This window comes from Stutzerimonas kirkiae, assembly GCF_004327335.1.
Classification (GTDB): Bacteria; Pseudomonadota; Gammaproteobacteria; order Pseudomonadales; family Pseudomonadaceae; genus Stutzerimonas; species Stutzerimonas kirkiae.
In genome coordinates, this window is sequence record NZ_QJUO01000013.1 from 57,672 (window position 1) to 103,701 (window position 46,030).

A 46,030-nucleotide genomic window follows, 5' to 3' on the forward strand; every position below is an offset into this window, starting at 1 on the left:
TGCAGCAGGACGGTAGAATCCAGGCCGCCGGAAAAGGCAATCCAGACCCGCCCGGATGGCAGCCAGGGCTTCAGTGCGTCGAGCAGGTGTGCTTCGAAATCCTGGTCATCCATGGCATGAGCATCCCACGGCCAGTGTCGTATCGAGGAGCGATCGGCAGCGGATGCGCCGGGTAATGGCCCATCCGTATCGAATCGAGGAGCGAATATCCGCCGCCTGCCGGCGCGCGTGGCGCACCCTGCCCAGTGACGCCGGCACTAGCCTGGGACCGTCCAGGCTCGTGCAGGCCATGGCGCTTACTGGACGCCGAAGCCCATCAGGCGCTCGTAGCGCTGGGCCAGCAGGGTTTCGGTATCGAACCCCTTGAGCACGTCCAACTGCTCGTTCAGCACATCGCGGATGCTTTCGGCAATCGCCTGCGGATTGCGGTGGGCACCACCCAAGGGCTCGGTAATGATCCTGTCGACGATGCCCAGGTCCTTCAGGCGGGCAGCGGTGACGCCCATGGCTTCGGCCGCTTCCGGCGCCTTTTCCGCCGTACGCCAGAGGATCGAGGCGCAACCTTCCGGCGAAATCACCGCGTAGGTGGAGTACTGCAACATGTTCAGGCGGTCGCCGACACCGATCGCCAGCGCGCCGCCCGAACCGCCCTCGCCGATCACGGTGGCGATGATCGGGGTTTTCAAACGGGACATGACCCGCAGGTTCCAGGCGATGGCCTCGCTCTGGTTGCGCTCCTCGGCGTCGATGCCGGGATAGGCGCCGGGGGTGTCGATGAAGGTCAGGATCGGCATCCTGAAGCGCTCGGCCATCTCCATCAGGCGGCAGGCCTTGCGGTAGCCCTCGGGACGCGGCATGCCGAAATTGCGGCGGACCTTCTCGCGCACTTCACGGCCTTTCTGGTGACCGATCACCATCACCGGCTGGCCCTCGAGGCGGGCTACGCCGCCGACGATGGCAGCATCATCGGAAAAGTGCCGGTCACCGTGCAGTTCTTCGAACTCGGTGAACAGGTTGCCGATGTAGTCCAGCGTATAGGGGCGCTGCGGGTGACGCGCCAGTCGAGCGATCTGCCAACTGCTCAGGTTGGCGAAGATGCTTGCAGTGAGCGACTCGCTCTTGTCCTGCAGGCGGGCGACCTCATCGCCGATGTTCAGTGAGTTGTCATTGCCTACCAATCGCAGCTCTTCGATCTTGGCTTGCAGGTCGGCAATCGGCTGTTCGAAATCCAGAAAATTCGGGTTCATTAGGTATCCGTCATGCGTCGACGGCCTCGAAGGCCGGGAGCTGTTCCGTTTTTTGTGCGCCATACCTTACGGGAAGGAGGCATTCAGGTCGACACCCGGGGCGAAAAACGCTGGAGCCTCGAGGCTGGACGAAACGCGGAAAACCACCCGCCACTCCCGCCTTGCCAGATGTCGACATCGGCAATGACCCCATCAGGGCGTCATCGGTATTGCAAAAAGACGTTGTCGCGTCCGAACTGGTCACGCAATGCCTGAATCAAATTGTCGGCGGGGTCGATCCGCCAGCGCTCGCCGAACTGCAGGAGCGCCCTGGCATCGCCACCAATATAGTCCAACGTGACCGGGCAGGCACCACGATGACGCCCGCAGATTTCGGCCAGCCAACGCACCCGATCGCCTTTCAGCGCATCATTGCCCAGACGCAGGCGCAGGCTTTCGGCCAGCCCGGTGCGCGCCTCTTCGAGGCTCATCACACGCTTGGCACGCAAGCGCAGGCCACCGGAAAAGTCATCGTTGCTGACCTCCCCCTCAACCACCACCAGCGCATCGGTCTGCAACAGGGCCTGGGCGCTGTTGAAGGCCTCGGCGAACAGCGAGGCCTCGATACGCCCGGAACGGTCGTCGAGGGTGATGAAGCCCATCTTGTCGCCTTTCTTGTTCTTCATCACCCGCAGGTTGACGATCAGGCCGGCGATGGTCTGGGTATCCCGCGCCGGGCGCAGGTCGACGATGCGCTGCCGCGCGAAGCGCCGCACCTCGCCTTCGTATTCGTCGATGGGGTGCCCCGTCAGGTAGAGGCCGAGGGTGTCCTTCTCGCCCTTCAGGCGCTCCTTCATCGACAGTTCACGCACCTTGCGGTGATTGGCATAGACATCCGCCTCGGGCTCGCTGAACAGCCCGCCGAACAGGTCCATATGGCCGCTTTCCTGGCTGCGTGCGGTCTGCTCGGCCGCCTGCACCGCCTCCTCCACCGCCGCCAGGAGGATCGCCCGGTTCTGGTCCAGGCTGGCCTGATAGGCCTTCGGCTCGTCGAAGAAGCACGGCCCCAGGCGATCCAGGGCGCCGCCACGGATCAGGGCCTCGAGGGTGCGCTTGTTGATGCGCTTGAGGTCGATACGCGCGCAGAAATCGAACAGATCCTTGAACGGCCCCGCCTGACGCGCCTCGACGATGGCCTCGACAGGCCCCTCGCCAACGCCCTTGATCGCCCCCAGGCCATAGACGATGCGCCCCTCCTCATTGACCGTGAACTTGAATTCCGAGGTGTTCACGCAGGGCGCGTCGATGCGCAGCTTCATGCTGCGGCACTCTTCGATCAGCGTCACCACCTTGTCGGTGTTGTGCATGTCCGCCGACAGCACCGCCGCCATGAATGGCGAAGGATAGTGCGCCTTGAGCCAGGCGGTCTGGTAGGAAACCAGGCCATAGGCGGCCGAGTGCGACTTGTTGAAGCCGTAGCCCGCGAACTTCTCCACCAGGTCGAAGATATTCCCCGCCAGCTCACCGTCGATGCCGTTGTTCGCGCAGCCTTCGATGAAGCCGCCGCGCTGCTTGGCCATCTCCTCCGGTTTTTTCTTGCCCATGGCGCGGCGCAGCATATCCGCGCCGCCCAGGGTGTAGCCGGCCATGACCTGGGCGATCTGCATCACCTGTTCCTGGTAGAGGATGATGCCATAGGTCGGTTTCAGTACCGGCTCCAGGCCGGCGTACTGGTAGTCGGGGTGTGGATAGGAGAGCTCGGCACGACCGTGCTTGCGGTTGATGAAGTCGTCCACCATGCCCGACTGCAGCGGGCCGGGGCGGAACAGTGCGACCAGGGCGATCATGTCTTCCAGGCAGTCAGGCTTGAGCTTCTTGATCAGCTCCTTCATGCCGCGCGACTCGAGCTGGAACACCGCCGTGGTCTCGGCCTTCTGCAGCATGTCGTAGGTTTTCTTGTCATCCAGCGGGATGAAGTCGATATTGACCAGTTCCTCGTCCGCCGCGCCATCGCGCTTCTGGATGCGATGGATGGTCTCCATCGCCCACTTGATGATGGTCAGGGTACGCAATCCGAGGAAGTCGAACTTGACCAGGCCGGCCTGCTCGACATCGTCCTTGTCGTACTGGGTGACCAGGCCACCACCCTCTTCGTCGCAGGCGATCGGCGCGAAATCGGTGAGTTTGGTCGGCGCGATGACCACACCACCCGCGTGCTTGCCGGTACCCCGGGTGATACCTTCGAGCTTGAGCGCCATTTCCCAGATTTCCGCCGCTTCCTCATCGTTCTTGAGGAAATCGCGCAGCGGTTCTTCCATCTCGTAGGCCTTCTCCAGGGTCATGCCCACTTCGAAGGGAATCATCTTCGACAACCGGTCGGCCAGGCCGTAGGACTTGCCCTGCACCCGCGCCACGTCGCGCACCACCGCCTTGGCCGCCATGGTGCCGAAGGTGATGATCTGGCTGACCGCGTTGCGCCCATAGGCTTCGGCCACATAGTCGATGACCCGGTCACGGCCATCCATGCAGAAGTCGACATCGAAGTCGGGCATGGACACCCGCTCCGGGTTGAGGAAGCGTTCGAACAGCAGGTCGTAGGCCAGCGGGTCGAGGTCGGTGATCTTCAGCACGTAGGCGACCAGGCTGCCGGCACCCGAGCCACGCCCCGGCCCTACCGGCACGCCGTTGTTCTTGGCCCACTTGATGAAGTCCATGACGATCAGGAAGTAACCGGGGAACCCCATCTGGATGATGATATCCAGCTCGAAATTGAGGCGATCGAGATAGACCTGCCGCTTCGCCTGGTAGTCGGGGGTGTCCTTGGGCAGCAGCACCGCCAGGCGCTCGTCCAGGCCCTCGAAGGAGGCATGCCGCAGGTAGTCGTCGATGCCCATGCCATCAGGTGTCGGGAAATCCGGCAGGAAGTACTTGCCCAGTTGCACCTCGATATTGCAGCGGCGCGCGATCTCGACCGTGTTCTCCAGCGCCTCCGGCAGGTCGCTGAACAGCTCGGCCATCTCCTGCGGGGTCTTCAGATACTGCTGGTCGGAATAATTGCGCGGCCGGCGTGGATCGTCGAGGGTACGGCTCTCGCCGATGCAGACGCGGGTCTCATGGGCCTCGAAGTCCTCCTGGCGCAGGAAGCGCACATCGTTGGTCGCCACCAGCGGCACGCCGAAACGGTCGGCCAGCGCCACCGCCGCATGCAGGTATTCCTCGTCATTCACCCTGCTGGTGCGCTGCACCTCAAGGTAGAAGCGGTCGCCGAACACCTGCCGCCACTCTTCCAGCAGCGTTTCCGCCAGAGCCGGTTCCCCCGCCAGCAGGGCATGGCCGATATCGCCCTCCTTGGCACCGGACAGCGCTATCAGCCCCTCGGCGGCTTCCTTCACCCACTCGGGCTGGATGATCACCATCTCGTTGCTCTGGCCGTCGGTCCAGCCACGCGATACCAGCTCCGTCAGGTTGCGATAACCCTTGGCATCCATCACCAGCAGGGTCATGCGGCTCAGCGGGCCGTCTTCCTGGCGGCTGGCCAGCCAGATATCGGCACCGCAGATAGGCTTGATGCCGCCGCCCATGGCGGCCTTGTAGAACTTGACCAGCGAGCACATGTTGCTCTGGTCGGTGACCGCCACCGCCGGCATCCCCGCCGCCGCCGCCGCCTTGACCAGCGGCTTGACCCGCACCAGCCCATCGACCAGGGAAAACTCGGTATGCAGACGGAGATGTACGAATGGAACGGACATGGACGGGCCTTGGAGTCACCACGAAAACGAGCCCGGCATTGTAGCGGATACACAACCGCTCCGGGGCCACCGCATCGGCCGCCCAGGCGATTCGGCACGCGGTCCCGGGTATGCGTCCTGGAAATACAGCCGGGTTGGCAATCAAGTGCGCGCTTCATCGTAGGCCGCTGGCGGCGTCCAGGTGCCGGTCCTGTCGCGAACCTGGCCAGCCCCGCTACGAAACACGCATGAACCCGTCGCCCATATGAATAAGGGAGTGCTCTTCGCCAGCGTCCCTGAAGACGAAGGTTTCGAAACAGGGCTGCCGGGTTCGCGGCAAATACCGCAGTGACTATAGGAAGAGCCGCCGCCGTACGGGATCACTTGGAGGGTGTTCGGCTTCACCAGTTCTTTCCCACAGACACCGCCGAGAGTGGCTGTGCGAATGCCTGGTGGTGGGACGGGGCCTTCGCCGCCAGGGATGGCGGCGAAGAGCTACAGGAATGTATTCACCCGCCACCAGGCATTCGCACAGGGCCGATGGGGCCGAGGTCGCGCCGTACGATCCCGGAGCCAGGCACACTATTCGCAAACCAGTAATAACGCAGCATGGCCGACGCGCAGCAGGTCATGAACAGGTTCTCAGATCGAGAAGGTGGCAGCCTGGGCTTCCTCGAGCAGCCTGCGCACAGGTGCGAAGGAGCGTCGATGGATGGGCGTGACGCCCAGTGCCTGCAGGGCGGCCAGATGGGTTGGCGTCGGATAGCCCTTGTGCCCTGCCAGGCCGTAGCCCGGGTACAGCCGATCCAGCTCGCACATCTCGCGGTCCCGGCTGACCTTGGCCAGGATCGACGCCGCCGCGATCGCCGGTACCTGGCTGTCGCCTTTCACCACCGGGGCCGCGGGCACCGCCAGGCGCGGGCAGCGATTGCCATCGATCAGCGCCAGCTTCGGCGTCACCGCCAGCCCCTCTACTGCGCGCTGCATGGCCAGCATGGTGGCATGCAGGATATTCAGACGATCGATTTCCTCCACCTCGGCCCGGGCGATGCACCATGCCAAAGCCTTTTCGCGGATTTCGTCGAACAAACGCTCGCGGCGTGCCTCGCTGAGCTTCTTCGAATCGTTGAGGCCCTGGATCGGCCGTGTCGGATCGAGTATCACCGCGGCAGTGACCACCGGCCCGCACAGCGGGCCACGGCCGACTTCATCGACACCGGCCACCAGGGCTTCCACCAGCGAGAAATCAAGCCCGAGCTGCATCGTTCGCTCCGATCAGCTCCAGCACGGCATCGGCCGCCTGGCTGGAGGCACCGCAACGCAACAAGCGGTGGATGCGATCGAACCCTTCGGTCTGCACCTCGCCATGCTCCAGCAGCGGCGACAGGGACTGCGCCATGGCCTCGGGCGTGGCCGCATCCTGGATCAGCTCGGGTACCAGCATGCGCTGCGCCAACAGGTTGGGCAGGGAAATATAAGGGCTTTTCACCAGCCGCTTGAGAATCCGGTAGGTCAAGGGCGCAACATGGTACGCAACCACCATTGGCCGCTTGTACAACAGCGCCTCGAGGGTTGCCGTACCCGAAGCGATCAGCACCGCATCGCAGGCCGCCAGCGCCTCATGCGAGCGCCCGTCGAGCAAGGTCAGCGGCAGGTCGCGCCCACCCAGCATCCGCTCCAGTTGCTCGCGCCGCGCCGCACTGGCGCAAGGCAGGACGAAATGGATACCCGGGCGCAGCGCCCGCAGGCGCTCGGCCGCCGCCAGGAAACGCCCGCCGAGGCGCGCCACTTCGCCGCCCCGGCTACCCGGCATCAATGCCACCACACTGCCCTGCTCCGGCAGCCCCAGGGCGGCCCTGGCGGTGCCACGATCCGCCTCCAGGGGAATGGTGTCAGCCAGTGGATGGCCAACGAAACGCACCTTGACCGCGTGCTCATCGTAGAAGCGCGCCTCGAAGGGAAACAGCGTCAGCATCAGGTCGCAGGCCTTGCGAATCTTCAATACCCGCTTCTGCCGCCAGGCCCAGACCGACGGGCTGACATAGTGCACGGTACGGATACCGGCCTGGCGCAACCTGAGCTCGAGATCGAGATTGAAGTCGGGCGCGTCGATACCGATGAAGACATCGGGACGCGCCTCGACCAGGGTTCGCAACAGGCGCCGGCGCCGGCGCAGCAACTCCGGCAGACGCCCCAGTACCTCGACCAGCCCCATCACGGCCAGGCGCTCCTGGGGAAAATAGGAACGCAACCCACGGGCTTCCATACGCGGCCCGCCGACACCGATGAACTCGATATCGCCGTGCCGCGCCTGCAGCGCTTCCATCAGGCCCGCACCGAGAATGTCACCGGAAGACTCCCCCGCCACCAGGGCGATACGGAGCGGCTTGCCCATCAGCGCGTGATGCCCCGGGTCGAATTCAGGATGGTCTGGCGGAACAGCGCGACTTCCTCGAAAGCCCCGGCATCCTCGGCCAGTTCCTCCAGGGCCGCCTCGACGGTCAAGCCACGGCGGTAGACCGTGCGATAGGCATTGCGCAGGGCATGCATGACCTCGGACGAGAAGCCCCGGCGGCGCATGCCTTCGAAATTCATGCTGCGCGCCTCGGCCGGATTGCCGGAGACCGTCACATAGGCGGGCACATCCTTGCCGATGGCCGAACCCATGGCGGCGAAACTGTGAGCACCGATATGGCAGAACTGGTGCACCAGGGTATAGCCGGAGAGTATCGCCCAGTCGCCGATATGCACATGCCCGGCCAGCGCGACATTGTTCACCAGGATACAGTGGTCACCGACCACGCTGTCGTGGCCGATATGGGCATAGGCCATGATCAGGTTGTGATCGCCCACCGTGGTTTCGTCACGATCCTGGATGGTGCCACGGTGCATGGTGACACCTTCACGGATGATGTTGTGGTCACCGATCACCAGGCGCGTCGGCTCCCCCTTGTACTTGCGATCGGGAGTGTCTTCGCCCAGCGAAGCGAACTGGTAGATGCGATTGTCCCTGCCAATTCTGGTCGGCCCCTTGATGATCACATGGGGGCCGAGCACCGTACCCTCGCCGATTTCCACGTCGGGCCCAATGATCGACCAGGGGCCGACGACAACGTCATCGGCCAACCTGGCACTGGGATCGATGATGGCGCGTGGGTCGATCAAACTCATAGTTTGCGTTCCGCACAGATGATCTCGGCCGAACAGACTTCCTTGCCATCCACGGTGGCCCTGCAATCGAATTTCCAGATGCTGCGCTTGCAACTGATGAAACGTGCCGCGAGGATCAGTTGATCGCCCGGGACTACGGGCTGGCGAAAGCGCAGCTTGTCCGAACCGACGAAGTAGTACAGCGTTCCATCCTCGGGCTTCACCCCCATCATCTTGAAGCCGAGGATACCGGCGGCCTGCGCCATGGCTTCGATGATCAGCACCCCAGGCATGATCGGGTGCTGGGGGAAGTGGCCATTGAAGAACGGCTCATTGATGGTGACGTTCTTGTAGGCGCTGATGCTCTTGGCCTCGAGATCCAGCTCCGCTACGCGATCGACCAGCAGGAACGGGTAACGGTGTGGCAAGAACTCGCGAATCTCGTTGATATCCATCATTTCAGGAAAAAGCCTGTAAGTAATAAGTGACCTTGTCCGCACAACACCGGCTAAGGTACGCGGACAAGCGGTTGCCCAAATCAGGCGGGCAACCGAAAAAGAGGGTCAGGTGTCAGAAGAATCATCTTCTCCCGAGGTCACAGCGGCCAGACGTTTTTCCAGTTGTTGCAGGCGCCGGGCCATGTCGTCGAGCTGGCGGATACGCGCCGCGCTCTTGCGCCAGTCCGAAGCCGTCTGCATGGCCGTACCGGAGGAATAACTACCCGGCTCTGAAATGGAGCGGGTCACCATGGTCATGCCGGTCACGAACACATTGTCACAGACATCGATATGCCCGACCATTCCAACGCCGCCGGCGATCATGCAGTTGCGACCGATACGTGTACTACCGGAAATACCGACACAACCTGCCATCGCGGTATTGTCGCCCACCTGTACGTTGTGGGCGATCATTATCTGATTATCCAGCTTCACGCCATTGCCGAGGCAGGTGTCGGAAAGCGCCCCACGGTCTATCGTGGTGTTCGAGCCGATCTCGACATCATCGCCGATGGTCACGCCGCCAATCTGCGCGATCTTCTGCCAGACGCCCTTCTCGTTGGCGAAACCGAAGCCCTCGCCACCGATGACCGCACCGGACTGGATCACCACACGCTTGCCGATGGCGACATCGTGATAGAGCGTGACCCTGGGCGCCAGCCGCCCGCCCTCGCCGACCCGGCTGCGCGCGCCGATATAGCAATGGGCGCCGATGACCACATCGGCGGCGATCTGCGCAGCCGATTCGATCACCGCGTAAGGACCGATGGCAGCCGTCTCGTGCACGCAGGCATCGGCCGCGACCACCGCGCTGGGGTGGATGCCCGGCACGCTGGCGGGCCGCGTCTCGAACAGATGGGAAGCCTGCGCATAGGCCAGGTAGGGGTTCTCGACCAGCAGGGCCGAGCCACCATAGGCCTGGGCATCCTGCTCGGTCAGCAGCACCGCCGAAGCGGCGGTTCGCTCCAGGTACTTGCGATACTGGCTGTTGGCAAGAAAACTCAATTGCCCTTCGGCCGCGTCCTGCAGCGTGGCCAGACCAGTGATCGGCTGGTCGGCATCGCCCTGCAGCCTGGCGCCGAGCAGCTCGGCCAGTTGGCCGAGCGTATAAGCGAAAGCGGACATGATCAGCGCAGCTGGTTCATGCGCTCGATGACCTTGCGAGTGATATCGAACTGAGGTTTGACATCGACTACCGCACCACGCTCGAGCACCAGGTCGTAGTTGCCGCTCTTGATCACTTCCTCGACCGCCTTGTCCAGCTTCGGCTTGAGTTGCTGCAGCATGTCGCGGTCCGCCACGGCCTTGGACTCGTTCAGTTCCTTGGACTGGAACTGGAAGTCACGCGCCTTCTGCTTGAATTCCAGCTCGAGACGCTCGCGCTCGGCCTGCTGCATCTTTTCGCCATCCTTGACCAGACGATCCTGGATCTTCTTGGCGTCGCCTTCGAGGGTCTTCAGCTTGTTCAACTGGGGGCCGAACTTCTTCTCGGCATCCACCGAGTAGCGCTTCGCCGCATCGGATTCCAGCAGCGCCATCTGATAGTCCAGTACCGCGACTTTCATCTCGGCGAAAGCCGGAGATGCCATCAAGGCAGCGGCGACGAAAAACAGCTGAGTCAACTTACGCACGGTATACACCACTCCTGAAAACTGCAGCGACAGGCTGCAGGTTGTTAAAAGGTTTGCCCGAGGGAGAACTGGAAGACCTGGGTATCGGCATCGTCGGGCTTCTTGACCGGCATGGCCAGGCTAAAGCTCAACGGCCCCATGGCGGTGATCCAGGTCAGGCCCACACCGACCGAACTGGCCAGGTCGCCGAAGTCGATATCACGGCAGTTGGCCGAGCCCGACGGGCAATTGGTATCGAATACGTTACCGACATCCCAGAACAGCGAAGTACGCAACGAGCGCTGGTCCTTGACGAAGGGTAGCGGGAACAGCACTTCCAGGCCGCCCTGTACCAGTACGTTACCGCCGAACGGCAGCGGGTCCTGGTCCGGGTCGGTGTAGCGGCCATCGGCACCGATAGAGCCATCGGTGATGACGTTGCCATTCGCGTCCCTGGCGATACTCGGCGTACTGCGCGGGCCGAGGCTGCTGTCCTCGAAGCCGCGCACGGAGTTGAAACCGCCGGCGTAGTAATGCTCGTAGAACGGCAGGCGCGAAGTCGAACCATAGCTGTCACCATAGCCCAACTGGGTATGCATGCGCAGGGTATAGCTCTGGCTCAGCGGCACGAACAACTGGCCGTTGTAGTCGAGCTTGAAGAACGACAGGTCGCTGCCGGGAATGGTCGATTCCAGCACCAGGCTCTGCGAATGGCCACGGGTGGCCAACACACCGCGGTTCAGGGTCGACTGCGACCAGCCCACGGAGGCCTTGACGTTCAGGAAGCGATCGCCTTCCTCGTCCATGAAATCGAGAATCTCGTCCACGGTATAGCGACCGGTGTCGAGGCTGTCCTGCTGCACGGTCATGCCGAACGACAGACGCGACGTTTCGCTGATCGGGTAACCGATGTTCACGCCAGCACCCAGGCTGTCCACCGAGTAACTGGAAACGTCATAATCGAGCTTGTCGTAGTCGGTGGTGCGATAGAAGGCGTTGTAGCCCAGGCTCACACCATCCTCGGTCCAGTAGGGATCGACGAAGCCGAAGTTGTAGCGCTGTTGGTACTCGCTGCGGGTCAGGCCGATGCTGACCCGGTTACCGGTACCGAGGAAGTTGTTCTGGCTGATCGAGCCACCGAGGATCAGGCCGGCATTCTGCGCGAAACCGATACTGGCCATGATCGAACCGGATGGCTGCTCCTCGACGGTGTAGTTGACGTCGATCTGGTCATCCGAGCCCGGCACCTGCGGCGTCTCGACATTGACTTCCTTGAAGAAGCCCAGCCGCTCCAGACGCACCTTGGACTGGTCGATCAGGTAGGTGGAGGCCCAACCGCCCTCCATCTGGCGCATCTCACGGCGCAGTACCTCGTCCTCGGTCTTGGTGTTGCCACGGAAATTGACGCGGTTGACATAGGCCCTGCGACCCGGGTCGACGACGAAGGTCAGGGAAACCGTGTTGTCCTCGTCATGCGGCTCGGGAATACCATTGACGTTGGCGAAGGTATAACCCTCGTTACCCAGGCGCCGCGTGATCAGCTCGGAGGTAGTGGTCATCACCTTGCGCGAGAACACCTGCCCTTCCTTGGCCAGCAGCAGGGAGCGGATTTCCTCTTCCGGCACCTTGAGGTCGCCACTGAGCTTCACTTCGCGCAGGGTGTAGCGCTGGCCTTCGTCGATGTTCACCGTCACGTAGACATTCTTCTTGTCCGGCGTGATAGACACCTGGGTCGAGGTGATATCCATGTTGATATAGCCGCGGTCCAGGTAATAGGAACGCAGGCGTTCCAGGTCACCCGAGAGTTTCTCCCGCGCATATTTGTCATCGTTGCGGAAGAACGACAGCCAGTTGGTGATCTTCAGCTCGAACAGGTCGGCCAGGTCCTCATCCGAGAACACCGAGTTGCCGACCACATTGATATGTTTGATCGCAGCGACCGAGCCTTCGTTGATCTTGATCTTCAGGGCCACGCGGTTGCGCGGCTGCGCCACCACTTCCGTTTCGATACTGGCGGAATAGCGGCCCTGGCCGACGTACTGGCGCTGCAGTTCGTTGCGCACGCCTTCGAGCGTGGCACGCTGGAAGATTTCGCCCTCGGCCAGTCCGGACTGCTGCAGCCCGGACAGCAGGTCCTCGGTCTTGATCGCCTTGTTGCCCTCGATCTCGATGGCCGAGATGGACGGGCGCTCGACGACACTGACCACCAGCACGTCATTCTCGCGACCAAGCTGGATGTCCTGAAAGAACCCGGTGCGGAACAGTGCCCGTGTCGCGTCGACCAGGCGTGAATCGTCGACGGCATCGCCCACGTTCAACGGCAATGCGCCGAATACGCTGCCGGCGGAAACCCGCTGCAAGCCGTTTACACGAATATCGGAGATGGTGAAGGACTCGGCGTGAACTTCGGCAATCATCAACGCGGAAATAACCGCAGGTAGCAGCAGACGTTTCATGAAGTCCTTTCTTAGCTCTAGACCAGTGGATGAACCAGCGCTTGGCGTGGCGACATTACTATTCGGCGCTACAGGCGGCCAAGATCGTTGACCAGTGCCAGCAGCATCACCCCGACCACGAGGCTGATGCCGATCTGCACGCCCCAACCCTGCACCCGATCCGACAAGGGACGACCACGGACCCACTCGACCAGATAGAAGAGCAGATGCCCGCCATCGAGCACGGGGATTGGCAAAAGATTGAGCACCCCAAGGCTAATGCTCAGATAGGCGAGGAAGTTTAGAAAGTCACCTAGACCAGACTGGGCAGAAGCGCCCGCCACTTTAGCAATGGTTATCGGACCGCTCAAGTTTTTTACCGACAGTTCACCAAAGAGCATTTTCTTCAGTGACTCGAGGGTAAGGAGCGTCATGGACCAGGTGCGCTTCAGCCCTTCAAGGACACTTTCGAACGGCCCGTGGCTGATTTCACGCAGCATGTCCGCGGGCCACTCGCCGCCGGCAACGCCTGCCCCCAGGTAGCCACGGCGCACCTCGCCCTCGCCCCGCGTGGCCAGCGTCAGCGCGATATCCAGCACACGCCCATCCCGCTCCAGCGTCAGTGTTGCCGGCCGGCCCGCCATGGCCTGAACCTGGTCGACCACCTGCTGCCAGTCATCGAGCGATTGCCCATCCAGGCGCAACAGACGGTCACCGAGCCGCACACCAGCGGCCTGCGCGGGCCCCTCGGGGTCCAGTTGCGAAATGACCGGCGCGACCTGTGGCCGCCAGGGGCGAATACCCAGCGCGCCGATAGGGTCGGGCGTGTCTTCGCCCCTGAGCCAGTCCTTCAGGGCAATCTCGACGGTACGCTGCGCATCGCTGCCGGCATCCCGCACGCTCAATTCGAGGGTGCCGCTCTCGCCCAGGCGGCGCACCAGTTGCAGGTTGATCGCGGCCCAGCCATCGGTGGCACGCCCATCCACGGCAACGATCTCCTGATCGACCAGCAGCCCCGCCTGCTCGGCCAGGCTGCCCGGCGCGACGCCCCCCACCACCGGCCGCACCTGCTGCGAGCCGAGCATCGCCAGCAGCCAGAAAAATACGATGGCCAGCAGGAAATTGGCCGCCGGCCCCGCCACCACGATGGCGAAACGCTGCCTGACGGTCTTGCGATTGAATGCCTGGTCGAGCAAGGCATCGGGTACCGGTGCTTCGCGCTCATCGAGCATTTTCACATAGCCGCCCAGCGGGATCGCCGCGATCACGAATTCGGTCCCCTGGCGGTCATGCCAGCGCAGCAGCGGGCTGCCGAAACCGACGGAGAAACGCAGGACCTTGACCCCACAGCGACGCGCGACCCAGAAATGGCCGTATTCGTGGAAGGTCACCAGGACACCGAGGGCGACCAGGGTGCCAATGATCATGTACAACGCGCCCATAGAACTCTCCGCTGAAAAACCTTCAAGCCAGCAAATACCTGCCGGGCATCAGAACCCGTTCACTCTCTCGCCAGCCAGTGCCGCGCCAAGTCGCGCGCCCGGGCATCCGCATCGAGCACATCGTCCAGGCAATCGACGCGGGTACGGGGCAGGCATTGCAGCACATGCTCGATCATACCCGCGATCTGCGTGAAGCGAATGCGCCCGGTCAGGAATGCATCGACCGCGACCTCGTTCGTGGCATTCAATATCGCCGGCGCCGTACCGCCGGCCTGCGCAGCTTCCCGGGCCAGCCTAAGGCAAGGGAAACGCCGTTCGTCCGGCGCCTGGAAGTCCAGCCGCCCTATGCGCAACAGGTCCAGGGGCGAGACACCGGAGTCGACCCTTTCCGGCCAGGCCAGCGCATGCGCGATCGGCGTGCGCATATCGGGATTGCCCAACTGCGCCAGGACCGAGCCATCCACATAGTCCACCATCGAGTGGACGACGCTCTGCGGATGAATCACCACCTCCACCTGCTGCGGACGCGCATCGAACAGCCAGCAGGCCTCGATCAGCTCCAGGCCCTTATTCATCATGCTGGCCGAGTCGACGGAAATCTTGCGCCCCATGGACCAGTTCGGATGGGCGCACGCCTGCGCCGGCGAAACGTTCTCCAGCTCGGCCAGCGGCATCTCCCGGAACGGACCGCCCGAGGCGGTCAACAGGATGCGCCGCACGCCGGCCCTGGCCAGCCCCCGGGCATAATCGGCGGGCAGGCACTGGAAAATCGCATTGTGCTCGCTATCGATGGGCAGCAGTGTCGCCGAACTGTCACGCAATGCCTGCATGAACAACGCGCCGGACATCACCAGCGCCTCCTTGTTGGCCAGCAGCAGGCGCTTGGAGGCATGCACGGCGGCAAGGGTGGGACGCAGGCCGGCCGCGCCGACGATGGCCGCCATGACCACATCCACCTCGTCGTGCCCGGCCACATCGACCAGCCCCTGCTCGCCCGCCAGCACCTGGGTCGCCACACCATCATCGCGCAACTGGCAACGCAGGCGCGCAGCCGCCACATCATCGGCCACCACCGCATAGCGCGGGCGGTACCGGCGGCACAACTCATACAGTTCATGCACACGCGAATGCCCGGTCAGGGCAAAGACCTCATAGCGATCAGGGTGCCGTGCAACGACATCCAGCGTACTCAGACCGATGGAACCCGTGGCGCCGAGAATCGTGACCCGTAGCGGGCGATCATCCTCGCGTCGTGAAATATCATTCACCAGACACTACGCTCCAGCAGCCAGAACAACACAACGAAAACCGGAACGGCGGCCGTCAGGCTGTCGATACGGTCCATCACGCCACCATGCCCAGGCAGCAGTTGGCTGCTGTCCTTGATGCCGGCGCTACGCTTGAACATGCTTTCAGTCAGGTCACCGATCACGGAAATCAGCACCACGATGGCGCAGACCAGCAACGCCGCCAGCACCCTGGATACCGGCCAGGCGGAATGAATGGCGACCGCCAGGGTCAGCGCCAGGCTCGCCAGCAGCCCGCCCAGCAGCCCTTCCCAACTCTTCCCCGGACTGACCGCCGGCGCCAGCTTGCGGCGACCGAAAGCCTTTCCGGAAAAGTAGGCGCCGATATCGGCAACCCAGACCAGCACCATCACCGCCAGGATCAACCAGCCGGCCACGGACCACTGCTTGAGCAACAACAGCCCCTGCCACGCAGGCAGCAGAACCAGCAGCCCGATGACCAGGCTACCCAGCCGACCGCCCCAGAAACGCTGGCTGCCCGGGTAACCGAAGACCAGAAAGATCGCTGCCAGCCACCAGAGCAGCGACGCGGCCATGACCCAGGGCGCCAGTAGCGGCAGCCGATACAGAACGACCAGTCCGAGCGCCACCAGCAGCGCGTAGGCGATACGAACGGCCTGCCCCTGGTAGCCGGCCAGACGCGCCCACTCCCAGGCGGCGAGAGTCACCACCAGGCCGATGAACAGGGCGAAGGACAAACCACTCAAAAGGAAAAAACCGCAAAGGGCCAACGGCAACAGGACCATGGCCGTGATGATTCGCTGTTTCAGCATTCCATTCTCGCTTGCTCCGCGACCTGCTCGCTGGTCTTGCCGAAACGACGCTGACGGGCGGCGAAATCCAGCAGGGCCTTGCCCATCGCCTCATGCTTGAAGTCGGGCCAGAACAGATCGGAAAAATACAACTCGGCATAGGCGAGCTGCCATAGGAGGAAATTACTGATCCGGCGCTCGCCGCCAGTTCGTATGCAAAGATCGGGCGGCGGAATCTCGCCGGTGGCCAGATACGACTGGAACATCGCCGAATCGATGGCCTCGGGAGCCAGCGCTCCGCAACGCGCCTCTTCGGCCAGACGCCGGGCCGCCTGCAGAATGTCCCATTGGCCGCCATAGTTGGCGGCGATCTGCAGGATGAAACGCTCGCTGCCAGCCGTAGCCTCCTCCGCCTCGCGCATGGCCGCCTGCAGCTCGGGGTGGAAGCGCGAACGATCGCCGATGATGCGCAGGCTGATGGCATTCTCATTGAGCTTGCGCGTTTCCCGCCGCAGCGCCGACAGGAACAACTCCATCAGGGCGCTGACTTCTTCGGCGGGACGCTGCCAGTTCTCGCTGGAAAAGGCGAACAGGGTCAGCACCTCGACGCCCTTCTGCGCGCAGACTTCGATCACCGCACGAACGGCATCCACACCCGCCTTGTGCCCGGCCACGCCGGGCAGCAGGCGCCGTCTGGCCCAGCGGTTGTTGCCATCCATGATGATCGCCACATGACGGGGCACATTGGGACCGGCGACCGGCCTGAGCTTTTCCATGAAACGACTCTACTCGTTCGCGATTGCTCGCGGATTGTTCGCTGAAAAAGGGCAGCCCCCGGGATAAACGCGGGAGCGCACGCCTGACGCGTCAGACCGCCATCAGGTCAGCTTCCTTGGCCTCCAGCGCCTTGTCGACCTGCGCGATGAACTTGTCGGTGATCTTCTGCACGTCATCCTGGCCCCGGCGCTCCTCGTCCTCGCTGATTTGCTTTTCCTTGACCAGCTCCTTGAGCTGGGCCAGGGCATCACGACGGATATTGCGCACGGCGACACGGGCCTGCTCGGCCTCGGCGCGAGCCTGCTTGGTATAACCCTTGCGGGTTTCCTCGGTCAGTGCCGGCATAGGCACGCGAATGGTGGTGCCGGCGGTGGCCGGGTTGAGGCCCAGGTCGGAAGTCATGATGGCCTTCTCGACCGCCTGGATCAGGCTCTTGTCGAATACGCTCAGCGCCAGGGTGCGGGAATCCTCGGCCACCACGTTGGCGACCTGGCGCAGCGGTGTGTCGGCGCCATAGTAGGAGACCATCACGCTATCGAGGATGCTCGGGTGCGCCCTGCCGGTACGAATCTTGGCAAAGGCATGGTCCAGCGACTCCAGGGTCTTGCTCATGCGCTGCTGCGCGTCCTGCTTGATCTCGTTGATCATTGGTTGGCTTCCTCGATCAGGGTGCCTTCAGCGCCACCGAGCACGATGTTCAGCAAGGCGCCGGGCTTGTTCATATTGAAAACGCGTAGCGGCATGTCATGGTCGCGGCACAGGCAGATGGCCGTCAGGTCCATGACGCCGAGCTTGCGGTCGAGCACGTCATCATAAGTCAGTTGCTCGAACTTCTGGGCATTCGGGTCCTTGAAGGGGTCCGCGGTATAGACGCCATCGACCTTGGTCGCCTTGAGCACGACATCGGCATCTATCTCGATGGCGCGCAGGCAGGCCGCCGAGTCGGTGGTGAAGAACGGATTGCCGGTACCCGCGGAAAAAATCACCACTTCGCCAGTCTTGAGATGGCGCATGGCCTTGCGCCGATCATAGTGATCGGTCACGCCGACCATGGAAATGGCGGACATCACCAGCGCCGGGATATTCGAACGCTCAAGGGCATCGCGCATGGCCAGGGCGTTCATCACCGTGGCCAGCATACCCATGTGGTCGCCAGTGACACGATCCATGCCGGCCGCCGACAGCGCCGCGCCACGGAACAGGTTGCCGCCGCCGATCACCAACCCGACTTCCACGCCGATCCCGACCAACTGCCCGACTTCCAGGGCCATGCGGTCGAGCACCTTGGGGTCGATACCGAAATCTTCCGAGCCCATCAGCGCTTCGCCGCTCAGTTTGAGCAGAATGCGTTTATAGCGAGGATTGCGTGCACTCATCTGCTGAGCCATTGGCGGGTGTCTCCTGCGGCGTTATATGAATTTCGTACAAAGCTGTTTCAGGTAAAAATATCTGCGCTTGGACAACGGCGCCATCGCTTAGTGCCGAAACTGGAGCGCAAAGTGCGACGCGCAGCGGATTAGCGGCCGTCCATTCGACAAAGAGGCCGCACGCATCAGCGGGCAGCCTCTTTGAGGAGCATCACACAAGTCGCTTATTACTGCTTGGCGGCGGCGACCTGGGCAGCCACTTCGGCAGCGAAGTCGGACTCGGCCTTCTCGATACCCTCGCCCACTTCGAAGCGGATGAAGGAAACGATTTCGGCACCGGCCTTCTTGGCCAGAGCGCCGACCTTGACTTCCGGGTCCATGACGAAGGCCTGCTCGACCAGGCTGGCTTCAGCCAGGAACTTGGCGATACGACCCTTGATCATGTTCTCCACGATGTTTTCCGGCTTGCCGGCGATCTTGTCGGCGTTGAGCTGCAGGAAGATTTCCTTCTCCTTGGCGACCAGTTCCTCGGAAACATCGGAAGGGCTCAGCACGGCCGGGTTGGCGGCGGCCACATGCATGGCGATGTGCTTGGCCAACTCTTCGTCGCCACCTTTCAGAGTGACCAGAACGCCGATGCGATGGCCGTGCAGGTAGGAACCGACGACATCGCCTTCGGTACGGGCCAGGCGACGGATATTGACGTTCTCGCCGGTCTTGACCACCAGGGCTTCGCGCGCGGCTTCACGGGATGCGATCAGCGGAGCGACTTCGCTCAGGTTCTGCTCGAAAGCCTCGTCCAGGCTGCCCTTGACGAAGCCCTTGAAGTCATCCTGCAGGGCCAGGAAGTCAGTCTGCGAGTTGACTTCGATGATCACGCCGCGGCCACCTTCGACACGAACGGCGATGGCACCTTCGGCAGCGATGTTGCCAGCTTTCTTGGCGGCCTTGATGGCACCGGAGGCGCGCATGTCGTCAATGGCTTTCTCGATGTCGCCACCAGCGGCAACCAGAGCCTTCTTGCACTCCATCATGCCTTGGCCGGTACGCTCACGCAGTTCTTTTACCAGGGCTGCTGTAATCTCTGCCATTTTGAAAATTCCTCTCGGGTAAGTCTCGCCCGACAGCGCGGGCGCTCGATTCTTGAGTGGCAAAAAGGGGGCCTAGCCCCCTTCTCGTTCACCGGGTAAAGCTATGAGCCCTGCCGGATTCAGCCTTGAGCGACCTCGGTGGCCGCCTCTTCGACGAACTCTTCGACAGCGCCACCGGCGTTCTGGCGACCACGCAGCACGGAGTCGGCGACAGCGCCCAGGTACAGCTGAACGGCGCGGATGGCGTCGTCGTTACCCGGAATGACGAAATCGACACCGTCAGGGCTGCTGTTGGTATCGACGATGCCGATTACCGGAATACCCAGTTTGTTGGCTTCGGTGATGGCGATACGCTCATGGTCGACATCGACCACGAACAGGGCGTCCGGCAGGCCACCCATGTCCTTGATGCCGCCCAGGCTGCGCTCGAGCTTATCGAGGTCACGGGTGCGCATCAGGGCTTCTTTCTTGGTCAGCTTATCGAAAGTACCATCCTGAGCCTGGGCTTCCAGGTCACGCAGGCGCTTGATCGAGGCGCGGATGGTCTTGTAGTTGGTCAGCATGCCGCCCAACCAGCGATGATCGACGAAAGGAGAGCCGCTACGGCTGGCTTCCTCGCGGACGATCTTGCCAGCGGAACGCTTGGTGCCGACGAACAGGATCTTGTTCTTGCCAGCGGCCAGCTTTTCAACGAACGCCAGGGCTTCATTGAACAGCGGCAGGGTCTTTTCCAGGTTGATGATGTGAATCTTGTTGCGCGCACCGAAAATGTACTTGCCCATTTTCGGGTTCCAGTAACGGGTCTGGTGGCCGAAGTGCACACCGGCCTTCAGCATATCGCGCATGGTGACTTGGGACATGGTAGTTCCTTGATATAAGTCGGGTTAGGCCTCCACGCATCCCGATTTTCAACCTTTGCAGGCACCCAGAAAACCGTGTCGACGCGTGTGTGGGTTCAGACTCTGGAGGGTGACCCTCGCAAAGCGGCGCGTTTTATACCATAGAAAGCGGCTGCAAGCTACAGGCAGCGAGCTGCGGACCGGGCGATCGCTATGCCGTTATTCACCGGCAAGCTGCTTCGATAAAAGCGCAGGAGGCTGGAAAGCTGGACGAAAACACCGGCTGCCACGCGCGTTCGTCCAGCCTCGAACCTTCCAGCGCTGTTTTCGGCTGCTTGCCGTGCATGGCGCAATCGCCCTGGCTGCGATGTTTTTATCGGCCTCGACCGATTCCGATACTGTTAATATGGCATTTTTCCTTTTCCGCTTGAGAGTTTTAAATGACCGTCAGTATCAAGACGCCTGAAGAGATAGAAAAAATGCGTGTCGCTGGCCGCCTGGCCGCCGATGTGCTGGAAATGATCGAGCCACACATCAGGCCCGGCGTTACCACCGAGGAGCTGGACCGACTCTGCCATGACCATATAGTCAACGTGCAGCAGGCCATCCCGGCCCCGCTCAACTACAAGGGCTATCCCAAGTCGATCTGCACCTCGATCAACCATGTGGTATGCCACGGCATCCCCAATGACAAGCCGCTCAGGGACGGCGATATCCTGAACATCGACGTCACCGTGATCAAGGATGGCTACCACGGCGATAGCAGCCGCATGTTCCTGGTCGGCAATACCCCCGAGTGGGCACAGCGGTTGTGCCGGGTCACCCAGGAATGCCTCTACAAAGGCATCGAGCTGGTGCGCCCCGGCGCCCGCCTGGGCGATATCGGCGAAGTGATCCAGAAGCACGCCGAGAAGAACGGCCTCTCGGTCGTGCGCGAATACTGCGGCCACGGCATCGGCAAGGGCTTTCACGAGGAACCGCAGGTCCTCCATTACGGCCGTGCCGGCACCGGCCTGGAACTCAAGGAAGGCATGACCTTCACCATCGAACCGATGCTCAACCAGGGCCGCGCGGAAACCCGCACCCTCGGCGACGGCTGGACCGCCATCACCAAGGATCGCAAACTGTCCGCCCAGTGGGAACACACGCTGGTGGTCACCGCGGATGGCTACGAGATATTCACCCTGCGTAAAGACGACACCATTGCCCGCACATCGGCCTGAATGACGGAGACACAACGATGCCACAGGTAGACCCAGAGCTGTTCGACCCAGGCCAGTTCCAGGCCGACCTGTCGCTCAAGAGCAGTCCGATCAACGCCTTCAAGAAGGCCATCCAACAGGCACGCGAAACGCTCGACCGGCGCTTCCTCGAGCACTACGACATCCGGCGCCTGGTGGAAGATCGTGCCTGGTTCGTCGACCAGATCCTGCGCGCCGCCTGGAACCGCTTCGACTGGCCACAGGAGGCGGAAATCGCCCTGATCGCCGTCGGCGGCTATGGCCGCGGCGAACTGCACCCCTACTCCGATATCGACCTGCTGATCCTGCTCGGCGGCGACCAGCATGAGCGCCTGCGCCCGTCGATCGAAGGCTTCCTCACCCTGCTCTGGGACATCGGCCTGGAAGTCGGCCAGAGCGTGCGCTCGGTCGAAGAGTGTGCCGAGCAGGCGCGGGCCGACCTGACGGTCATCACCAACCTGATGGAAAGCCGCACCCTCGCCGGCCCCGAGCACCTGCGCCAACGGATGATCGAAGTCACCAGCAGCGCACGCATGTGGTCGAGCACCGAGTTCTTCCTGGCCAAGCGCGAGGAACAGCGGACCCGCCACTCGAAATACAACAACACCGAATACAACCTGGAGCCCAACGTCAAAGGCTCGCCCGGAGGCTTGCGCGATATCCAGACCATCCTGTGGATCGCCCGCCGCGAGTTCGGCACCCTGAACCTGCGGGCGATGGTCGACCAGGGCTTTCTCACCGGAGTGGAAAACTCCCTGCTGACTTCCGGCCAGGAGTTTCTCTGGAGGGTGCGCTATGGCTTGCACATGCTCGCAGGGCGCGCCGAGGACCGGCTGTTGTTCGATTACCAGCGCAGCCTGGCCGCGCTGCTCGGCTACGAAGACAACGATGCCAAACTGGCCATCGAGCGCTTCATGCAGAAGTACTACCGGGTAGTGATGAGCGTCTCTGAATTGAACGACCTGGTGCTCCAGCACTTTGCCGAAGTGATTCTGCGTGAAGTGGACTCCGCGCCGGCAACGCCGATCAACAACCGCTTCCTGTTGCGCGACGGCTACCTTGAGGTGAGCAGCCCGACGGTGTTCCAGCGCACCCCGTTCGCCCTGCTGGAAATCTTCGTGCTGCTCGCCCAGCACCCGGAGATACAGGGCGTACGCTCCGATACCATCCGCTTGCTGCGCGACAACCGCTACCTGATCGACGATGCCTTCCGCAGCGATATCCGCAATACCAGCCTGTTCATCGAGCTGTTCAAGTGCAAGGAAGGCATCCACCGCAACCTGCGCAGGATGAACCGCTATGGCATCCTCGGACGCTACCTGCCGGAGTTCGGCCATATCGTCGGGCAGATGCAGCATGACCTGTTCCACATCTATACCGTCGACGCCCACACCCTGAATGTCATCAAGTACCTGCGCAAGCTCAGCAAGCCGGGAGTGGCCGAGAAATACCCGCTGGCCAGCAAGCTGGTCGAGCGCCTGCCCAAGCCGGAACTGATCTACCTCGCCGGGCTCTACCATGACATCGCCAAGGGCCGCGGCGGCGATCACTCGGAGCTGGGGGCGATAGACGCGCGCAGCTTCTGCGAACGCCACAAGCTGCCGGACTGGGACACCGACCTGGTGGTCTGGCTGGTGGAACACCACCTGCACATGTCCACCACGGCGCAACGCAAGGACCTGTCGGACCCCCAGGTGATCAACGACTTCGCCCAACTGGTCGGCGACGAAACCCACCTGGACTACCTCTACGTGCTGACCGTGGCCGACATCAACGCCACCAACCCGAGCCTGTGGAACTCATGGCGCGCCAGCCTGCTGCGCCAGCTCTACACGGAGACCAAGCGCGCGCTCAAACGCGGCCTGGAAAACCCGCTGGAACGCAAGGAACAGATCCGCCAGACCCAGCGCGCCGCCATCAACGACCTGGTGCGCAACGGCACCGACCCCGACGATGCCGAAGAGCTCTGGTCGCACCTCGGCGAGGACTACTTCCTGCGCCATACCGCGACCGATATCGCCTGGCATACCGAGGCGATCATCGAACACCCGGGGCACGGCGAGCCGCTGGTGCTGATCAAGGAAACCACCCAGCGCGAATTCGAGGGCGGCACGCAGATATTCATCTACGCGCCGGACCAGCACGACTTCTTCGCCGTGACCGTGGCCGCCATGGACCAGTTGAACCTGAACATCCATGATGCCCGCATCATCACCTCGGGCAGCCGCTTCACCCTGGACACCTATATCGTGCTGGAGGCCGACGGCTCGCCCATCGGCAACAACCCGCAGCGCATCCAGGAAATCCGCCAGGGCCTGATCGAGGCCCTGCGCAACCCGGACGAGTACCTGACCATCATCAAGCGCCGGGTGCCGCGCCAGCTCAAGCACTTCGCCTTCGCGCCGCTGGTCACCATCCACAACGATGCCCAACGCTCGCAGACCATCATCGAGATCATCGCGCCGGACCGCCCCGGCCTGCTGGCGCGCATCGGCCAACTGTTCCTGGATTTCGACCTCAGCGTACAGAACGCCAAGATCGCCACGCTGGGCGAACGGGTCGAGGACGTGTTCTTCGTCACCAGCGAGGACAACCAGCCGCTTTCCGATCCGCTGCTGTGCACCCGCCTGCAGCAGGCGCTGGTCCAGCAACTGACCCAGGAAAACACCCAGCAGCCTTCCCCCAGCAGTATCGAGATATAACCCCGCGCCGCCCTGACGCGAGGCAGATCGGCCTCGCGGGAGCGGACTTGCCCGCTAACGGCGCCCCTCCGCTCATGAAAGCTTCGCGGCCAAGGCCACGCGCCCATCAAATAAAAGCCGCCCCTTTGGCTTAAAACAAAAACTGTCGTTGTATGGGTTGCTCAATGGGTGAAACAGGGCAATCGCATGAACGCTCACCTCCGGCATATACCCTGCTTCAGGGGGACGAGGCAGTGCGACCGGATTGGCAATCAAGTCTGCGATGGGCAGTACACCGCTGGCGCTGTTCTGTTGTCCATATTGTCGCGAACCCGGCCAACCCCGCTACGAAACCTTCGTCGGCAGGGACACCGACGAAGAGCGACTCCTTATTAATATGAGCGACGGGTTCAGGCGTGTTTCGTAGCGGGGTTGGCCGGGCTTGCGGCAAATACCGTGGCGACTATGGAAAGAGCTGTCGGCGCAGTACCGAATCATCCGTAGGGCTGGCCTTTCCCACAGGCACCGCCGAGAGTGACTGTGCGAATGCCAATCCGCTCGCAACAAGGCGGGGCGGCGGTGAAAACGCAGAGGAAGCGCCCCTATTGAAAGATGCTGTCATTCCCAAGGCTTGCCGATGGTCTTCTCATCCATCGGCAGCTTCTGTTGCATCGCCGCCTTGGCCAGCATATGGGCGCTGACCGGGGCGGTGATGAACAGGAACAGCGTGATCAGCAGCTCATGTATGCTCAACCCCTCGCCCTGGCTGCCGAAGAAGGTGATCGAGGCCAGAATGATGCTGCCCACCCCCACGGTGGTGGCCTTGGTCGGCCCGTGCAAGCGCATATAGAAATCCGGCAGGCGAAACAGGCCGATCGCCCCGATCAGCGCGAAGAGGCTGCCGAGCAGGAGAAAGGCACATACCAGCAGTTCGATCCAGAAAGGCATCCAGTCATCTCCTCAGTCGATGATTTCACCATGCAGCAGGTGCTTGCCCACCGCAACGGTACTGACGAACCCCATCACAGCGATCAGCAGGGCGGCCTCGAAGAACAGGTCGCTCGCCAGCCAGATACCGAACACGATGATCAGCGCCAGGCCATTGATATACAGGGTATCCAGCGCCAGCACCCGGTCCGGCATCTCCGGCCCGACGATCAGCCGCGCCAGGTTGAGCACCACCGCCAGCGCCAGCAGGCCGAAGGACACGGCAATCACATACTCGAGCATTCGAATATCTCCAATAGTGGCGCTTCATAGCGCTTTTTGACCCCGGCGACCAGGGCATCGGCATCCGTCACATCCAGGCCGTGCAGCAACAATGTGCGATGGTCGGGGCTGAGCCCGGCCGATACGGTACCCGGGGTCAGGGAAATGATGCTGGTCAGCGCCGCCAGCAGGAAACCGTTCTCGATTGCCATCGGCACCACCACGAAGGCCGGATTCAGGTTCTTCCTCGGCCCCAGCACCAGGCGCGCGACATGCAGGTTCGCCACCACGATGTCATAGAACACCATCAGCACGAACAGGCAGAGCTTGAATGGCTTGCGCACCGGTGGCACATCGAGCAGGAAGTTGCGCGTCAACAATGGAATCAGCCAACCGAGGAACAGCCCCAGCAGCAGATCACCCAGGCCGGGGTGGTTGACCAGCAACAGCCAGACAACGGTCAACAGCAGCGTCAGCCATGGATGTGGAAGCCATTTACGCTTCATTCGGCACCTCCCATTACCCGCTGGATATAGCGCTCCGGCTCCAGCAACTGTGCCGCGGTCGCCTGAAGATAAGCATTCAGTGGCTCGGCCAGCGCCAGCAGCAACACACTTCCCGACAGCAGCCCCAGCGTTGCCAGCAGGCGCCATGCATCGGCGCTTTCCGTGCTCTGCAGCGGGCTGCCGAAGGAGCGCCAGAACACCAGGCTACCCGTCCGGCTCAGGGCAATCAGCGTCCCCAACCCACCGAGCAGCACCACGGCCCACAGCATGAGGCCCTGGGCGCCAATGCCGGCGGCCCGCAGCAACATCACTTTGCCGATGAAGCCGGAAAAAGGCGGCAGGCCGATGACCGAAATCGCCGCGATAAAGAACAGGCTGCCCAACAGCAACGGCTGGCGCACAGCCGCCGATGGCATCAGTGCCCCGTGGAAGGCGCCACGCTGGCGCGCGATAAGATCGACCAGCAGGAACAGCGCCGCCGCGATCAGCGTACTGTGCAACAGGTAATACAACGAGGCCGCCAGCGCCGCCGGGCTGCCCAGAGCGAAACCGGCCAGCAGTGTCCCGACCGAGACCACCACCAGGTAGGAGACCACTTGTGCCAGGCTGCGCGCCGCCAGCACGCCCAGCACACCGGCGACCAGGGTCAGCAGCGCCAGCCACCACAGCAGGTCATGGGCGAGATTGGCGACCAGCCCCGCCTGCTCGCCGAAGATCAGCGTATGCACGCGCAAGATGGCATAGAAACCGACCTTGGTCATGATCGCGAACAGCGCCGCCACTGGCGCCGTGGCCGCCGAATAGGTCTTCGGTAGCCACAGGTAGAGCGGCATGATCGCCGCCTTCAGGGCGAACACGATCAACAACAGGAATCCGCCCGCCGCCAGCAACGGTGCCTGGTCGGGGCCGGCCTGCCCCACCCGGAGCGCCAGATCAGCCATGTTCAGGGTTCCCGTCAGGCCATAGAGCAGGCTCACGCCGATCAGGAAGAAAGACGACCCCAGCAGGTTCAGCACCACGTAATGCAGCCCCGCGCGCGTCCTGTCCGGCCCCTGCCCGTGCAGCAACAACGCGTAGGAGGAAATCAGCAGGATCTCGAAGAATACGAACAGGTTGAACAGGTCCCCCGTCAGGAAAGCCCCGTTGATGCCGACCAGTTGGAATTGCAGCAGTGCATGGAAGTTCTGCCCGCGCAGGTCATCGCCGCGGCTGGCATATATCGCCACGAACAGCGCCAGCACCGCGGTCAGCAACAGCAGAATGGCGCTCAGCCGGTCCAGCAGCAGGACGATGCCGAACGGCGCCTGCCAGTTGCCCAGCGCATACAACCGCAGTTGGTCATCGCTGGCCAGCCCCACCAGGTGGATGGCAATCGGCAACAGGCCCAGGGTCGCCAGTATCGAAAACAGGCGCTTGGCCGACTTGCCCAGCCGGTGGCCGATCAGCAGCAGACTGCCCGCCAGCAGCGGCACCAGGATGGGCAGGATCAACGCATGATTCATTCCTGCGTCTCCCGGCCATCCACATGATCGCTGCGCAACTCACTGAGCCCGCGCAACGACAGCACCGCGACGAAGGCTGTCATGGCGAAGCCGATCACGATGGCGGTCAGCACCAGCGCCTGCGGCAACGGGTCGCCATATTCGGCGCTCTTGCCGATCACGGCAGGGCCCCCCGTGGGCAAACGACCCATGGCGAAAATGAACAGATTCACCGCATAGGAAATCAACGTCAGTCCCATGATCACCGGGAATATGCGCGCCCTCAGCAGCAGATAGACGCCACAGGTGGTCATCACGCCGAGGGTGATTGCAAACAATGCTTCCATCAGAGGATCTCCCTGCTCGACTCGTCCTGGCTGACGTGTCCGATATTGGAAAGGATCAGCAGCGTCGCCCCGACCACCGCCAGGTACACGCCAAGGTCGAACAGCATGGCCGTGGCCAGCTCGATCTCGCCAATCCCGGGAATGTGGAAGTGGCCGAACGCCGAAGTCAGGAACGGGAAGCCGAACAGCCAGCTCCCCAGCCCGGTCAGCGCGGCGATCAGTATCCCGGCCCCGGCCACACCGTGGTAACTCCATGGCTGGCGCGCCTGCGTCCAGCTCACGCCATGGGAGATGTATTGCAGGATCAGCGCAACGGCGGTGATCAACCCGGCGATGAAGCCGCCCCCCGGCAGGTTGTGCCCACGCAGGAAGATGAATACGGAAATCATCAGCGCCAGCGGCAGCAACATGCGCGACAGGTTGTCGAGAATCATCGGGTGGCTGTCCGTCGACCACAGCCGCCCGCCCGCATCGCGGGGTGGGAACGGCAGGTGCAGCCCGTGCAGCAGGCCGTAGATGCCGACCGCGGCAATCGCCAGCACGCTGATTTCGCCGAGGGTATCGAAACCACGGAAATCCACCAGGATGACGTTGACCACGTTGGTCCCACCGCCCCCCGAAACACTGTTCTCCAGGAAGAACGGTGCGATGCTCTGGTAAGGCCGGGTCAGTACCGCATACACCAGCAACGCCACCAGGGTGCCGACGCCACTCGCCAGCAACAGGTCGCGCGCGGTACGCAGGCTGCTGGACTCCACCGGGGTGTAATCCGGCATGAAGAACAGCGTCAGGATCAGCAGGATAATGGTGACCACCTCCACCGAGAGCTGGGTCAACGCCAGGTCCGGGGCGGAAAAACGCGCAAAGGCCAGCGCCACCATCAGGCCGACACAACTGAGCATCATCAGGCCGACCAGCCGCCGCCGGTGGAAGTACAGCGTGCACAGGGATCCCAGCAGCAACACCAGCATGCCCAGAGCGGTGACGCCATCCAGCTCTGTCATCGCCACGGGGCCGGTAAAGGACTGCAGCGGACTCAGTGCATAGATCATCAACGCCAGCGCACTCAGCAGCAGCAACATCAGATAACGCTGCAGCGAGCCATTCTCCAGGGTACGGGTCAGTTTCTCGCTGCCCGCCGTCAGGGCCCTCACACAACGTTCGAACACCACCAGCGCATCCAGGCTGGGCAAACCTTCATACCAGCTATAGAGCACTCGCCGCTGGCTGTAGAGCAGGATGCCGCCAGCCAGTGCGACAAAGCTCATCAGCAGCGGCAGGTTGAAACCGTGCCAGATCGACAGGCTGTACGCCGGCACGTCGCCATCCAGCGTTGCCCCCACCGCCGAAGCCAGCAGGGGGGCCACCGTATAGGCGGGCAGCATCCCCACCAGCAGACACAGCATCACCAGCACCTCGACCGGTATCTTCATATAGCGCGCCGGCTCATGGGGCGGATACTTGGGCAGGTCCACCGGCTCGCCATTGAAGAAGACGTCGTGGATGAAACGCAGCGAATAGGCCACCGAGAAAGTGCTGGCCAGCGTCGCCACCACCGGGATGGACCAGTAGAAACTGCCCAGCAGGTGCTGCTCCAGCGTCTCTGCGAAGAACATCTCCTTGCTCAGGAAACCATTGAGCAGCGGCACCCCGGCCATCGCGGCGCAGGCGACCATCGCCAGCACGGCGGTGTGCGGCATGTACTTCCACAAGCCGTTCAACAGGCGCATATCGCGCGTACCGGTCTCGTGGTCGATGATACCGGCGGCCATGAACAGTGAAGCCTTGAAGGTCGCATGGTTGATGATATGGAAAATCGCGGCGACCGCCGCCAGCGGCGAATCCAGCCCGAACAGCAAGGTGATGAGCCCCAGGTGACTGATCGTCGAGTAGGCCAGCAAGCCCTTCAGATCGTGCTGGAACAGCGCCATCACCGCGCCGAACAGCAGGGTGGTCAGCCCGGTCAGGCTGACCAGGTAGAACCACAGGTCGGAGTCCGCCAGCGCCGGATACAGCCTGGCCAGCAGGAATACGCCAGCCTTGACCATAGTCGCCGAATGCAGGAACGCCGATACCGGCGTCGGCGCGGCCATGGCCTGGGGCAGCCAGAAATGGAAGGGAAACTGCGCCGACTTGGTGAATACCCCCAGCAGCACCAGCACCAGGATCAGCGGATAGAGCGCATGGGCGCGGATCGCATCCCCCGCCGCCAGCACCGCGCTCAATTCGAAGCTGCCCACCACATGCCCAAGCAGCAGGATACCGGCCAGCAGCGCCAGGCCACCGCCACCGGTGACCGCCAGCGCCATGCGGGCACCCTGGCGCGCATCCTGGCGGTGACTCCAGAAACCGATGAGCAGGAACGACGACAGGCTGGTCAGCTCCCAGAACATCAGCATCAGCAGCAGGTTTTCCGATAGCACCACGCCCAGCATGGCACCCATGAACAACAGGAAGAAGGCGAAAAAGCGCCCCATGGGCTCCTTTTTCGACAGGTAGTAGCGTGCATAGAGAATCACCAGTACGCCAATACCGAGAATCAGCAGAGCGAACAGAAAGCCCAGGCCATCCAGGCGCAGGCTCAGGTCCAGCCCCAGCTCGCTCAGCCAGGGCAGGCGAACCACTTCGGTGTTCCCGGCAAAGACGGCTTCGCGCTTCGACAGCAACAGCGCCAGCGCCACCAGCGGCGCGACGGCCGCCCCCAGGGCACAGGCCGAGCGCCCCAGGCGCCCCAGCAGTAGAGGAAGCAGGGCTCCCAGCATCGGTAAAGCGATAATCAATGCAAGCGCCATCGACCCTTCCCTTGTTATATGGCGGACGCAGGACGGGCAGTTCCCCTCGCGCCACACCGGTTAATAAAGCCCCGCAGAGCCCTGCCGTACCTCGCCCCGGGATTTCCGCAAGCAGTAGAGGCTATTCCCGTTTCATCGCCAGCCGCGCTGTTGCGAGAAACAGCCCCCGGCGCCCCCGTTCCCGACGGGCTTGCGAGATTCACGCCATCCCTGAAAATTGCGGAACGCAGGTAATAGCCATGCCCTAGCCAAGTACCGCAACGACAGCGGGCCATTTCTCGCACAGGCCGAAGGGCAGGTACTGTTTTTACACGAGGCTGCGTTACTCGATGGCTCACTCAGCCCACTAAACTTCGCATCTCGCGCCATGCCTCGTGTAAAAACTGGCCGCGGCACGGCAGCGATGAAACGGAAACAGCCCCTAATAGACTGAAAGAAAAAGAAAAAGTCCCGGTGATTATCCACATGACAGGAGCGATCGTCGCGAAATCATGCATTTTGAAAAACAAAAGGCCCAACCAGCGGCTGGGCCTTCTTGTTCGATACAACCATGCGCATCATGCCAGCAGCGGCCTGGCGGCCCGCGTCAGGCCCTCAGGGCGATACGCGGCTGGTACCGCCGACACTTAGGATCCGTACACGCTGGCCGACCCGGAATATCTGGTTCGGCTCGACCTCCTGGACATAGGCCCTGGTGTTGCCATCGTCCTCGCGAACGGTGAGCTCCACCCCTTGGGTACGGGTCAGGCCTTCCTCGGCCGCCGATCCCAGCATGCCCCCGGCCAGTGCGCCAATGACCGCCGCGACTGCGCTACCACGACCGCCACCAACGCCGCTGCCGGCGATCCCGCCGACCACGGCGCCAGCCCCCGCGCCGATCGGCGTCTTGGTGCCCTCGATCTTGACCGGTCGCAATGACTCGATGGTGCCGTAGCGTACGGTCTGCACCGAACGCGCCTCGTCACGCGAATAGGAGTCCCCGGTCAGGTTGGAAGTACAGCCACCCACCAGCACGGCGAGGGCGGTAAAGGATGCTACGAGAATGGATTTACGCATATGGGCTCTCCTGATAAGCACCTACGTCAACACAAGCATAAGACGCTGTAAAGGACTGGCAAGTCCCATGGAATCCGAGTATTCGACAACAAAAGCCGGCACCAGGCTCGCGTGGCGAAGGAATTCCCGGCACATCGCAAGAAAAGGATGACACTGCCAGGCTACTGGATCAGCATTCACTCATACACCGAATGCCCGCACCTGTCCGCTTCGACAACGGATTACGCCGAATGATGCACGGGGGCGGGTGACTCATCGGCAAAACGGAAATACGCAATGGATTATTTCATCATCGCCACGACCACCCTGGCCGGCCTGTTCTTCCATGCCTGGCTGTTCGTCAAGTTCCGCTACTGGGCGGATCGCGACCTGGCGCTCTCCCTGGCCGGAAGCGACCCCGAGAAACGCACCTGGATACTCGAGCGCCTGGGAGAGGCCCGCTCACGCAAGGTGAAGCGGGCCGAACTACAGGGCTGGCTTGAAGCGCAATTGCAGCACTATCCCCCGGTCGGATGAGTGCTTCGGAAGCGTTACGGTGCCAGCCGCTGGCGCCGCCAGCCGCCTTCCACGAGACGATAATCGAGCCGGTCATGCAGGCGGCTGGCCCTTCCCTGCCAGAACTCGATGCGCTCCGGCAGCAAACGATAGCCGCCCCAATAGGGCGGGCAATGCGGCGCCTGGTCCTGAAAGCGCGCCCCGCTCTCGGCCAGTAGACGCTCCAGCTCCTCTCGCCCCGCGATCATCCGGCTCTGCGGCGATGCCCAGGCGCCCAGGCGGCTTCCCAGCGGCCGCACCTGGAAGTAGGCATCCGACTCCTCTGGCGAAACCTTCTCGACCCGCCCCTCGATACGCACCTGACGTTCCAGCGTCGGCCAGAAGAACGTCATGGCGGCATGCGGGCTGTAGCGCAACTGCTCGCCCTTGTCGCTCTGGTAATTGCTGAAGAAGGTGAAACCGCGCTCATCCAGCGCCTTGAGCAACAGCACGCGGCAATGCGGACGGCCATCGGCATCCACGGTCGCCAGCGTCATGGCATTCGGCTCCACGGGAAGCTGTTCGGTGGCGACGGCCTCATCGAACCAGTTGTGAAAGAGCGCGAGAGGCTCGGCTGGCGCATTGGCCTCGCTCAGGCCGTCGCGGGTATAGTCGCGACGCATATCGGCAAGATTTCGTGACATCACGGGGCTCCTTGGATCTGTCGACGAAAGCTTACTCCTTCGGCACCAGCCAGGCTTGACTCAGGGCAGCGCCATATCAGCGCAGCAGACGCTGCGCGAGCAGTTCAGCGCTTACTTGGCGACATCCGCCGCCGCCACGCGCGTCGGTACCGCAACCGCGGCAGGCGCAGCAGCCGGCGTGCTGTACTGCGCCACCAGGGCGATCAGGGTTTCCTGCGGAGCCAGGAGCATTTCCACGCGGCGATTCAGCGCCCGCCCTTCCAGGCTGTCATTGGCCGCGCGCGGCATGTCGGAGCCGACGCCACGGATACGCAGGCGGTCGTGCTTGAGGCCGCTGAGGCGGAAGATCGCCGCGACAGCTCCGGCCCGCTCGCGGCTGATGACCTTGTTCTTGTCCTCGTTGCCGGAGCTGTCGGCATGTCCGAGGACAATCACAGCGGTCTTGCTGTCCTGCTCGACCATCTTCGCCACGCGGGTGATCGGCCCGAGCATGGCCGGCAGCAGCATGCCAGGCCTGTCGGGATTGAACGAGCTGTCCACCGGGGCGGTGACGATCAGGATCGCCTCACGGCGCTCCAGTTCGAAACGGCTGTCCTTGAGGGCATCGCGCAAGCGTGGCTCATACTCGTCGAGCCAGGCCAGATCGGGTTTCGGCTTGAGCGCAACGGGCTCAGGCGCTTTTTCAACTTTGGTGCTGCAGCCGGCTACGGCCATGCAAAGAATCAAGGAAGTAGATTTCAGCCAGTTCATGCGCAGGGCCCCGCAAGCCATCAGTCATAGGTTGGAAATCGGCAGGCCAGGAATCAATCCTGCCCTGCCAGAAGTATCGCCAGGCCACATAGTCGTGGCATACGCTGCAATTGACTCTAAATTGTGAACGCAAGTCATTATTCTGCAAAGAGTTGCGCATTGGAACCGACGAGCGGTGATATTTCTCTATCCCAGGCACTCCCTGACCTGGCGAGCCAGCATCTGCGCCCGCGGGTCCATCAGCACATAGGGCCCCAGGTTGTTGGTGACGAAACCGAATGCCAGTTCGCGCTCAGGATCGGCGAAACCGAGGCTTCCCCCCGCGCCCGGGTGCCCGAACGCCCTCGGCCCCATGCAGAAGCTCGCCCCGGGAACATCGGCCTGCTCCAGCCAGCAACCGAGCCCGAAGCGGGTGCTGGCCAGCAGCGTCAGGTCATCACCGCTGGCGTGTTCCCGGCACATTTCACGCAGCACCTCATCGTCCAGCAGGCGACCGCGCAGCAGCCCGTCATGCAACCCGGCCAGCGCTCGCGCATTGCCATGGCCGTTGGCCGCAGGCTGCACCATGCGTCGCCACTCGGGCTTGTTGCCACGGTTCATGAGGGAGGGGGGATTGTTGAAGGCACGCGCACTGATCGACATCGGGTCGCCGGACAACGCCTTGAACAGGCGCTGCGCGGTGGCATCGAGGGCGACATGCTTGCCTCGGGCCAGGTAGGCCACGCGCTCGAACTCACGCTCGTCCAGCCCCAGGTGGAAGTCCAGCCCCAGCGGGGTGGCCGTGCGGGCGACGATCGCCTGCCCCGGCCCACGGCCGTCCGCCCGGCGAATCAGTTCGCCCAGCAGCCATCCATACGTGATTGCCGCGTAACCATGGCGACTGCCCGGCTCCCACCAAGGTGCTTCCGCCGCCAGCGCATCGCTCATGCGCTGCCAGTCATACAGGGCCTCCTGCGGTAATGCCTGGCGGATCGCCGGCAGGCCGGCGGTGTGGCAGAGCAGTTGCCGCAGGGTAATCCGCGCCTTGCCGTTGCCGGCGAACTCCGGCCAGACCCGCGCGACCGGCTCGTCCAGTCGCAAGCGCTCCTCGCCAACCAGTTGCAGCGCCGCCACGGCCGTGAACAGCTTGGTGCAAGAGAACAGGTTGACCAGCGTATCGCTCTGCCAGGGCCGCTCCTGCGAGCTGTCGGCCATGCCGGCCCAGAGATCGACCACGGTTTCCCCGCCGATCATCACGCACAGGGCGCCGCCACCCTGGGCATGCCCGCCGAACATGTCCGCAAATACATCTCTGACGGCTTCAAAACGAAGATCGAAATAACCTTGAGTCTGCACACTCGGCCTCTGCCCATGGCGCCATGATGGCCGGCATTATCGCCACAATCCGGGCCATGCAGAACAGGCTCAGCCCATCGGCTGCATGAAATCCCAGTTCTGCCGGTCCCTCAGCGCCAGCGTGCTGATATAGCGCGGTTCGCCACTGACCTCTTCCAGTTCGGTCATCCCGGCCAACTCGCCAACCACGCGATAACGCTTGCCTACCTTCTTGTCCCGCAGAGGATAGAGTTGGGCGATATGCTGTGCCAGCTCGGTCAGGGTCGTCATTGCAATACTCCATATCAGTGATGTGCGCCAGCTATGTACCAGCCAAATATGACGATTGGGCGTCAGTTCCTTCCAGCGCTATGACCACGCCCCGCACGATTCGATTCATCGAATATTCCGCCCGGGGCTCAGCAGATCCCCATACCGAGCTGGAGCAGAGCCAGCCCACCCCGCCGCCAGCCCCACCAGCTCAGCAGCGCCAGCGCCACCACACAGGCGGCCAGCACACTCCAGGCCCACCCTTTCATTCAGGCCGCCAGCGGTCTGAGGACCGCCTGCTCACGGATAGGCCAGTTCAATACCGCCGCCAACAGGCTGAGCACGATGGATATCTGCCATATAAGGTCATAGCTGCCTGTCAGGTCATATATCCAGCCACCCAGCCAGCCGCCGAAGAAAGAGCCGATCTGGTGAAAAAGGAACACGATTCCGGTCAGCATCGACAGGTTGCGCACGCCGAACATGGTGGCGACGGTGCCGTTGGTCAGCGGGACCGTGGACAGCCACAGCAACCCCATGGCGATACCGAACGCATAGGCGCCCCACTCGCTGAGCGGCAGGTAGAAGAACAACGTGATCACCACCCCCCGCAGCAGATAGAGCAGAACCAGCAAGCGCGGCTTCGAATGGTAGCCACCCAGCCAGCCGGCAATGTAGGTGCCAAAGATATTGAACAGCCCGACCAGGGCCAGCACGGTGGTCCCGCTCATCGCCGGTAACTGCCTGTCCACCAGGTAGGCCGGCAGGTGCACGCCGATGAACACGACCTGGAAGCCACAAACGAAAAAGCCCAGCGCCAGTAGCCAGAAACCGCCATGCCCGGTCGACTGGCGCAAGGCATCCCGCATGCTCTGCTCCGGAGCCGCGCTGGCCGCCGCCCGGGGTGTCCCGCCCAGCATGAAGGCCAGAGGCATGATCGATGCGACCAGCATCCCCAGTACCAGCAGGGCCGCAGCCCAGCCCAGCCACTCGATCAATCCCAGCGTGCCGGGCAGCATCGCGAACTGGCCGAACGAACCGGCCGCGCTGGCGATGCCCATCGCCATGCTGCGCTTCTCCGCCGCGACGCTACGGCCGACCAGCCCCAGCAGGACCGTGAACGAGGTACCGGAGAGGCCTAGGCCGATCAGCAACCCGGCACTCATGGATAAGCCGATCTCGCTGCTGGCCTGGCTCATGCAGAACAGGCCGAGCGCATAGAGCCCGCCACCGATGAACACGGTACGGCGCGCCCCGAAGCGATCGGCAAAAGCGCCGGTGAAGGGTTGCACGATGCCCCATACGAGGTTCTGCAAGGCGATGGCGAACGCGAAAACCTCCCGCCCCCAGCCATACTCGCCACTCATCGCAGGCAGGAACAGGCCGAAGCCATGGCGAACGCCCAGTGAAACGGCCAGGATCAGGGCACTGCCCAGAAGTACCCAGCTTGCATTGCGCCATACGCCATTCATTGCGACGCCTCATCGGATCGGGGGGCGCTCATGGTAGCCGAAACGGCACATCCGGCAGTAACAAGAAGCTGCTCGCGCAACGACCTCGCTCAGGTAGACTGCGCAACATTCAGCAACCTGCCGAGGCGCACAAGAGACACCCATGCCCATCCGCCACTGTATCGTCCACCTGATCGACAAGAAACCCGACGGCACACCTGCCGTACTGCACGCCCGGGATTCCGAGCTGAACCTCTCGCAGGCCATGGAAAACCTCCTGGCGGACCTCAACGAAAGCTACAACGCCAAGCAGGGCAAGGCCTGGGGCTACTTTCACGAGGAGTCGGGCGCCTACCCCTTCAGCGGCTGGCTGGAACGCTACCTGGAAGGCCAGCGCGACTTCACTTCGTTCAGCCGCGAAGCCGTGGAGCACCTGAGCAAGCTGATGGAGGAATCCAACCTGTCGACCGGTGGCCATGTACTGCTTGCCCATTACCAGCAGGGCATGACCGACTACCTGGCGATCGCCCTGCTGCACCACAGCGAAGGCGTGACCGTGACTGACGCGCTGGATGTCGCACCGGCCAAGCACCTCGACCTCGGCCAGTTGCACCTGGCGGCCCGGATCAATATCTCGGAATGGCAGAACAACAAGCAGTCCCGCCAGTACATCTCGTTCATCAAAGGCAAGAACGGCAAGAAAGTCTCGGAATACTTCCGCGACTTCATCGGCTGCCAGGAAGGCGTGGATGCCCCGAGCGAGACCCGCACCCTGCTCAAGGCCTTCAGCGACTTCGTCGAAAGCGAAGACCTGGCCGAGGAACAGGCCCGCGAAAAGACCAGCGCGCTGGTGGGCTATGCCAGCACCCAGGCGAAACTGGGCGAACCCATGACCCTGGAAGAACTGTCGATAGTCATCGACGAGGAACATCCGCGGGCCTTCTACGAACATATCCGCAACAAGGACTACGGCCTCTCGCCGGAGATCCCGCCAGACAAACGCACCCTCAACCAGTTCCGTCGCTTCACCGGCCGCGCCGAGGGCCTGTCGATCAGTTTCGAGGCGCACCTGCTGGGCTCGCGCATCGAATACGACGAAACGCGCGACATGCTGATCATCCGTCAGATTCCCACGCAACTGGCCGACCAGCTCAAGCGGCGCAAGGACTGAACGGATTTTTATCCAGCACGGGGAATTATCCCGCCACAACGAGTCATATGGCTGCTCGCGCCAGTCGCGGGCAGCACATTATCCAGGCAGTAAGGGCAAAAAATGGAATGGTTCCACATCATCGTTCTCTCGCTCATCCAGGGTATCACCGAGTTTCTCCCGGTTTCCTCCTCCGCTCACCTGATCCTGCCCTCGCAACTGCTGGAATGGCCTGACCAGGGCCAGGCCTTCGACGTGGCCGTGCACGTCGGTACGCTGCTGGCGGTCATCATGGCCTTCCGGCGAGAACTGCTGGCCACCAGCCGCGGCTGGTTCCGCCATGTCCTGCAGGGCCAGGCCAGCGCCGAAAGCCGCCTGGGCTGGGCGATCATCATCGGCACGCTGCCAGCGGCGCTGGCGGGCCTGATCTTCGAAAAACATATCGAACAGTACACCCGTTCGATGCTGGTCATCGCTGTCACCACCATCCTCTTCGGCCTGGTGCTGTGGTGGGCCGACAGCAAGGGCAAGCGCAGCGACGAACTGGATCGCATGAGCTGGAGCAAGGCCCTGCTGATCGGCCTGGCGCAGGTGCTGGCACTGATCCCCGGCACCTCCCGCTCCGGCATCACCCTCACCGCGGCACTGCTGCTCGGCTTCAATCGCCAGGCGGCGGCACGCTTCTCCTTCCTGCTGTCGATCCCGCTGATCCTCGCCGCCGGCGGCCTGAAAACGCTGGAGCTGGTGGAGTCCGGCAATGGCGCGCAATGGAACGACATGCTCCTCGGTGCGCTTCTATCCTTTCTTTCCGCACTACTGTGCATCAAGCTGTTCCTCGCGGCACTCAACCGCATAGGCATGCTGCCCTTCGTCATCTACCGCCTGGCACTGGGTGTCGCCCTGCTCTTCATTGCCCTGTGATATCCAGAACGAAAAGAGCGCTGGAGGCCGCGGGCCGATGACCGAGTGTCGAGACAAACCCTGGTTCGTCTACCTGGTACGGGCGGCCAATAGCGCCCTGTACTGCGGCATCAGCGATGACGTGGAGCGGCGTTTCGCGGCCCACCGCAGTGGACGTGGGGCACGCTTCTTCCATTCCAGCCCGGCGGTGGCCCTGGTGTATGTGGAGGCATGTGCCGACAAGGGTAGCGCGCTGCGCCGGGAGCGGGCGATCAAGGGCTTGAAGAAAGCCGACAAGGAAGCGCTGGCGCAAGGGTGGAAGGTAGAAGCAGCGACAAGCTGCAAACCTGACACGGGATCTGCGGCTTGCGGTTAGCAGGCATTGAACAGCCCCTAACAGAGCCGGGAGCTGCTGTCGATATATTGAGCACCTCGCGCTTTGCGTATACTGCGCCGATGTTTGCCCCTACCCCACTCCGCATACGCTGCGCCCGCTGGCTGTTCGCGGCTGGCCTGGTCCTGATGCTCGGCAGTTGCGCTGAAAAACCCAGCCAACTCCAGCAGATTCGGGAAGACGGCGTATTGCATGTGATCACCCGCAACAGCCCGTCGACCTATTTCCAGGACCGCAACGGTGAAGCGGGCTTCGAGTTCGAACTGGTGCAGCGCTTCGCCAGCCATATCGGCGTCGAACTGAAAATCGAGAGCGCCGAGAACCTCGACGAGATATTTACCCGCCTCAACCGCCCGGGAGGCCCGGACATGGCCGCGGCCGGCCTGGTGGCCAGCGATGGGCGCAAGGAACAGGTACGTTTTGGCCGCCCCTATCTGGATGTGGTGACGCAAGTCGTCTACCGCAAGGGCGATCCACGCCCGACGCGCCCGGAAGACCTGGGCGGAAAACGCATTCTCGTCCTCAAGGGCAGCAACCAGGCGGAAAAGCTCGCGGCACTGCGTGAGCAGATACCCAACCTGCATTATGAGGAGTCCGACGCGGTCGAAGTGGTCGACCTGCTGAGAATGATCGACGACGGCCAGATCGACCTGACCCTGGTCGAATCCAACGAATTGTCGATGAACCAGGTCTATTTCAGCAATGTACGCAGCGCCTTCGACCTGGGCGAGCAGAACAGCCTGACCTGGATGTTCGCCAGGGGCGAAGACCGCAGCCTGATCGAGGCAGCCAATGCCTTTCTCGAACAGGCCGAGCAGAACGGTACCCTGCAGCGGCTGCGCGAACGCTACTACGGGCATGTGGACATGCTCGGCTATGTCGGCGCCTACGCCTTCGCCCAGCACCTGCAGCAACGCCTGCCTCGCTATGAAAAGCTGTTCCACTCGACGGCCCGGGAGTTCGCCGTGGACTGGCGGCTACTGGCGGCGATCAGCTACCAGGAATCCCACTGGCTACCGGATGCCACCTCGAAGACCGGGGTACGCGGCCTGATGATGCTAACCCTGCGCACCGCCAGGGCCATGGGCGTGAGCGACCGCCTCGACCCGGCCCAGAGCATCCATGGTGGCGGTAAATACCTGCTGAAGATCCACCAGGGCCTGCCCGAAAGCATCGAGGAGCCGGACCGTACCTGGTTCGCCCTGGCCGCCTACAATGTCGGTGGCGGCCACCTGGAAGACGCACGCAAGCTGGCCGAGGCGGAGGGCCTCAACCCGAACAAGTGGCTGGACGTGAAACAGATGCTGCCCCGCCTGTCGCAGAAACAGTGGTACAGCAAGACCCGCTACGGTTATGCCCGTGGCGGCGAGCCGGTGCACTTCGTCGCCAACGTCCGCCGCTACTACGACATCCTTACCTGGGTCACCCAGCCGCAACTGGAAGGCCCTTCACTGGCGCAGAGCGAAATGCACATACCCGGTATCTACGCCACCGAGCTCGACGGCAACCTGCCCCCCCTATGAGCCGGCCCGACCGATTCCGGCGAAACTGCCAGCGGTCTGCTCGGCCAGCGCCTGCGCCGAAAGCTCGACCTCCAGACCACGCCGCCCGGCACTGACATAGATACTGGGAAACGCCTGGGCGGAAACATCGATGAAGGTACGCAAGCGCTTTTTCTGTCCCAGAGGGCTGATCCCGCCCAGTAGATAGCCAGTGGCCCGCTGCGCGAGCTGCGGATTGGCCATTTCCACACGCTTGACGCCCGCCGCCTGCGCCAGGGCTTTCAAATCCAGCGTACCGGCCACCGGCACCACCGCCACCAGCAACTCGTTACGCTCGCTGCTGGCCAACAGGGTCTTGAATACGCGCTCCGGTTCCAGCCCCAGCTTTTCGACCGCCTCCAGACCGTAGGAAGCCGACTTGGGGTCATGTTGGTAACTGTGGACACGATGTTCCACACGCTGCTTTTTCAGGAGATCGATGGCGGGAGTCATGGCTACGGATGAAGTGAAACGATGAAGGCGGTACCTTAGCGAAAAAAACCGGTGGACGCTCACAAGCATGGAAAATCAGGCACATATATCGGAAATCTACGACCTTGCCGTGATTGGTGGCGGTATCAACGGCACGGGTATCGCCGCCGAAGCCACCAGCCGTGGCTTGAGCACCTACCTCTGCGAACGGGACGACCTGGCCAACCATACCTCGTCGGCCAGCAGCAAACTCATCCATGGCGGCCTGCGCTACCTGGAGCACGGCGAATGGCGCCTGGTACGCGAAGCCCTCTCCGAGCGCGAGACGCTCATGCGCAAGGCGCCTCACTTGGTTCGCTCGCAGCGCTTCATCCTTCCCCACCGCCCGCACTTGCGCAGTGCCTGGCTGATACGCCTGGGGCTGTTCCTCTACGATCATCTGGGAAAACGGCAAAGGCTGGCGCCGTCCAGCCATCTTCGTTTCGACGGCCAAGGCCCGCTACAGGCCGACATCACCCAGGGCTTCGAATACTCGGACTGCACCGTGGACGACTCGCGCCTGGTCATCCTCAACGCCATGGCGGCCAGGGAACAAGGCGCCCATATCCATCCCCGTACCCACTGCCTGAGTGCCCACCGCAGCCGGGGCCTGTGGCACCTGCACCTGGAGCGGACGGACGGCAGCCGCTATTCGGTAAGGGCCAGTGCACTGGTGAACGCCGCCGGCCCCTGGGCCATGGAGGTCATCACGGACAGACTCGGCCAGGACTCCAGACACTCGCTGCGGCTGGTCCAGGGCAGCCATCTGATCGTGCCCCGCCTGCATGAGGGGCAACAGGCCTACATCCTGCAACATGAAGATCGGCGGATCGTCTTCGCCATTCCCTACCAGGGCGATTTCACGCTGATAGGCACCACCGACCGCGACTATCGACAAGACCCGGCCGACGTTCATATCAGCGACGACGAAATCGACTATCTACTGGGCATCAGCAACAGCTACTTCAAACGGCAACTACAGCGCGAAGATATCCTGCACAGCTTCTCCGGCGTTCGCCCGCTACTGGCGGATGACCAGGGGCCGGCGGCAAACGTGACCCGGGATTACCACCTGCAGCTCGACACGGATGCCCAGGGGCATGCGCCCCTGCTATCGGTATTCGGCGGCAAGCTGACCACCTATCGCATGCTCGCCATCAACACGCTCGAAAGCCTGCGCCCCTGGTACACCGGATTGCCGGAGAGCGACAGTGCTTCCACCCCCCTTCCAGGCGGCGACCTGAGCGATCCCCGGGCCCTGGTGGAGGAAATGCTCGACCGATACGCCTGGCTGCCACGATGCCTGGCCACGCGCTGGGCCTGGAGTTATGGCAGCCGCGCCTGGCGCCTGCTGGAGGGCAGCCATGATCTCGCCGGGCTGGGCGAGCACCTGGGGAACGGTCTGTATACTCGCGAAGTGGAGTACCTCATCGAGCAGGAATGGGCCATGACCGCGGAAGATATTCTCTGGCGCCGCAGTAAGCTGGGCCTGCACAGCCCGGCACTCCAGGCCAATCTGCACGGCTATCTACGCCAGCGCATGGATCACCGGCAACTCATGCCGGCATCAAAGTGAAATATATTCATGCGAAAGCCTGCCCCTTCAGGCAGAATCACCAGCTTACGGCCTTCCAGTCCCAGGAGCTGTCATGCTTGAAATTCGCCACCTGAAAACACTTCATGCCCTTCGGGAAACCGACAGCTTGGTAGACGCCGCCGAGCGCCTGCATCTGACGCAATCGGCCCTGTCCCACCAGTTCAAGGAGCTGGAGGAGCGCCTGGGCCAGCAGTTGTTCGTACGCAAGACCCGCCCCGTACGCTTCACCAGTGCGGGCCTGCGCCTGCTGCAACTGGCGGATGATGTATTACCGCAACTGCGCAGTGCGGAGCGCGACCTGGCACGCCTGGCGGGAGGTACCGCGGGGCGCCTGCACATGGCCATCGAATGCCATAGCTGCTTCCAGTGGCTGATGCCCACCATCGACCAGTTCCGCAATGCCTGGCCGGAAGTCGAACTCGATCTGGCCTCGGGCTTCTCCTTCGCGCCCTTGCCGGCACTGGCGCGCGGCGACCTCGACCTGGTGGTAACCTCCGACCCGGTGGAGTTGAGCGGCATCACCTACATCCCGTTGTTCACCTACGAAGCCATGCTGGCCGTCGCCAACCAGCACCCCCTGGCGGAGCGCCCCTACATACGTGCCGAAGACCTGGCCAGCGAAACCCTGATCACCTACCCGGTCGAGCGGGACCGGCTGGACATCTTCACCCGCTTCCTGGAACCCGCCGATGTCGAACCGGCGCAGGTCCGTACCGCGGAACTGACGGTGATGATGATGCAATTGGTCGCCTCGGGGCGTGGGGTCTGCTGCATCCCCAACTGGGCCCTGCACGAATACAGCGTGCGTAACTATGTCACAGCCAAGCGCCTGGGCGAAAAAGGCCTCATTGCCACCCTGTTCGCCGGCATACGCACGGACATGCTGGACTCACCCTTCATGCGCGACTTCCTGCTGACCGCCAAGGACACCTCCTTCGCCACCCTCGAAGGTGTCGTCAGTGCCGCGCACAAGGAACGCTGAAGAAGCCGCCACTCAGCGCAGCGTCTGGGCATCCTGCAGGTCGATCTCGCGAATCAGCCGACGCGCCAGATCCTCGTCGAGATGATTCTCCCGCGCCAACCGGAACAGTTCGTCACGCTCGGCCCGTAGCCCGACCTGGCGCAACTGCAGTTCGATCTCGAAGGTGATATCGAACTGCGCCTGGGCCTCGCCGTGGTCCGAACGCCGGTCGATGCGATAGCGGTACAGATCGCTGACCCGCGCCGCGGCCTCGACATAAAGGTCGACATCCGGCTGGTTCTTGCTCATGGCATGCTGCGCCTTCTCGATGGCGCGAATGGCCGCTTCCGCAGCCAGGATGCGGGCCTTGTCTTCTTCCGCCCGCTGTTGCGGCTCATCCGGCACATCCAGTCCCTTGAGCAGCCATGGCAGGCCTACGCTGGCGACGATCAGCGACACAATGATAACCCCGGCGGCCAGCAGGATGGCGAGGTCCCGCGCGGGAAACGCACTGCCATCGCTCAGCAGCAGCGGCAGGGTCAGCACACCGGCCAGGGTGATCGCACCACGTACACCGGCCACCGAAGTGGCAGCAGCCACACGCAAGGTCGCACGGGGGTTCTGGGCATACATCTGGCCACCGCCGAACAGCGTGAAGCGAATCGACACCCACACCCAGAGAAAACGCAATATCCCGAGCGCCAGGTTGATGATCAGGACATAGACGATCAGCCACACCGGATCATGATGCCCGGTCTCGCTCACCACCTGGCTGGCACCGGCAATGATGCTCGGCAACTGCTCGCCCAACAGAACGAAAATCAGCCCGTTGAGGGCGAACTGCAGCATGTCCCATACCGCCGAGCGACGAATACGGGTGATCGCCAGCGCCTTGCCGGTCAGCTCGCTGTAACTCATGGTAATGCCTGCCGCCACGGCGGCAAGAATCCCCGAACAATGCAGATGCTCGGCAATCAGATAGACGAAAAAGGGAATCAGCAGGCTGACCAGGATCTGCGCACCTGGCTCCTCGCCGAAACGGCGCGCCAGCCAGATCGTCCCCCGCGACAGTCCCCAGGTCACGGCGACACCGATAGCGATCCCACCCAGCGCCAGTTGCAGGAATGCCAGCACGGCATCGCCAAGAACGAAGGTCCCGGTCAGTGCCGCGGCCACCGCAAAGCGCAGACAGACCAGGCCGGAAGCATCGTTGAGCAGAGACTCCCCTTCCAGGATGTGCATCAGCCGCTTGGGTACCGGCACCCGCGCCGCAATGGCCGAAAGCGCCACGGGATCGGTTGGAGAAATCACCGCCGCCAGGGCGAAGGCGATAGCCAGAGGCATGGAGGGAATCAGCCAATGAATGAAATAACCGACCCCCAGCACCGTCATGACCACAAGGCCAAGGGCCAGGGCCAGGATCGTGCCCTTATCCCGGAACAACCCCTCCTTGGGAATCTGCCAACCATCCAGAAACAGCAGAGGAGGCAGGAACAGCAGGAAGAATATTTCAGGGTTCAACTCAAGCCGCCAGTTGGAAGCCATGCCGATGCAGGTACCCAGTGCTATCTGAATCAGCGGCAACGGTAGCGGTATAGGCAATATACGCACCAGCATGCTGCTGAAGAACACCGCGATGAACATGATCAGTACAAGAGTGATGGTTTCCATTACATCCCCAGAACGCACTTCAGAGCGCACTTGCCAGGCAAGCACTTCCGGATATTTCCTGGCTATTCTGCGGATAAGAGCCCGCAGTGGAAACTGCTTTTTCGAAATGGGCGCGCAAAAGTGCGTAGCGAAGAAGCACCGCGTCTTCGCCGCAACGCTGCCACGTAGCAAACAGATGCGCCAGGCGCCAGAGCTTGGGAGCCTGCGGGAAAGAAGCCATAGTCCACACGGGCGTGTTCGCACGCGAGCAGGAGAGTGGCTCGCACGCTATCCGTGTGGAGTCGTTGTCGACACCACTCGCCGTGACCATGCATAGGCGAGTGAACGGCGATTGCATGAAGTCCGGTCCATGACCGTGAAAGCTGGGTAATCGTGGTCTGCCTCGTTGCGAGCGGATTGGCAGTCAAGCGTGCGTTTTCTCGTACGCTGCTGTCGGTGTCCGGCTGAGCGTGGAGTCGCGAATCCGGTCAGCCCCGCTACGAGATACACATGAACCCGCCGCCATATGAATTAGGGGGCGCTCTTCGTAGCGGGGCTGGCCGGGCTCGCGACGAAGAGCGCGGCGACTATGGAAGGGCCATCAGCGCAGTACCGCATCATCCGCAGGGCTTTCGGTTTCGCCGGCCCTTTCCCACAGGCACCGCCGCTAGTGGCTGTGCGAATGCCGGGTACTGGGTCGGGGCCTCCGGGCCGGCAAAGAGCTACAGGGAGGTATTCACGTGCGCCCCGTCCGCTACCTGGCATTCGCACAGGAACGATGAACCCGAGATCGCGCTGAAGCCAGACCTCTTGCCAATCCAGTTGATGAGACGAAGCTCTTGCGTACCCAGGCACCCCGTTCGCGGGCA

Annotated in this window: 41 protein-coding genes (1 of these 41 running past the window's edge); 9 read left to right on the top strand and 32 right to left on the bottom strand. The window is 62.7% G+C overall.

The genetic code is table 11. From position 1 onward, the window contains the following. The 18 genes from tilS to rpsB form a co-directional block, all read right to left on the bottom strand. Positions 1-113 carry the 5' end (the start) of a tRNA lysidine(34) synthetase TilS gene (gene tilS / locus DNJ95_RS09205; protein WP_131184429.1) on the bottom strand. It extends 1,207 nt beyond the left edge of the window, so the window shows 113 of its 1,320 coding nt (coding positions 1-113); the start codon lies at positions 111-113; its stop codon lies beyond the left edge, outside the window. A 183-nt stretch (positions 114-296) separates the two neighbouring features. Beyond that, positions 297-1,247 carry an acetyl-CoA carboxylase carboxyltransferase subunit alpha gene (locus tag DNJ95_RS09210; protein ID WP_131184430.1) on the bottom strand — a complete coding sequence of 317 codons (951 nt, stop codon included), beginning with the start codon at positions 1,245-1,247 and terminating at the stop codon, positions 297-299. A gap of 200 nt (positions 1,248-1,447) precedes the next feature. Further along, complete coding sequence (dnaE, locus tag DNJ95_RS09215) at positions 1,448-4,975, bottom strand: DNA polymerase III subunit alpha (RefSeq protein ID WP_131184431.1); 3,528 nt, start codon at positions 4,973-4,975, stop codon at positions 1,448-1,450. Positions 4,976-5,596: 621 nt separating this feature from the next. Further along, positions 5,597-6,217 carry a ribonuclease HII gene (rnhB, locus tag DNJ95_RS09220; protein ID WP_131184432.1) on the bottom strand — a complete coding sequence of 207 codons (621 nt, stop codon included), beginning with the start codon at positions 6,215-6,217 and terminating at the stop codon, positions 5,597-5,599. Next, entirely contained in the window at positions 6,201-7,349 is a 1,149-nt protein-coding gene (gene lpxB / locus DNJ95_RS09225; protein WP_131184433.1) for a lipid-A-disaccharide synthase, read from the bottom strand. Before lpxB ends, rnhB begins: the two co-directional genes overlap by 17 nt. Then, on the bottom strand, positions 7,349-8,125 hold the full coding sequence (gene lpxA / locus DNJ95_RS09230) for an acyl-ACP--UDP-N-acetylglucosamine O-acyltransferase (RefSeq protein ID WP_131184434.1): 777 nt from the start codon (positions 8,123-8,125) through the stop codon (positions 7,349-7,351). Before lpxA ends, lpxB begins: the two co-directional genes overlap by 1 nt. Continuing rightward, entirely contained in the window at positions 8,122-8,562 is a 441-nt protein-coding gene (fabZ, locus tag DNJ95_RS09235) for a 3-hydroxyacyl-ACP dehydratase FabZ (RefSeq protein WP_131184435.1), read from the bottom strand. The genes lpxA and fabZ overlap by 4 nt, the downstream gene beginning before the upstream one ends. Positions 8,563-8,667: 105 nt before the next feature. Further along, positions 8,668-9,729 (bottom strand): UDP-3-O-(3-hydroxymyristoyl)glucosamine N-acyltransferase, encoded by a 1,062-nt coding sequence (gene lpxD / locus DNJ95_RS09240; RefSeq protein ID WP_131184436.1) that lies wholly within the window; start codon positions 9,727-9,729, stop codon positions 8,668-8,670. After that, on the bottom strand, positions 9,729-10,232 hold the full coding sequence (locus tag DNJ95_RS09245; protein ID WP_131184437.1) for an OmpH/Skp family outer membrane protein: 504 nt from the start codon (positions 10,230-10,232) through the stop codon (positions 9,729-9,731). Before DNJ95_RS09245 ends, lpxD begins: the two co-directional genes overlap by 1 nt. A 44-nt stretch (positions 10,233-10,276) precedes the next feature. Further along, positions 10,277-12,667 carry an outer membrane protein assembly factor BamA gene (gene bamA / locus DNJ95_RS09250; RefSeq protein ID WP_131184438.1) on the bottom strand — a complete coding sequence of 797 codons (2,391 nt, stop codon included), beginning with the start codon at positions 12,665-12,667 and terminating at the stop codon, positions 10,277-10,279. A 68-nt stretch (positions 12,668-12,735) separates the two neighbouring features. Continuing rightward, complete coding sequence (gene rseP, locus DNJ95_RS09255; RefSeq protein WP_131184439.1) at positions 12,736-14,088, bottom strand: RIP metalloprotease RseP; 1,353 nt, start codon at positions 14,086-14,088, stop codon at positions 12,736-12,738. Positions 14,089-14,147: 59 nt separating this feature from the next. Continuing rightward, a complete protein-coding gene (gene ispC, locus DNJ95_RS09260; RefSeq protein ID WP_242671956.1) occupies positions 14,148-15,356 on the bottom strand; it encodes a 1-deoxy-D-xylulose-5-phosphate reductoisomerase in 1,209 nt (402 codons plus the stop codon). Further along, entirely contained in the window at positions 15,353-16,168 is an 816-nt protein-coding gene (locus DNJ95_RS09265; RefSeq protein ID WP_131184440.1) for a phosphatidate cytidylyltransferase, read from the bottom strand. The genes ispC and DNJ95_RS09265 overlap by 4 nt, the downstream gene beginning before the upstream one ends. Beyond that, positions 16,162-16,923 (bottom strand): polyprenyl diphosphate synthase, encoded by a 762-nt coding sequence (gene uppS / locus DNJ95_RS09270; RefSeq protein ID WP_131184441.1) that lies wholly within the window; start codon positions 16,921-16,923, stop codon positions 16,162-16,164. Before uppS ends, DNJ95_RS09265 begins: the two co-directional genes overlap by 7 nt. A gap of 91 nt (positions 16,924-17,014) precedes the next feature. Beyond that, positions 17,015-17,572: a ribosome recycling factor gene (gene frr / locus DNJ95_RS09275; protein WP_131184442.1), complete on the bottom strand. Its 558-nt coding sequence runs from the start codon at positions 17,570-17,572 to the stop codon at positions 17,015-17,017. Then, positions 17,569-18,312 (bottom strand): UMP kinase, encoded by a 744-nt coding sequence (gene pyrH, locus DNJ95_RS09280; RefSeq protein WP_131184443.1) that lies wholly within the window; start codon positions 18,310-18,312, stop codon positions 17,569-17,571. The genes frr and pyrH overlap by 4 nt, the downstream gene beginning before the upstream one ends. A gap of 206 nt (positions 18,313-18,518) precedes the next feature. Next, a complete protein-coding gene (gene tsf, locus DNJ95_RS09285) occupies positions 18,519-19,382 on the bottom strand; it encodes a translation elongation factor Ts (RefSeq protein ID WP_131184444.1) in 864 nt (287 codons plus the stop codon). Positions 19,383-19,501: 119 nt separating this feature from the next. Continuing rightward, positions 19,502-20,242 (bottom strand): 30S ribosomal protein S2, encoded by a 741-nt coding sequence (rpsB, locus tag DNJ95_RS09290; protein WP_131184445.1) that lies wholly within the window; start codon positions 20,240-20,242, stop codon positions 19,502-19,504. 419 nt (positions 20,243-20,661) lie between these two features. On the opposite strand from rpsB, the gene map reads away from it, so the two are divergent. Further along, positions 20,662-21,444 (top strand): type I methionyl aminopeptidase, encoded by a 783-nt coding sequence (map, locus tag DNJ95_RS09295; RefSeq protein ID WP_131184446.1) that lies wholly within the window; start codon positions 20,662-20,664, stop codon positions 21,442-21,444. Between the two features lie 17 nt (positions 21,445-21,461). Further along, positions 21,462-24,164, top strand: a complete 2,703-nt coding sequence (locus DNJ95_RS09300) for a [protein-PII] uridylyltransferase (RefSeq protein ID WP_131184447.1) — start codon at positions 21,462-21,464, stop codon at positions 24,162-24,164. A 597-nt stretch (positions 24,165-24,761) separates the two neighbouring features. Here DNJ95_RS09300 and DNJ95_RS09305 read toward each other — a convergent pair. The 7 genes from DNJ95_RS09305 to DNJ95_RS09335 form a co-directional block, all read right to left on the bottom strand. Beyond that, positions 24,762-25,091 carry a Na+/H+ antiporter subunit G gene (locus tag DNJ95_RS09305; protein ID WP_131184448.1) on the bottom strand — a complete coding sequence of 110 codons (330 nt, stop codon included), beginning with the start codon at positions 25,089-25,091 and terminating at the stop codon, positions 24,762-24,764. Between the two features lie 12 nt (positions 25,092-25,103). Next, complete coding sequence (locus DNJ95_RS09310) at positions 25,104-25,373, bottom strand: K+/H+ antiporter subunit F (RefSeq protein ID WP_131184449.1); 270 nt, start codon at positions 25,371-25,373, stop codon at positions 25,104-25,106. Further along, on the bottom strand, positions 25,358-25,858 hold the full coding sequence (locus DNJ95_RS09315) for a Na+/H+ antiporter subunit E (RefSeq protein WP_131184450.1): 501 nt from the start codon (positions 25,856-25,858) through the stop codon (positions 25,358-25,360). The genes DNJ95_RS09310 and DNJ95_RS09315 overlap by 16 nt, the downstream gene beginning before the upstream one ends. Then, on the bottom strand, positions 25,855-27,360 hold the full coding sequence (locus DNJ95_RS09320) for a monovalent cation/H+ antiporter subunit D (RefSeq protein WP_131184451.1): 1,506 nt from the start codon (positions 27,358-27,360) through the stop codon (positions 25,855-25,857). The genes DNJ95_RS09315 and DNJ95_RS09320 overlap by 4 nt, the downstream gene beginning before the upstream one ends. After that, positions 27,357-27,686: a Na+/H+ antiporter subunit C gene (locus DNJ95_RS09325; protein ID WP_131184452.1), complete on the bottom strand. Its 330-nt coding sequence runs from the start codon at positions 27,684-27,686 to the stop codon at positions 27,357-27,359. The genes DNJ95_RS09320 and DNJ95_RS09325 overlap by 4 nt, the downstream gene beginning before the upstream one ends. Next, the gene (locus DNJ95_RS09330; protein ID WP_131184453.1) at positions 27,686-30,478 is read right to left on the bottom strand and encodes a monovalent cation/H+ antiporter subunit A; all 2,793 of its coding nucleotides are present in this window, start codon (positions 30,476-30,478) and stop codon (positions 27,686-27,688) included. The genes DNJ95_RS09325 and DNJ95_RS09330 overlap by 1 nt, the downstream gene beginning before the upstream one ends. Before the next feature lie 594 nt (positions 30,479-31,072). Beyond that, positions 31,073-31,534 (bottom strand): outer membrane lipoprotein, encoded by a 462-nt coding sequence (locus DNJ95_RS09335; RefSeq protein ID WP_131184454.1) that lies wholly within the window; start codon positions 31,532-31,534, stop codon positions 31,073-31,075. A 276-nt stretch (positions 31,535-31,810) separates the two neighbouring features. On the opposite strand from DNJ95_RS09335, the gene DNJ95_RS09340 reads away from it, so the two are divergent. After that, a complete protein-coding gene (locus DNJ95_RS09340; RefSeq protein ID WP_131184455.1) occupies positions 31,811-32,050 on the top strand; it encodes a lipocalin/fatty-acid binding family protein in 240 nt (79 codons plus the stop codon). A gap of 14 nt (positions 32,051-32,064) precedes the next feature. On the opposite strand, the gene pdxH is transcribed toward DNJ95_RS09340, so the two are convergent. The 5 genes from pdxH to DNJ95_RS09365 form a co-directional block, all read right to left on the bottom strand. Beyond that, positions 32,065-32,712, bottom strand: coding sequence for a pyridoxamine 5'-phosphate oxidase (gene pdxH / locus DNJ95_RS09345; RefSeq protein WP_131184456.1), 648 nt, complete (start codon positions 32,710-32,712; stop codon positions 32,065-32,067). Positions 32,713-32,823: 111 nt separating this feature from the next. After that, positions 32,824-33,462 carry an OmpA family protein gene (locus tag DNJ95_RS09350; protein WP_131184457.1) on the bottom strand — a complete coding sequence of 213 codons (639 nt, stop codon included), beginning with the start codon at positions 33,460-33,462 and terminating at the stop codon, positions 32,824-32,826. Positions 33,463-33,648: 186 nt separating this feature from the next. Continuing rightward, entirely contained in the window at positions 33,649-34,797 is a 1,149-nt protein-coding gene (locus DNJ95_RS09355; protein ID WP_131184458.1) for a serine hydrolase domain-containing protein, read from the bottom strand. A 69-nt stretch (positions 34,798-34,866) separates the two neighbouring features. Continuing rightward, complete coding sequence (locus DNJ95_RS09360; protein WP_131184459.1) at positions 34,867-35,067, bottom strand: hypothetical protein; 201 nt, start codon at positions 35,065-35,067, stop codon at positions 34,867-34,869. A gap of 248 nt (positions 35,068-35,315) precedes the next feature. Further along, on the bottom strand, positions 35,316-36,518 hold the full coding sequence (locus DNJ95_RS09365) for an MFS transporter (RefSeq protein ID WP_131184460.1): 1,203 nt from the start codon (positions 36,516-36,518) through the stop codon (positions 35,316-35,318). A 142-nt stretch (positions 36,519-36,660) separates the two neighbouring features. On the opposite strand from DNJ95_RS09365, the gene yejK reads away from it, so the two are divergent. The 4 genes from yejK (at position 36,661) to mltF (ending at position 40,464) form a co-directional block, all read left to right on the top strand. Next, positions 36,661-37,668: a nucleoid-associated protein YejK gene (gene yejK, locus DNJ95_RS09370; protein ID WP_131184461.1), complete on the top strand. Its 1,008-nt coding sequence runs from the start codon at positions 36,661-36,663 to the stop codon at positions 37,666-37,668. A gap of 102 nt (positions 37,669-37,770) precedes the next feature. Beyond that, complete coding sequence (locus DNJ95_RS09375; protein WP_131184462.1) at positions 37,771-38,568, top strand: undecaprenyl-diphosphate phosphatase; 798 nt, start codon at positions 37,771-37,773, stop codon at positions 38,566-38,568. Positions 38,569-38,605: 37 nt separating this feature from the next. Continuing rightward, entirely contained in the window at positions 38,606-38,923 is a 318-nt protein-coding gene (locus DNJ95_RS09380; protein WP_131184463.1) for a GIY-YIG nuclease family protein, read from the top strand. An 80-nt stretch (positions 38,924-39,003) separates the two neighbouring features. Continuing rightward, the gene (gene mltF / locus DNJ95_RS09385) at positions 39,004-40,464 is read left to right on the top strand and encodes a membrane-bound lytic murein transglycosylase MltF (RefSeq protein ID WP_131184464.1); all 1,461 of its coding nucleotides are present in this window, start codon (positions 39,004-39,006) and stop codon (positions 40,462-40,464) included. On the opposite strand, the gene ybaK is transcribed toward mltF, so the two are convergent. Beyond that, positions 40,459-40,935, bottom strand: coding sequence for a Cys-tRNA(Pro) deacylase (gene ybaK / locus DNJ95_RS09390; RefSeq protein WP_131184465.1), 477 nt, complete (start codon positions 40,933-40,935; stop codon positions 40,459-40,461). The two genes, mltF and ybaK, sit on opposite strands and share 6 nt — an antisense overlap. A 67-nt stretch (positions 40,936-41,002) precedes the next feature. Here ybaK and glpD point away from each other — a divergent pair, with 67 nt between their 5' ends. After that, the gene (gene glpD, locus DNJ95_RS09395) at positions 41,003-42,529 is read left to right on the top strand and encodes a glycerol-3-phosphate dehydrogenase (protein ID WP_131184466.1); all 1,527 of its coding nucleotides are present in this window, start codon (positions 41,003-41,005) and stop codon (positions 42,527-42,529) included. A gap of 73 nt (positions 42,530-42,602) precedes the next feature. Beyond that, positions 42,603-43,532, top strand: a complete 930-nt coding sequence (metR, locus tag DNJ95_RS09400) for a transcriptional regulator MetR (RefSeq protein ID WP_131184467.1) — start codon at positions 42,603-42,605, stop codon at positions 43,530-43,532. Positions 43,533-43,544: 12 nt separating this feature from the next. Here metR and DNJ95_RS09405 read toward each other — a convergent pair whose 3' ends face one another. Further along, positions 43,545-45,182 carry a Na+/H+ antiporter gene (locus DNJ95_RS09405; protein ID WP_131184468.1) on the bottom strand — a complete coding sequence of 546 codons (1,638 nt, stop codon included), beginning with the start codon at positions 45,180-45,182 and terminating at the stop codon, positions 43,545-43,547. Positions 45,183-46,030: the final 848 nt, after the last annotated feature.

Excerpts from the sequence above, each read along its gene's own strand:
- DNJ95_RS09210 (WP_131184430.1), bottom strand. The coding sequence starts at position 1,247 with ATGAACCCGAATTTTCTGGATTTCGAACAGCCGATTGCCGACCTGCAA.
- dnaE (WP_131184431.1), bottom strand. The coding sequence starts at position 4,975 with ATGTCCGTTCCATTCGTACATCTCCGTCTGCATACCGAGTTTTCCCTG.
- rnhB (WP_131184432.1), bottom strand. The coding sequence starts at position 6,217 with ATGCAGCTCGGGCTTGATTTCTCGCTGGTGGAAGCCCTGGTGGCCGGT.
- lpxB (WP_131184433.1), bottom strand. The coding sequence starts at position 7,349 with ATGGGCAAGCCGCTCCGTATCGCCCTGGTGGCGGGGGAGTCTTCCGGT.
- lpxA (WP_131184434.1), bottom strand. The coding sequence starts at position 8,125 with ATGAGTTTGATCGACCCACGCGCCATCATCGATCCCAGTGCCAGGTTG.
- fabZ (WP_131184435.1), bottom strand. The coding sequence starts at position 8,562 with ATGATGGATATCAACGAGATTCGCGAGTTCTTGCCACACCGTTACCCG.
- bamA (WP_131184438.1), bottom strand. The coding sequence starts at position 12,667 with ATGAAACGTCTGCTGCTACCTGCGGTTATTTCCGCGTTGATGATTGCC.
- rseP (WP_131184439.1), bottom strand. The coding sequence starts at position 14,088 with ATGGGCGCGTTGTACATGATCATTGGCACCCTGGTCGCCCTCGGTGTC.
- DNJ95_RS09265 (WP_131184440.1), bottom strand. The coding sequence starts at position 16,168 with ATGCTGAAACAGCGAATCATCACGGCCATGGTCCTGTTGCCGTTGGCC.
- uppS (WP_131184441.1), bottom strand. The coding sequence starts at position 16,923 with ATGGAAAAGCTCAGGCCGGTCGCCGGTCCCAATGTGCCCCGTCATGTG.
- frr (WP_131184442.1), bottom strand. The coding sequence starts at position 17,572 with ATGATCAACGAGATCAAGCAGGACGCGCAGCAGCGCATGAGCAAGACC.
- pyrH (WP_131184443.1), bottom strand. The coding sequence starts at position 18,312 with ATGGCTCAGCAGATGAGTGCACGCAATCCTCGCTATAAACGCATTCTG.
- tsf (WP_131184444.1), bottom strand. The coding sequence starts at position 19,382 with ATGGCAGAGATTACAGCAGCCCTGGTAAAAGAACTGCGTGAGCGTACC.
- rpsB (WP_131184445.1), bottom strand. The coding sequence starts at position 20,242 with ATGTCCCAAGTCACCATGCGCGATATGCTGAAGGCCGGTGTGCACTTC.
- map (WP_131184446.1), top strand. The coding sequence starts at position 20,662 with ATGACCGTCAGTATCAAGACGCCTGAAGAGATAGAAAAAATGCGTGTC.
- DNJ95_RS09300 (WP_131184447.1), top strand. The coding sequence starts at position 21,462 with ATGCCACAGGTAGACCCAGAGCTGTTCGACCCAGGCCAGTTCCAGGCC.
- DNJ95_RS09305 (WP_131184448.1), bottom strand. The coding sequence starts at position 25,091 with ATGCCTTTCTGGATCGAACTGCTGGTATGTGCCTTTCTCCTGCTCGGC.
- DNJ95_RS09310 (WP_131184449.1), bottom strand. The coding sequence starts at position 25,373 with ATGCTCGAGTATGTGATTGCCGTGTCCTTCGGCCTGCTGGCGCTGGCG.
- DNJ95_RS09315 (WP_131184450.1), bottom strand. The coding sequence starts at position 25,858 with ATGAAGCGTAAATGGCTTCCACATCCATGGCTGACGCTGCTGTTGACC.
- DNJ95_RS09320 (WP_131184451.1), bottom strand. The coding sequence starts at position 27,360 with ATGAATCATGCGTTGATCCTGCCCATCCTGGTGCCGCTGCTGGCGGGC.
- DNJ95_RS09325 (WP_131184452.1), bottom strand. The coding sequence starts at position 27,686 with ATGGAAGCATTGTTTGCAATCACCCTCGGCGTGATGACCACCTGTGGC.
- DNJ95_RS09330 (WP_131184453.1), bottom strand. The coding sequence starts at position 30,478 with ATGGCGCTTGCATTGATTATCGCTTTACCGATGCTGGGAGCCCTGCTT.
- DNJ95_RS09335 (WP_131184454.1), bottom strand. The coding sequence starts at position 31,534 with ATGCGTAAATCCATTCTCGTAGCATCCTTTACCGCCCTCGCCGTGCTG.
- DNJ95_RS09340 (WP_131184455.1), top strand. The coding sequence starts at position 31,811 with ATGGATTATTTCATCATCGCCACGACCACCCTGGCCGGCCTGTTCTTC.
- pdxH (WP_131184456.1), bottom strand. The coding sequence starts at position 32,712 with ATGTCACGAAATCTTGCCGATATGCGTCGCGACTATACCCGCGACGGC.
- DNJ95_RS09350 (WP_131184457.1), bottom strand. The coding sequence starts at position 33,462 with ATGAACTGGCTGAAATCTACTTCCTTGATTCTTTGCATGGCCGTAGCC.
- DNJ95_RS09360 (WP_131184459.1), bottom strand. The coding sequence starts at position 35,067 with ATGACGACCCTGACCGAGCTGGCACAGCATATCGCCCAACTCTATCCT.
- DNJ95_RS09365 (WP_131184460.1), bottom strand. The coding sequence starts at position 36,518 with ATGAATGGCGTATGGCGCAATGCAAGCTGGGTACTTCTGGGCAGTGCC.
- yejK (WP_131184461.1), top strand. The coding sequence starts at position 36,661 with ATGCCCATCCGCCACTGTATCGTCCACCTGATCGACAAGAAACCCGAC.
- DNJ95_RS09375 (WP_131184462.1), top strand. The coding sequence starts at position 37,771 with ATGGAATGGTTCCACATCATCGTTCTCTCGCTCATCCAGGGTATCACC.
- DNJ95_RS09380 (WP_131184463.1), top strand. The coding sequence starts at position 38,606 with ATGACCGAGTGTCGAGACAAACCCTGGTTCGTCTACCTGGTACGGGCG.
- mltF (WP_131184464.1), top strand. The coding sequence starts at position 39,004 with ATGTTTGCCCCTACCCCACTCCGCATACGCTGCGCCCGCTGGCTGTTC.
- ybaK (WP_131184465.1), bottom strand. The coding sequence starts at position 40,935 with ATGACTCCCGCCATCGATCTCCTGAAAAAGCAGCGTGTGGAACATCGT.
- glpD (WP_131184466.1), top strand. The coding sequence starts at position 41,003 with ATGGAAAATCAGGCACATATATCGGAAATCTACGACCTTGCCGTGATT.
- metR (WP_131184467.1), top strand. The coding sequence starts at position 42,603 with ATGCTTGAAATTCGCCACCTGAAAACACTTCATGCCCTTCGGGAAACC.
- DNJ95_RS09405 (WP_131184468.1), bottom strand. The coding sequence starts at position 45,182 with ATGGAAACCATCACTCTTGTACTGATCATGTTCATCGCGGTGTTCTTC.